49 protein-coding genes and 2 pseudogenes (1 of these 51 running past the window's edge) are annotated in these 56,840 nt (G+C 72.5%); 24 read left to right on the top strand and 27 right to left on the bottom strand.

Annotated features, from left to right (window positions below; all coding sequences use genetic code 11):
- Nucleotides 1–753: part of an MFS transporter coding region (locus ABT360_RS21975; RefSeq protein ID WP_351818991.1), annotated on the bottom strand (this coding region is incomplete at its 3' end). Its footprint begins 489 nt before the window's first position; the window shows 753 of its 1,242 annotated nt.
- A 94-nt stretch (nt 754–847) separates the two neighbouring features.
- On the bottom strand, nt 848–1,351 hold the full coding sequence (locus ABT360_RS21970; protein WP_351818988.1) for a cupin domain-containing protein: 504 nt from the start codon (nt 1,349–1,351) through the stop codon (nt 848–850).
- A 396-nt stretch (nt 1,352–1,747) separates the two neighbouring features.
- On the opposite strand from ABT360_RS21970, the pseudogene ABT360_RS21965 reads away from it, so the two are divergent.
- Together ABT360_RS21965 and ABT360_RS21960 are read left to right on the top strand one after the other, a co-directional pair.
- Nucleotides 1,748–1,951: pseudogene (locus ABT360_RS21965) on the top strand (hypothetical protein); the annotation flags it as partial.
- Nucleotides 1,952–2,000: 49 nt separating this feature from the next.
- The gene (locus tag ABT360_RS21960) at nt 2,001–3,518 is read left to right on the top strand and encodes an SDR family oxidoreductase (protein ID WP_351818985.1); all 1,518 of its coding nucleotides are present in this window, start codon (nt 2,001–2,003) and stop codon (nt 3,516–3,518) included.
- Between the two features lie 69 nt (nt 3,519–3,587).
- On the opposite strand, the gene ABT360_RS21955 is transcribed toward ABT360_RS21960, so the two are convergent.
- Genes ABT360_RS21955 through ABT360_RS21935 form a run of 5 tightly spaced genes read right to left on the bottom strand, consistent with a single transcriptional unit; the run spans nt 3,588 to nt 8,774 of the window.
- Nucleotides 3,588–4,478, bottom strand: coding sequence for an STM4011 family radical SAM protein (locus tag ABT360_RS21955; protein WP_351818982.1), 891 nt, complete (start codon nt 4,476–4,478; stop codon nt 3,588–3,590).
- Between the two features lie 9 nt (nt 4,479–4,487).
- A complete protein-coding gene (locus ABT360_RS21950) occupies nt 4,488–5,846 on the bottom strand; it encodes an STM4012 family radical SAM protein (RefSeq protein WP_351818979.1) in 1,359 nt (452 codons plus the stop codon).
- Nucleotides 5,843–6,649, bottom strand: a complete 807-nt coding sequence (locus ABT360_RS21945; protein WP_351818997.1) for an STM4013/SEN3800 family hydrolase — start codon at nt 6,647–6,649, stop codon at nt 5,843–5,845. The genes ABT360_RS21950 and ABT360_RS21945 overlap by 4 nt, the downstream gene beginning before the upstream one ends.
- A gap of 25 nt (nt 6,650–6,674) precedes the next feature.
- A complete protein-coding gene (locus ABT360_RS21940) occupies nt 6,675–7,793 on the bottom strand; it encodes an STM4014 family protein (RefSeq protein WP_351818975.1) in 1,119 nt (372 codons plus the stop codon).
- Nucleotides 7,794–7,808: 15 nt separating this feature from the next.
- Nucleotides 7,809–8,774, bottom strand: a complete 966-nt coding sequence (locus ABT360_RS21935; RefSeq protein WP_351818973.1) for an STM4015 family protein — start codon at nt 8,772–8,774, stop codon at nt 7,809–7,811.
- Between the two features lie 174 nt (nt 8,775–8,948).
- Here ABT360_RS21935 and ABT360_RS21930 point away from each other — a divergent pair, with 174 nt between their 5' ends.
- Both ABT360_RS21930 and ABT360_RS21925 read left to right on the top strand, forming a co-directional pair.
- Entirely contained in the window at nt 8,949–9,275 is a 327-nt protein-coding gene (locus ABT360_RS21930) for a hypothetical protein (RefSeq protein WP_351818970.1), read from the top strand.
- A 51-nt stretch (nt 9,276–9,326) separates the two neighbouring features.
- On the top strand, nt 9,327–10,361 hold the full coding sequence (locus tag ABT360_RS21925) for a DUF6745 domain-containing protein (protein WP_351818967.1): 1,035 nt from the start codon (nt 9,327–9,329) through the stop codon (nt 10,359–10,361).
- Between the two features lie 16 nt (nt 10,362–10,377).
- Here ABT360_RS21925 and ABT360_RS21920 read toward each other — a convergent pair whose 3' ends face one another.
- Nucleotides 10,378–11,001 (bottom strand): mycothiol-dependent nitroreductase Rv2466c family protein, encoded by a 624-nt coding sequence (locus tag ABT360_RS21920; RefSeq protein WP_351818964.1) that lies wholly within the window; start codon nt 10,999–11,001, stop codon nt 10,378–10,380.
- A 136-nt stretch (nt 11,002–11,137) separates the two neighbouring features.
- Here ABT360_RS21920 and ABT360_RS21915 point away from each other — a divergent pair, with 136 nt between their 5' ends.
- Nucleotides 11,138–12,199, top strand: coding sequence for a hypothetical protein (locus ABT360_RS21915; RefSeq protein WP_351818961.1), 1,062 nt, complete (start codon nt 11,138–11,140; stop codon nt 12,197–12,199).
- 114 nt (nt 12,200–12,313) lie between these two features.
- Here ABT360_RS21915 and ABT360_RS35410 read toward each other — a convergent pair whose 3' ends face one another.
- Complete coding sequence (locus tag ABT360_RS35410; protein WP_444852301.1) at nt 12,314–12,997, bottom strand: hypothetical protein; 684 nt, start codon at nt 12,995–12,997, stop codon at nt 12,314–12,316.
- Nucleotides 12,998–13,227: 230 nt separating this feature from the next.
- Between ABT360_RS35410 and ABT360_RS21905 the strand changes: the two genes are divergently transcribed.
- Nucleotides 13,228–14,031 (top strand): hypothetical protein, encoded by an 804-nt coding sequence (locus ABT360_RS21905; protein WP_351818959.1) that lies wholly within the window; start codon nt 13,228–13,230, stop codon nt 14,029–14,031.
- A gap of 31 nt (nt 14,032–14,062) precedes the next feature.
- On the opposite strand, the gene ABT360_RS21900 is transcribed toward ABT360_RS21905, so the two are convergent.
- Entirely contained in the window at nt 14,063–14,386 is a 324-nt protein-coding gene (locus ABT360_RS21900; protein ID WP_351818956.1) for a hypothetical protein, read from the bottom strand.
- A 190-nt stretch (nt 14,387–14,576) separates the two neighbouring features.
- Between ABT360_RS21900 and ABT360_RS21895 the strand changes: the two genes are divergently transcribed.
- The 3 genes from ABT360_RS21895 (at nt 14,577) to ABT360_RS21885 (ending at nt 18,798) form a co-directional block, all read left to right on the top strand.
- Nucleotides 14,577–15,491, top strand: a complete 915-nt coding sequence (locus ABT360_RS21895) for an AurF N-oxygenase family protein (protein ID WP_351818953.1) — start codon at nt 14,577–14,579, stop codon at nt 15,489–15,491.
- A 24-nt stretch (nt 15,492–15,515) separates the two neighbouring features.
- Entirely contained in the window at nt 15,516–17,165 is a 1,650-nt protein-coding gene (locus ABT360_RS21890; RefSeq protein WP_351818950.1) for an FAD-dependent oxidoreductase, read from the top strand.
- Between the two features lie 622 nt (nt 17,166–17,787).
- Nucleotides 17,788–18,798 carry an isopenicillin N synthase family dioxygenase gene (locus tag ABT360_RS21885; protein ID WP_444852300.1) on the top strand — a complete coding sequence of 337 codons (1,011 nt, stop codon included), beginning with the start codon at nt 17,788–17,790 and terminating at the stop codon, nt 18,796–18,798.
- Nucleotides 18,799–18,986: 188 nt separating this feature from the next.
- Here ABT360_RS21885 and ABT360_RS21880 read toward each other — a convergent pair whose 3' ends face one another.
- From ABT360_RS21880 to ABT360_RS21855, 6 genes are all read right to left on the bottom strand, one after another.
- Nucleotides 18,987–20,186, bottom strand: a complete 1,200-nt coding sequence (locus ABT360_RS21880; RefSeq protein ID WP_351818946.1) for a PP2C family protein-serine/threonine phosphatase — start codon at nt 20,184–20,186, stop codon at nt 18,987–18,989.
- Nucleotides 20,187–20,290: 104 nt separating this feature from the next.
- Nucleotides 20,291–21,865 carry a SpoIIE family protein phosphatase gene (locus ABT360_RS21875; RefSeq protein WP_351818943.1) on the bottom strand — a complete coding sequence of 525 codons (1,575 nt, stop codon included), beginning with the start codon at nt 21,863–21,865 and terminating at the stop codon, nt 20,291–20,293.
- Nucleotide 21,866: 1 nt separating this feature from the next.
- Complete coding sequence (locus ABT360_RS21870) at nt 21,867–22,433, bottom strand: methanogen output domain 1-containing protein (RefSeq protein ID WP_351818940.1); 567 nt, start codon at nt 22,431–22,433, stop codon at nt 21,867–21,869.
- A gap of 221 nt (nt 22,434–22,654) precedes the next feature.
- Complete coding sequence (locus ABT360_RS21865) at nt 22,655–22,873, bottom strand: hypothetical protein (protein WP_351818937.1); 219 nt, start codon at nt 22,871–22,873, stop codon at nt 22,655–22,657.
- Nucleotides 22,874–23,261: 388 nt separating this feature from the next.
- Nucleotides 23,262–24,167 carry a 5'/3'-nucleotidase SurE gene (gene surE, locus ABT360_RS21860; protein WP_351818934.1) on the bottom strand — a complete coding sequence of 302 codons (906 nt, stop codon included), beginning with the start codon at nt 24,165–24,167 and terminating at the stop codon, nt 23,262–23,264.
- A 112-nt stretch (nt 24,168–24,279) separates the two neighbouring features.
- The gene (locus ABT360_RS21855) at nt 24,280–25,533 is read right to left on the bottom strand and encodes an MFS transporter (protein WP_351818931.1); all 1,254 of its coding nucleotides are present in this window, start codon (nt 25,531–25,533) and stop codon (nt 24,280–24,282) included.
- A gap of 535 nt (nt 25,534–26,068) precedes the next feature.
- On the opposite strand from ABT360_RS21855, the gene ABT360_RS21850 reads away from it, so the two are divergent.
- Nucleotides 26,069–27,076, top strand: a complete 1,008-nt coding sequence (locus ABT360_RS21850; protein ID WP_351818929.1) for a LacI family DNA-binding transcriptional regulator — start codon at nt 26,069–26,071, stop codon at nt 27,074–27,076.
- 89 nt (nt 27,077–27,165) lie between these two features.
- On the opposite strand, the gene ABT360_RS21845 is transcribed toward ABT360_RS21850, so the two are convergent.
- Nucleotides 27,166–28,137 carry an alpha/beta hydrolase gene (locus ABT360_RS21845; protein ID WP_351818927.1) on the bottom strand — a complete coding sequence of 324 codons (972 nt, stop codon included), beginning with the start codon at nt 28,135–28,137 and terminating at the stop codon, nt 27,166–27,168.
- Between the two features lie 399 nt (nt 28,138–28,536).
- A complete protein-coding gene (locus ABT360_RS21840; RefSeq protein ID WP_351818924.1) occupies nt 28,537–30,129 on the bottom strand; it encodes a sigma-70 family RNA polymerase sigma factor in 1,593 nt (530 codons plus the stop codon).
- Between the two features lie 209 nt (nt 30,130–30,338).
- Between ABT360_RS21840 and ABT360_RS21835 the strand changes: the two genes are divergently transcribed.
- Nucleotides 30,339–31,139 (top strand): DUF1206 domain-containing protein, encoded by an 801-nt coding sequence (locus ABT360_RS21835; protein WP_444852299.1) that lies wholly within the window; start codon nt 30,339–30,341, stop codon nt 31,137–31,139.
- Between the two features lie 77 nt (nt 31,140–31,216).
- Here ABT360_RS21835 and ABT360_RS21830 read toward each other — a convergent pair whose 3' ends face one another.
- Nucleotides 31,217–32,995: a S8 family peptidase gene (locus tag ABT360_RS21830; RefSeq protein ID WP_444852302.1), complete on the bottom strand. Its 1,779-nt coding sequence runs from the start codon at nt 32,993–32,995 to the stop codon at nt 31,217–31,219.
- A 470-nt stretch (nt 32,996–33,465) separates the two neighbouring features.
- Here ABT360_RS21830 and ABT360_RS21825 point away from each other — a divergent pair, with 470 nt between their 5' ends.
- Nucleotides 33,466–34,038 (top strand): antibiotic biosynthesis monooxygenase, encoded by a 573-nt coding sequence (locus ABT360_RS21825; protein ID WP_351818918.1) that lies wholly within the window; start codon nt 33,466–33,468, stop codon nt 34,036–34,038.
- A 54-nt stretch (nt 34,039–34,092) separates the two neighbouring features.
- On the top strand, nt 34,093–34,470 hold the full coding sequence (locus ABT360_RS21820; RefSeq protein ID WP_351818915.1) for a phage holin family protein: 378 nt from the start codon (nt 34,093–34,095) through the stop codon (nt 34,468–34,470).
- Nucleotides 34,471–34,711: 241 nt separating this feature from the next.
- Here the strand turns inward: ABT360_RS21820 and ABT360_RS21815 are convergent, their stop codons facing one another.
- The 3 genes from ABT360_RS21815 to ABT360_RS21805 form a co-directional block, all read right to left on the bottom strand.
- A complete protein-coding gene (locus tag ABT360_RS21815; protein WP_351818912.1) occupies nt 34,712–35,203 on the bottom strand; it encodes a hypothetical protein in 492 nt (163 codons plus the stop codon).
- A 340-nt stretch (nt 35,204–35,543) separates the two neighbouring features.
- Nucleotides 35,544–37,145 (bottom strand): glycerol-3-phosphate dehydrogenase/oxidase, encoded by a 1,602-nt coding sequence (locus ABT360_RS21810; protein WP_351818909.1) that lies wholly within the window; start codon nt 37,143–37,145, stop codon nt 35,544–35,546.
- The gene (locus tag ABT360_RS21805) at nt 37,142–37,741 is read right to left on the bottom strand and encodes a TetR/AcrR family transcriptional regulator (protein WP_351818906.1); all 600 of its coding nucleotides are present in this window, start codon (nt 37,739–37,741) and stop codon (nt 37,142–37,144) included. Before ABT360_RS21805 ends, ABT360_RS21810 begins: the two co-directional genes overlap by 4 nt.
- Before the next feature lie 73 nt (nt 37,742–37,814).
- Between ABT360_RS21805 and ABT360_RS21800 the strand changes: the two genes are divergently transcribed.
- Genes ABT360_RS21800 through ABT360_RS21790 form a run of 3 tightly spaced genes read left to right on the top strand, consistent with a single transcriptional unit; the run spans nt 37,815 to nt 40,748 of the window.
- Nucleotides 37,815–39,413 carry an FAD-binding oxidoreductase gene (locus ABT360_RS21800; RefSeq protein ID WP_351818903.1) on the top strand — a complete coding sequence of 533 codons (1,599 nt, stop codon included), beginning with the start codon at nt 37,815–37,817 and terminating at the stop codon, nt 39,411–39,413.
- 40 nt (nt 39,414–39,453) lie between these two features.
- The gene (locus ABT360_RS21795) at nt 39,454–40,335 is read left to right on the top strand and encodes a diacylglycerol/lipid kinase family protein (RefSeq protein ID WP_351818900.1); all 882 of its coding nucleotides are present in this window, start codon (nt 39,454–39,456) and stop codon (nt 40,333–40,335) included.
- A gap of 59 nt (nt 40,336–40,394) precedes the next feature.
- Complete coding sequence (locus ABT360_RS21790) at nt 40,395–40,748, top strand: iron chaperone (RefSeq protein WP_351818897.1); 354 nt, start codon at nt 40,395–40,397, stop codon at nt 40,746–40,748.
- Between the two features lie 92 nt (nt 40,749–40,840).
- Here the strand turns inward: ABT360_RS21790 and ABT360_RS21785 are convergent, their stop codons facing one another.
- Nucleotides 40,841–41,737, bottom strand: coding sequence for a GNAT family N-acetyltransferase (locus ABT360_RS21785; protein ID WP_351818894.1), 897 nt, complete (start codon nt 41,735–41,737; stop codon nt 40,841–40,843).
- A gap of 218 nt (nt 41,738–41,955) precedes the next feature.
- On the opposite strand from ABT360_RS21785, the gene ABT360_RS21780 reads away from it, so the two are divergent.
- Both ABT360_RS21780 and ABT360_RS21775 read left to right on the top strand, forming a co-directional pair.
- Nucleotides 41,956–42,633, top strand: coding sequence for a hypothetical protein (locus tag ABT360_RS21780; protein WP_351818891.1), 678 nt, complete (start codon nt 41,956–41,958; stop codon nt 42,631–42,633).
- Between the two features lie 203 nt (nt 42,634–42,836).
- Nucleotides 42,837–43,052 (top strand): hypothetical protein, encoded by a 216-nt coding sequence (locus tag ABT360_RS21775; protein ID WP_351818888.1) that lies wholly within the window; start codon nt 42,837–42,839, stop codon nt 43,050–43,052.
- Nucleotides 43,053–43,054: 2 nt separating this feature from the next.
- Here ABT360_RS21775 and ABT360_RS21770 read toward each other — a convergent pair whose 3' ends face one another.
- Nucleotides 43,055–44,092 (bottom strand): lactonase family protein, encoded by a 1,038-nt coding sequence (locus ABT360_RS21770; RefSeq protein ID WP_351818885.1) that lies wholly within the window; start codon nt 44,090–44,092, stop codon nt 43,055–43,057.
- Between the two features lie 62 nt (nt 44,093–44,154).
- Nucleotides 44,155–46,221 (bottom strand): galactose-binding domain-containing protein, encoded by a 2,067-nt coding sequence (locus ABT360_RS21765; protein ID WP_351818882.1) that lies wholly within the window; start codon nt 46,219–46,221, stop codon nt 44,155–44,157.
- A gap of 410 nt (nt 46,222–46,631) precedes the next feature.
- On the opposite strand from ABT360_RS21765, the gene ABT360_RS21760 reads away from it, so the two are divergent.
- Nucleotides 46,632–47,258, top strand: coding sequence for an HNH endonuclease (locus ABT360_RS21760; protein WP_351818879.1), 627 nt, complete (start codon nt 46,632–46,634; stop codon nt 47,256–47,258).
- Here ABT360_RS21760 and ABT360_RS21755 read toward each other — a convergent pair.
- Both ABT360_RS21755 and ABT360_RS21750 read right to left on the bottom strand, forming a co-directional pair.
- Complete coding sequence (locus tag ABT360_RS21755; protein WP_351818876.1) at nt 47,146–48,396, bottom strand: helix-turn-helix domain-containing protein; 1,251 nt, start codon at nt 48,394–48,396, stop codon at nt 47,146–47,148. The two genes, ABT360_RS21760 and ABT360_RS21755, sit on opposite strands and share 113 nt — an antisense overlap.
- A gap of 6 nt (nt 48,397–48,402) precedes the next feature.
- Nucleotides 48,403–48,555 (bottom strand): hypothetical protein, encoded by a 153-nt coding sequence (locus ABT360_RS21750; protein WP_351818873.1) that lies wholly within the window; start codon nt 48,553–48,555, stop codon nt 48,403–48,405.
- A gap of 189 nt (nt 48,556–48,744) precedes the next feature.
- Here ABT360_RS21750 and ABT360_RS21745 point away from each other — a divergent pair, with 189 nt between their 5' ends.
- The 5 genes and pseudogenes from ABT360_RS21745 to ABT360_RS21725 all read left to right on the top strand — a co-directional run.
- Nucleotides 48,745–49,713, top strand: coding sequence for a DUF3068 domain-containing protein (locus ABT360_RS21745; protein WP_351818870.1), 969 nt, complete (start codon nt 48,745–48,747; stop codon nt 49,711–49,713).
- A 209-nt stretch (nt 49,714–49,922) separates the two neighbouring features.
- Nucleotides 49,923–51,248, top strand: a complete 1,326-nt coding sequence (locus ABT360_RS21740; RefSeq protein ID WP_351818867.1) for a glycosyltransferase family 4 protein — start codon at nt 49,923–49,925, stop codon at nt 51,246–51,248.
- 4 nt (nt 51,249–51,252) lie between these two features.
- Nucleotides 51,253–51,978 carry a class I SAM-dependent methyltransferase gene (locus ABT360_RS21735; RefSeq protein ID WP_351818864.1) on the top strand — a complete coding sequence of 242 codons (726 nt, stop codon included), beginning with the start codon at nt 51,253–51,255 and terminating at the stop codon, nt 51,976–51,978.
- Nucleotides 51,975–56,204 (top strand): alpha-(1->3)-arabinofuranosyltransferase domain-containing protein, encoded by a 4,230-nt coding sequence (locus ABT360_RS21730; RefSeq protein WP_351818861.1) that lies wholly within the window; start codon nt 51,975–51,977, stop codon nt 56,202–56,204. The genes ABT360_RS21735 and ABT360_RS21730 overlap by 4 nt, the downstream gene beginning before the upstream one ends.
- 28 nt (nt 56,205–56,232) lie before the next feature.
- Nucleotides 56,233–56,840, top strand: a pseudogene (locus tag ABT360_RS21725) (condensation protein); the annotation flags it as partial.

The raw sequence follows: 56,840 nt of genomic DNA, 5'->3' as shown, positions 1-56,840 counted from the left end.
CGCGACGAAGACGCCCAGCAGGACGGCGCCCGCGACGGCGGCGGTCAGGACGGCCGGTGAGAGCCATCCCGCCTCCGGCCCCTGCACCAGGGCGAACACCACGGCGGTGACCCCGATCGTCGAGGTGAGGGCGCCCCCGACATCCACCGAACGCCCGCCGCCGCGCGGCGTGTCCGGTGCGATCACCGAGAAGGCGAGCAGGGCCGCCGTACCGGCGAGTGGCACGTTGACGAAGAAGACCGACTCCCAGCCGAACGCGTCCGTCAGCACACCCCCGAGCAGGGAACCCAGGATCAGCCCGCTGCCGCCTGCCGTGCCCCACACCGCGAACGCCCGGTTGCGCTCGCGTCCTTCGGCGAAGCCCGTGGAGACGAGCGTGAGCGTCGCCGGGAACAGGAACGCGCCGCCGACACCCTGGACCGCCCGGGCCGCGACCAGCACACCGGGTGCTTCGGCGAGACCGCCGAGCAGCGAGGAGACCGCGTACAGGCCCAGCCCCACGGCGAACATCCGCCGCGGTCCGAACAGGTCGCTCGCCCGCCCGCCCAGCAGGAGCATGCCGCCGAACGCGACGGCGTACGCGCTGACCACCCACTGCAGGCTCTGTGCCGAGAAGCCCAGGCCGGAGCCGATCTCGGGCAACGCGACGTAGACGATGTTGTAGTCGATCGAGATGATCAGCTGGGCGAACGCCAGCAGTGCCAGGGTCGCTCCCGGGCGGTGCCGCGGATCCTTCGCGTCGATGGACGCCATGACGAGTTCCACTTTCCGGACGAGGTGCGCGAAAAAAGGGAGGCGGGGTGACGGCCGGGCCGCCGACGGGAAGGGCGGCGGCCCGGCCGCGGTTTCAGCGCTCGGCCAGCGCCTTCGACCACACGGGGCTCTCGAAGTAGTGGTTGTCGTAACGCTGCGAACTGTCGCGGATGTCCTGGACGGTGGCCTCGCCGCGGTAGACGCGCTCCAGCAGCCGGTAGTAGTCGAAGCGGTCCAGGCCGGGGGTGAAGACCACCAGCATTTCCGCCTCGCTGCCGGGGGCCGGCGCGAAGGCGTGCGGCACGGTCGGCGGGACGGTCAGGAAGTCGCCCTTGCCCAGGGTCAGGACCTCGTCGTCCACGAGAATGCGCATCGTGCCGTCGAGGACGAGGAACATCTCGGTGGCCTTGGTGTGGAAGTGCGCGGGAGCCCCCGGCGAACCCTTGCGGAACGTGGCCTTGTTGGCGGTGAGCGCCCCGCCCGTCGTGCCCGCGTCCGCGAGCAGCGTGATCAGGCTCGTCGCGCCGTCCTGGAGGGACTCGGCGTCCTCGGCCCGGACGAGGACGGGTCCGGTCGGCTGGTTCGTGGTGGGGTTCATGGATTCTCCCTGATGTCCGGCCCGGCTTCTCACCGGCGATTCCTGCTGACACGAATGAATCTACGGGCTTCAAAGACCCATGAAAGGGTGCATTCAATGGCCTGATGCATGGGTCAATCCGGGTGACCAGGGCAGTGCTCTTCCCCATGGGCCCGGACACACACGCCCATCGAGATCGGCGACCGCCGTCCGGGTCGGGCCGCCGCTTGCCCCCGCCCAACTGCCTGAGCCGGACAGCCCCGACACCGGACCCTGAGCACATGGTCGCGAACCCGCCGGCCCGAGCCTCATGCCGCTTCCCGGCAGCCGCCGCAAGGGGGGCGGGATCCCCTGGCCGCGGGGCGGCGTCCTCGTCCGGTGTGGACATGGATGCGCATACGGGGGCGCCGGGGTCCGCTGCCCCTGGCGCGGATCGGCCAGGCCATGGCCCGCTCCGCCACCGTCGTCGACCTACGTCCCCTCCCCGCCACCGGTAGCGACCATCTGCCCGTCGCCTCCCGCATCCATGTGAAGCCGCCGGCCGGTGGGCCTCGCCGTCCCGCGCGGCGGACAGGTGCCCCCGGCAGGAAGCGCGGTCGCACCGCCGGGTCGATGCGGTGATGATCGGTTCCAGGGACACGACGCCGGACGACGGGCGAAGGAGCGAAGTGTGAACACGGGCCGGACTCCGCACGGCGAAGAGCTGCACTGCCTGGTGACCGGGGCCACGGGCTACATCGGCGGACGGCTGGTGCCGGAGCTGCTGAGCGAAGGCCACCGGGTGCGCTGCCTCGCCCGTACGCCCGCGAAGCTGCGCGACCACCCCTGGGCAGGGGACGCCGAGGCGGTCGGGGGCGACGTCACCGACGCCGCGTCGGTCGCCGAGGCGATGCGCGGCATCGACGTGGCGTACTACCTGGTGCACGCGCTCGGCACCGGGCCGGGCTTCGAGGAGACGGACCGGACGGCGGCCCGGATCTTCGCCGAGCAGGCGCACCGGGCGGGAGTGCGGAGGATCGTGTACCTCGGCGGGCTGACACCCCGGGGCGTACCGGAGCACGAGCTGTCCCCGCACCTGCGCTCCCGCGCCGAGGTGGGGCGGACCTTCCTCGGCGGTCCGGTACCCGCCGTCGTGCTGCGTGCCGCGGTGATCATCGGCTCGGGCTCGGCGTCCTTCGAGATGCTGCGGTACCTGACCGAACGCCTCCCCGTGATGGTCACCCCGAGCTGGGTGCGCACCAGGATCCAGCCCATCGGCGTCCGTGACGTGCTGCGTTACCTCGTCGGCTCGGCCCGGATCCCCGCCGGGGTGAACCGTACGTTCGACGTCGGCGGGCCCGACGTCATCACCTACCGGGACATGATGCGCCGCTATGCCACCGTCGCCGGGCTGCGCCGCCGGCTGATCGTGCCCGTGCCCGTCCTCACCCCGGGCCTGTCCAGCCACTGGATCGGCCTCGTGACCCCGGTACCCGCGTCCATCGCCCGTCCGCTGACCGAGTCGCTGCGCCACGAGGTGGTCTGCCACGAGCACGACATCACACGGTACGTTCCCGACGGCCCCGGGCAGCCGCTGCCGTTCGACGAGGCACTGGCGCTCGCGTTGCGGCGGGTGCGGGACGCGCGGGTCGCGACCCGGTGGTCGTCGGCCGCGGTGCCCGGCGCGCCGAGCGATCCCCTGCCCACGGACCCCGAATGGGCGGGCGGCAGCCTCTACCAGGACGAGCGGCAGCTGCCCGTGGACGCGTCGCGCGAGGCGCTGTGGCGGGTGATCGAAGGCATCGGCGGGGACAACGGCTGGTACTCCTTCCCGCTGGCCTGGGCCGTCCGGGGGTGGCTGGACCGTTTCGTCGGCGGGGTCGGCCTGCGGCGCGGGCGCCGGGACGCCGAGCGGCTGCGGGTGGGCGACTCGCTCGACTTCTGGCGGGTGGAGGAGATCGAACCGGGGCATCTGCTGCGGCTGCGCGCCGAGATGCGGCTGCCCGGCCTGGCGTGGCTGGAGATGTACGCCGAGACCGGCGGCGACGGCCGCACGCGGTACCGCCAGCGGGCGCTGTTCCACCCCCGAGGCCTGCTCGGGCACCTGTACTGGTGGAGCGTGTGGCCGTTCCATTCCGTCGTGTTCGGCGGCATGGCCCGCAACATCACCCAGGCGGCGGCCAAAGGGCTGGCCGCCAGAAAGCCCTGACGACCCGTTCCCCATCAGGGGCACCATCACCGTCGCGGCCGTCGTGTGCACGTCGGGAGCCGCGCCCGGTCAGCGAGCCGTGACTCCCTCGGGCCGCGGAAGACCGGCCACCACCGGCAGATCCGCGGGGACGCGTTCGAGGACCCCGCCCGCGAACACGTCGTACAGGGGCAACGTCTCCAGGTGGACGTACCCGATGTGGCAGTCGCACCGCGCCAGCGGGCAAGGGCGCGGCACGAGGGCGGAACGGTAGGAACCGTCGTAGAGATTGCCGAGTTCGGCGCGCACGAAATGGCAGCGGCGGACCGTTCCGTCACCGTCGACCGAGATCACGGACTCGCCCGTCCGGCACGGCAGCCCGGCCGAGCGGTGGGGACGGCGGCTGTACGGGAAGAGAGGATCGAGTGCCGTCCACGTCGCCGCCTCCTCGTCGGTGTACGTGTGGCCCTCGGCGGCGTTCACCCACAGGTAGACGTGCGACGGCAGGCCGGCGCGCAGCCTCCGGGCGTGCTCCAGGTGATCGGGCAGGCCGACGACACCGACGCTGAAACGGATCCCGCGGTCCGCGAGCTCCCGGGTCTTCGCCAGGAACCGTTCGTACGCGGTCTGGCCCGGGTGGTACGTGCACCACAGCGCGACGGTGTCCGCGCGGGTCTCCGCGAGCCAGTCGGTGCGGCAGCTGAGATTGGTCTGGATGGCGACCCGCCCGACGTGCGGGGCGTGCGACAGCTCCACCAGGGCCCGCCGGTACCAGGAGCGCACGAGCCCCTCTCCCCACGGGGTGAACAGCACGGAGAGGCGGTCACCCGTCTGCGCCGTGGCCCAGCGTGTGAAGCGCTCCAGGGCCGCCCGGTCGGCGCGGAGCTGGGCGCGGGTGTCACGCCGCTTGGCGAAGGGGCAGTAGGGGCAGTCGTAGTCGCAGGAGGCGAGGGGGCCTCGATACAGGAGCGTCAGATCCACGGGTGGTGCCTACTTCGGTTCGTACGCGGCCATCGCGGCCCGTACGGCGGGAGAGAACAGCTCGGGACCCAGGGCGTCGGAGTGGGCGAGCCCCTCGGGCGAGAGCCGCAGCAGCGCCGGACCGCTGCCGTCGAGCCAGCCCCGGGTGGTGAACGCGGCGAGCTCGGCGCGGAAGTCCTCGTACGGGTCCGATCCGAAGCGGGCCCGGTAGTCGTCGACCGGCAGGCCCCGCGCTTGCAGCAGGGACTGCAGGAGATGCCGGCGGCGCGCCTCGTCCCCGTCCATGAAGCGGCCGTGCACCGCCTGGCCGAAGTCCTCGGTGCCGGTGTAGTCGTCGATGATGGCCCGTATCTCGCCCATGCCGACCGCGTAGTCGAAGGAGTAGTGGAGGGCGGAGGTGTAGGAGCGGGCGCCGCAGCCCAGGCCGATCATGCCGTCCGTCTGGCAGGCGTGGTCGTCGGGACCCTGCGCGGGCGCGTCGGCGCGGCGGAACATACGCATCGACACCTGCTCGTAGCCCTCGGCGAGGAGGTGGTCGCGCCCCCGCCGGTAGAGGTCCAGGCGCTGCTCGTCCCAGTCGCGGTCGGTGTGGGCGGTGCGCCGGGCGAGCCCGGTGAGCGGACGCACGTACAGCGGGTACAGGTACAGCTCCTCCGGCCGCCAGGCGAGTGCGGCGTCGAGAGAGGTGCGCCAGGTGGCGGGGGTCTGCCCGTCGATGCCGTAGATGAGGTCGATGTTGAGGACGGGAACGGCGGTGTCCCGGATCCTGGCGAGGGCGGCTTCCACGTCCGCCCGCCGTTGCGGGCGCACCGCCGCCCGTGCTTCCTCGTCGATGAAGCTCTGTACGCCGATGCTGAGCCGGGTCGTGCCGCGCCCGGCGAGGACGGCGAGCCGGTCGGCGGTGGCCGTGGCGGGGGACGTTTCGACGGAGAGCGGGACCGCGCGCAGGTCCGCGCCCATGCGCTTCTCGGCGATGTCGCAGAGCCGGTCCAGCTCGTCGGCGGTCAGAAAGGTCGGGGTGCCGCCACCGAAGGCGGCGTTGGCGAAGCGCACCTGCCCGGGCGCCGTGCCGGCACCCGCGCCGGTCCCGGCGTCATCGAGCGCGTCGCGGACGGCGGTGGCCTGCCGGTCGAGGGCGTCGAGGTACCGGCCGGTGAGACCGTCGGGGGCCCCGATCCGGGTGAACAGATTGCAGAAGCCGCAGCGGACCTCGCAGAACGGTATGTGCAGGTACAGCGAGAGCGCGTCCTTGCGTTCCCCCTGCCACACGTCCCGCAGCGCGGGCCGACCGGGCAGCGGGCGGTAGGCGGTCTTGTGGGGGTAGGCGTAGACGTAACTCTGGTAGGGGCGGGGAGTGGCGCTGGTCATGCGGACGGCTCCAGGAAGAAGTGGGCGTACGGCACCGTCCACACGGCCTCGTGGGCGAGCCGGTGGCCGGTGTAACCGTCGTCGCCGTACGTGGTGCCGTGGTCGGAACAGACGATGGCGAAACAGCGGCGCCGGGAGCTCATCGCGGTGAACAGCCGGCCGATGTGACGGTCGATGTACTCGAGGGCGGCGGCATGGGTGGCCCGGCTGTCCCCGTCTTCCCGGGTGGCGCCGGGCAGATGGAACCAGTTGGGCTGGTGCAGCGCCGACGCGTTGAGGAAGAGGAACAGCCGTTGCTCGGCCGGCAGCGCGGCCACGACCTCCTCGGCCCGCTCGACCTGGGCCTCGAAGGAGGTGGGGGACGCCACACCGAAGTCCGGCTCCCAGTGGCTCTCCTGGAACAGCCCGGGCAGGACGTCGCCCAGCGCACCCTGCTTGTTGAAGAACCCGACACCGCCGACGCACACCGTCCGGTAGCCCTCGGCCGCGAGCGCGGACACCAGATCGGGCGTGTCGAAGACATACGTGTCCCCGGCGGTGGTCTCACTGCCGGTGAAGCGCGCGGCGAACAGCCGGGCGTGCGGGCCCGGGGCGGCGGGGGTCGGCAGGAACCCGGCGAACATCGCCTGGTGGGACGCGTAGGTGAAACTGCCGGGCGCGTGCCGCTTCTCCCAGGCGCCACCGGGCAGATGGCGGGCCAGGTGGGGGATGCGCCCGGCGGCCGCCAGTTCGGCGGCCACGTCGTGGCGGAGGGTGTCGAGCGTGACCAGGAGCAGGTCGTCACGGCCGACGACCTGGTTCATGTCGGGCAGCCGGCCGGTGCCGGTCTCAAGCGGTCGCACGGTGGTTCCTTACGGCGTGGTGCGGTGTGCGCCGCCGCAGTACGGCGGCGACCTGGGCGCTATAGGTGTCCAGGCCCTCGGCTCCGCTCCCCGGCAGGCCGGTGAGGCCGGGCAGCAGATCCCCGAAGGCGTTGACCTCGGCGACGGCGAACCGCCGCCAGCCGGTGGACGGGAGGAGGTCGACTCCGACGCAGAGGGTGCCGGGCAAGCAGGCCGCCGCACGTTCACCGATGTCCAGGGCGTCCGGCCAGCGCCCGCCCATGGCCTCGGTCGCGGCGGCGAGGTCTCCGCGGGTGCCCCCGAGGTGGAGGTTGGTCATCGGCGCGTGGCTGGTACGGACGACGGCGTGGGTGGCCCGGCCGTCGACGACGACGATCCGCAGGTCCGCCCGGCGCCCCCCGAGGGACGCCTTCGGCCACCACCGCTCGATGTGCAGCCCGTCGGGCGCGAGGGCGTCGACCAGCGCGGCGGCCTCCCGCTCGTCGGTGACGCGGCGCACGCGCAACGAGTTGTGGAGCCGGCCGCCCACCGACTCGACGGAGGTCGTGGCGCGGATCCGGCCCGGCCCGCCCGACTCGAGGGCGAGGATCCCGGACGCGGACGAGCCGTGCGCGGGCTTGACGAACACCCGCCGCATGCCGTGCGCCGCCATCAGGGCCCGCACGTCGTCCCAGCCGCGTACGGGCGTACGGGCGCCGGACGTGGGCGACTCGGGCACCGGCACCCCCGCGTCCAGCAGGACCCGGTGGCAGCGTCGCTTGTCGAACAGGACGGCCACCTCGTCCGGGTCGTCGAGCCGGACGCCACCGCTCAGGGCCCCGACGGCCGCGGTGAACCGTGCGTACCAACGGGCGCCACCCTCGACCCGGGTGGGGTCGTCCACCTCACGCAGGAGCCGGTCCACCGCGGAGTTCTCCCCGGGCGAGTCGAGCCGTACGACCTCGTCCCCGGCGAACACCGCGCCGCCGTCACGCAGCACGGACGTCCAGGACACGACGCGGGGGGCGGGGAGCCCGGCGGCCCGCACGGCGTCGGCGAACAGGGTGACGCGGCGGTTCTCCGGGTTGCCGACGACCGTGAACCGGATCGGGGATGCCTGAGTCATGGGCGCTGAAGTCCGCTACTCGCCGACGGCCACATAGCGCCACACCCGGCCGTCCCATTCCTCCTCGTCGGCGTTTCCCGGGGCGAGGTCGAGCGCCACACCGGCGCTTCCCAGCACCTGGGCGAAGCGGTCCCTCATCGGAGCGCTCAGGTAATTGTGGTGGAGGTCCAGGCTCTTGAGGTGGGTGAGGGGCTGGCCTTCGAGCAGTGCGGTCGCGCCCTCCTCGGTGAGGACGCCCATGGACAGATCGAGGGACTCCAGCCGGGCGACGACGGGCGCGGAGGCGACGGCGGCCGCGATCTCGTCCTGGTAGTCGCTGTTGCGCAGACCCAGATGACGCAGGCGCGGCAGCCGGGCCCCGTCGAGGATCGGCGCCACGTCGGAGATCTCGCTGTCACCCCCGTAATTGGCCGTGCCGAGCCACAGGTCGAGCTGTTCGAGAGCGGGCAGGTCGCTGGAGGCGATCCCGCGCACGACCTCGGCCGGCATGCCACCGGTCTCCAGGGTGAGGGAACGCAGCCGCTGGTGCGTGATCGTGCGGAACACGAGCCCGGTGCCGCCCCGCGCGCCGAACTCCTCCAGCTCGGGGAAGGACTCCAGCACCCGTGTGACATCACCCTGGTTGATCCAGGAGATCTCGCACTCCTCCGCTTCCATGTCGCCTATGAAGAGAGCGCGAAGGGCGGGGAACTTCGCACGCGCCTCCACAAGGATGTCGATCACCGGCTTGACGCCGGCGTCGTCGTCGTACGCCTCCTCGCAGGGCCCGGTGACGAGGGCGCGGACCCGTGTGGTGTCGACGGCGGCGCAGAACCGGGCGAAGGCCTCCGGCCAGCCTTCCTCGCTGTCATAGACCTCGGTGGAGACGCGCCAGGCGACGGAGTCGGCCGCGGGCAGCTCCACCCCGCCGGCGTCCTCGCGCAGCGGGAAGTCGAACACGGGCAGCCCGTACGACTGCCGCAGATGCTCCGGGTAGCTCATTCCTCTGCCGCTCCTCGCCTTGTCGCGTTGTGATGTGCTGCAAGTTGTAGCAAGCGGCACTGACAACGCCCGTGGCGGGTCACCGGCCGGCGCCGCTCGCGGGTCGTTGTCAGACCCTCCCCGTACTGTCCGAGACGGATCGGCGCACCGTGCGCCGACGGGGAGGGGACACGTATGTACCGGCAGGGAGACGTGCTGATCGTGCCGCTCGCGGAGACGGCGGTGCCGCCGCATGCCGTGGACGCGCCGGAGGAACCGCGGGATGCGAGAGGGCGGATGGTCCTGGCGCTGGGTGAAGTGACGGGGCATGCGCACGCGGTCGTCGGCCCCGGCCGACTGGTGCGCGAGCCCGGTCCGTTCGGGCCGATGCTGCTGCACCTGCCGGACGGCGGGCGGGTGGTGCACGAGGAGCACGCCCCCATCCCGCTGCCGAAGGGCTGGTACCGGGTGGTGCGGCAGCGGGAGTACGTGCCGGGAGCCGTGCGGCTCGTCGCGGACTGAACGGCGGGCGGACAGCGGACGGCGGAACGACAGGAGCAAGGAGGGGACGCGATGACGGACACTTATGGGGACACGGCGTTCTGGCGGGCCGTCGCGACGGCCACGGAGCCCGCGCGGCGTGCGGAGGCGGAGGCCGGAGTACGCCTCGCCTACCGGAGGGCCGGGCTGGCGGAGCCGGAGCGGATCGTGTGGGCGGCCTCGCCCCGGGACGCGCTGCGGCTGCTGGCCTCGGGCGACGCCCCGACCGGGCCGGAGGCGCGGGGCCGCAGCGTGCGGGAGGAGATCCGCAGCAGGCCGTGGGCGGCCGAGCGGAACCGGTTGCACGAGCGCTTGGGTGCGCGGGGCTGGGGACGGCGGTGGACCCTGACGGGCGCCAGGCTGTGGGAGACGACGCAGGCACTGACGGCACGGATCCGGACGGGTGTCGTCGAGGAGCTGGCCGAGGGACGTGACGAGGAGGCCGGGATCCGGTTGCTGCTCCTCGACGCCGTCCTCGGCCAGCACGACGCCGCCTGGCTGTGCGCGTTCGACCCGGAGGAGGGCTCGGCGCTGGACGGGCTTGCCCGGGTGGCCCGTACGGCCGGGTGGTGGTGGCCGTACGAGCACCTGGCGGTGATCAGCGAGCGGCCGGTGGAGCTGCACCGGGACGAGGCGGGCCGCCTCGACCGTGCGGACGGACCGGCCCTCGCGTACCGGGACGGCTTCGCGCTGTACGCCTGGCGGGGCATGCCGGTGCCGGGGGAGTTCCTGGCGGAGCTCGCGGCGCTGACGGCGGAGCGGATCCGTGACGAGGAGAACGCCGAGCTGCGCCGCGTGATGCTGGAGCACTTCGGTTACGACCGCTATCTGAGCGAGTCCGGGGCACGGCCCGTGCACCGGGACGAGACCGGTGTGCTGTGGCGGATACCGCTGTCGGACGACGAGGACGTGGTGATGGTGGAGGTGGTCAACTCCACGCCGGAGCCGGACGGAACCAGCCGCACCTACTGGCTGCGTGTGCCTCCGTCCACGCGGACCGCGAAGGAGGCCGTGGCCTGGACGTTCGGTCTGGCGGCCGAGGCGTACGAGCCGCTGCGCCAGACCTGACCGCCGGAGGAGCCCGTCAGTCGAAGCTGAGGCTCCCGGTCCGGGTGCGCTTCATCTCGAAGAAGTCGGTGTGCCCCGCGAGGGTGCGGAACGCGTCGAACAGGCGCACCGCCTCCGCCCCGCGCGGGACGGAGTTGAGGACCGGACCGAACCAGACGGCGCCGCCGACGTGCATGGTCGGCGTACCCACGTAGCAGTCGGCCGCCGGGTCCTTGCCCGCGTCGTGGCTGCGCCGCACCGCCTCGTCGTACGCGGGGTCGTGTGCCGCGGCCGCGAGAACGGCGGGCAGGCCGAGCGCGGCAAGGGCGTCGGTGACGACAGCGTCGAAGTCCTGGTTCTTGTCGTGGTGGATCCGGGTGCCGAGGGCCGTGTAGAGGTCACGCAGCACGGACTCACCGTGCTGCTCCGCGGCGGCGGCCGCCACCCGCACCGGGCCGATGGACCTGTCGACGAGGTCCCGGTACCAGTCGGGCAGTTCGTTGCCGAGGTTGTGCAGGTACAGGCTCATGACGTGGAAACGGACGTCGAGGTCGCGGTGGTGCTCGACCTCCAGGATCCAGCGGGAGGTGATCCAGGCGAAGGGGCAAGCGGGATCGAACCAGAAGTCGACGGTGGTGCGGTGCTGTTGATCGGTGCTCATGCCGGGAAGGCTGCCACGCGGCGGCCGGGATGGCCCGGGCCATTCCCGGTGCGGGGCCATGGGCCATTTCCTCCCGCACGTCGAAAGCTGCTGGCCTTCGGCGGACCGTCCTGTCAGGCTTTCGATCATGAGGGAGATGGGGGACGTACACATCGACGTCGTGCCGCTCGGCTCGACGGAGGCGCCGCCCGGAAGGGTCGTGAAGGTCGGTGGAGGACGGCTGTGCGTGCGGACGCGCGACCGCCTGGAGGTGCACCACCGGGAGGAGTTCCTCGCGGGTGTACGTGAGCCGGTAGGTGTGTGCGAGTTGGCGCCCGGGGCGCAGGCGGATGCGCTGCCCGACGGCGGGTTCGTCGTTGCCGGGGCCTCGTCCGTGCGCGCGGTGGCGGGCGGCGGGGCGACCCGGTGGGAGGTTCCGCATGACGCCTGGCACGGCGGTCACCGCCCGCCGCGGGCGCCGGGCGCTCCTGCGGTCAGCCCGTGCGGGCGGTTCGTCGCGGCCACCGTACCCACGCTCCTGTCCACGGAGGAGACCGCGCAACGGGCGGTCCTGGTGCACGACGGGCCACCGCGGCGAGGTTATGGACGGGACCGCCTGCTGTTGCTGGACGCGGTGACCGGGGACATCCGGGCCGAGCAGCCGGTGGCGGCTGTCTCCGGGGCCCTCGCCCTGCGGTGGCGCGAGGACGGCGCGGTGCTCGGGGCGTCCTTCTGGACGGCCTGGTACAGCTGGGCGAGCTACTGGATGGAGCCGTCGGACCACGGTCTGCGGATGCTCGGCGGTGGGATGGACCGCCACGAACTGGCGGGATTCGTGCCCGGGTCGTCGCGACTCGTGACGATCCGCCGCGCCGAGGGCATGAGCCTCGATGACGACCGCTACGAACTGGCTCTGGAGGACGCGTTCGTCCCGCACCGTACGACGGTGCTCGACTTGAACGACCTGTCGTGGGACGTCGAGAACGACGACTTCGGGCACGCGTACCCGCTGGACGCGGCGCATGTCCTGGTGACCGCCGACTGGGTACCCCGGCAAGGGCCCATGGAGCAGACCCACTGGCTCCTGGCGTCGGTATCGCTGCGCCCGCTGGGGCGGTTGCGCTACCCCCGGCCGGTGACGGACACCGTCGTCGCTCTCGGCGACGGCACGTGGCTCACCCACGACGGCGGTCGGCTCCACCGCTGGAGGCGGGCCTGACCGTCGGCTCCGCACGCGGGGCACGACACCGGCAGGGGAGCCGGCACCCCGGGTGACGATCTAAGGCTTGTCCCGCATTCTTCGCGATTCTTCGCGGGTGCTGACGGTGGGCGGTCAGCGCCTCTCCATCAGTGTCGAGTAAGCCCTCTCAAGGCCTTGGGCGTAGCCAGCCCCCAACTCGACGTAGACGTGCCCGCTGGCCGCACAGGCTTCACGCAGGGCAGTGCTTTGTTCCCTGACCCACACGGCGATGTCCCGATAGGTGGTGTCATCGGCTCCGTCGAGCCAGTCCGGGGCGGCCCTCAAGTGTTCGGTGGTCAGCTCCGCGTTCCCAAGGAAGACGCAGCTCAGTGGCATCCCGAGACCAGCGGCGGCGGTGGCTGCCGCCGGCGTGACGATGTCGCCCTCGACCACATAGCCGTCCAGGGGATCGGAGTCGTCGAGGCTCTCCGCGGTGGCACGGATGAACTCAACCAGGAAGGGCTGCGCCGGTACGGCCTTGTCCGGGTGCGTGCCGTGGCGCACGCCGTGCTGGGGGGCGGCGCGCTGCAGCATCGAAACCAGAGCGTCGGTCGGGCATCCGGGGATGCCGTCCCGTTCCAGCAGCATCCACGCGAGGGTGCTCTTGCCCACCCGTGGCGGGCCGCCTATCAGGTAGATCACGTGCAGACAGTACCCCGGGCGGAAGTTCGGGTGATCTCGCGGTGGCAAAGTCGCCACCAACTTGACGCTGCGCCAGCTCGCCCCGCTGTTCGGCATCTCGAAGTCCGCGGCCGACCGCATCATCATGAGCGGCATCGCCCGAGTGCACAACCTGGCCCTCGCCGGATATGCGAACAGCCCTGCGGGGCAGCGGTGCTTGCGACCCTCAGAAGATCATTGCGGAACAAGCCCTAGGGTGGGCCACCATGTGGCCAGAACAGCAACAGCCGTTGAGCGGTGACCAGAACCCCGGGGGAGGGCAGCCCAACCCCTATGCGCAGCCGTACCCGCCCACCGTTCCGCAGAGTGCTCCGGTTCCGGCCGTCATGTCGCAGCCCAAGCCCCCGCGGGGCTCCGGAAGGACGGCCGCGGTCGTCGCCGTGGTCGCGGCCGCCGTGGTCGCCGCCGCGGCCGGTGTCACCGGCTACCTCGTCCTGGGCATTTACGACAAGCCCGCGCCCCGTCCCGGCCCCGCGGCCGGCGACGCCTCCCCGTCCGTGCCCCCGGACGACCGCGGCGCCGGCACCGCCCACCGGCCCGTCATCCCCGGGTGGAAGACCGTGGTCAACACCAAGAGGGGCATAGCCTTCGACGTTCCGCCGGAATGGGCTCCCAAGGCGGCCTCCTGGGTGAGCTGGGTCAGCGACCGCAAGGACCCCGAGGACACGCCCCTCATCGGCTTCGCCGCGCCGGCGATGCTCAAGGAACAGTGGTGCCGGTCGGACGACGACAGGGACGGCGTTCCCGAGGACACCCCGCTCGCCTCCGCGGGCTCCCGCAACGAGAAGGACGCCAGGACCCCCGAGGAAGCCGCCCGCAAGAGCGTGGAGCTGTGGGTGTTCGGGGCCTACGCCCAGCCCGACCGGAGCAAGGTGAAGCTCGGGGCGCTCATGCCCTACACCACTGCCTCCGGCCTGAAGGGCACGGTGGCTACCGCTTCGTCGTCCGGCGCGTCCGGCCCCGGCAAGTGCGACACCGACGGCACGGCCACGACCTTCGCCTTCACAAGCCCGAAGGGCGACATCCTCTCGTGGACCTTCCTGGGCGTGACCGGCGTGCCCGACCAGGTCCCCGACGACACCGTCCGGCGGATCCTCGGCACCGTACGCCTCACGGGCGAGTCCCCCTGAGACCCGTAGGCACTGTCGACCAGGTGGGCGATCAGGTGGGGGAGTACAGCACCAACGCGTAGAACCCGCGATGCCGATCGTGGACAGCTCGCTGAAGGGCCGAGCGGCGCCGGTCGCACGGGGCCGGGGCCGTGCGCTTCCGGGCCAGGCACAACTCGGGGAAGCGGCGGATCTCGTTGACCACCAGGTGGCGCAGCGCCACCCTCACGGGCCGGATCATGCCCTTCTCCCAGGCCTCCGCGGTCCCGACCAGTGCGGTGCGGAGGCCGTCCCCGTTCAGCGGCGGCGCGGTGGTGCCTTCGACGGCTTTGCCCAGGACCACTTCGAGCGCGTCCCCGATGACCGCCGGGAACAACGCGGTTACGAGTGGACCCCTTGCCTGAAGCGAACCGAGCCGAACCGAGCCGAACCGAGCCGGCGGGGGCATCGCGTGGAGATTTCTACTCGGGGGTAGGCCCGAGCGGCCCTCCTGCTGTACGGTCCGTCCGACAGCTTGCTTACATCTTGTCTAACAGGGAACGCCGCTCGATCCGAGGAGCCCCAGCATGGCTAGCAGCACTGTCCGGCAGGAGACCCAGAACGGGCCCCACGCACACGATGTCGCCCGCCGCCTGCTCGACTCGGCCGCGACACTGTCGTACGACCCGGCCACCGAGGTCGACTGGGAAACGCCCCTGGACAAGAACTTCCACGGCGCCAGCCCCGAGTGGAGCACCCTCTACGGCACGGCCTACTGGCGCGAGATGGACGACGCGCAACGCAAGGAACTGACGCGCCAGGAGGCCGCGTCGGTGGCCAGCACCGGCATCTGGTTCGAGATGATCCTCCAGCAGATGGTGCTCCGTGACATCTACGCCAAGGACCCGACCGAGCCGGGCTTCCAATGGGCCCTGACCGAGATCGCCGACGAGTGCCGGCACTCGATCATGTTCGCCCGCGGAGCGAAGAAGCTCGGGGCACCGGCCTACCGGCCGCGCCGGATCGCCGTCGAACTCGGCCGCGCCTTCAAGACGATCGCGTTCGGTGAGGCCGCATACGCCGCCATCCTCGTGGCCGAGGAGGTGCTCGACGTCATGCAGCGCGACTGGATGCGCGACGAGCGCGTCGTGCCGTTCGTACGCACCATCAACAACATCCATGTCGTCGAGGAGTCACGGCACATGAAGTTCGCCCGCGACGAGACGCGCAGGCGCCTCGCGAACGCCGGGTGGCTGCGCCGTCAGATCCACGCCGTCCTCATCGCCATCGCGTCCTACGTCATCGTCACCAGCATGGTGAACAAGGACGTGTACCGGAACGCCGGCCTCGACCGCGAGCGCGCCGTCCGTGAGGCCAGGGCCAATGAGCACCACAAGTCCCTGATGCGGTCGAGCTGCGCCGGGCTCATGGAGTTCCTGGCCTCCGCCCGCCTGCTCACCCGGCCGGCCCTGGTGTTCTACAAGCGCGCCCACCTGATCTGACCCGAGCGGGACTGAGCCGACGACATGACCTACGCCATCACCCAGACCTGTTGCAGCGACGCCACCTGCGTCGCCGTATGCCCCGTCAACTGCATCCACCCCACCCCCGACGAGCCGGAGTTCGGCACCACGGACATGCTGTACATCGATCCGCGGTCCTGCATCGACTGCGGCGCCTGCGCCGACGCCTGCCCGGTGGACGCGATCTTCCCGGTCGACGGCCTGGCCGAGTCGCAGAAGGAGTTCGCCGGGATCAACGCGTCGTACTTCCGCGACGAACAGCCCTCCACCGTCGACGACGGGCCCAACTTCCACCCCTGGGGCGCGCCACGCTTCGAGCGCAGCCTGCCCGCGGACTTCGCCCCGATCCGGGTCGCGGTCGTCGGCACCGGCCCGGCCGGCATGTACGCCGCCGAAGACCTCCTGCTGCACACCAACGCCGAGGTGACACTGGTCGACCGCCTGCCGGTGGCGGGCGGCCTCGTGCGGTACGGCGTGGCTCCGGATCACCCCGGGACCAAGAAGATCGGCGACACCTTCGCGCGGTTCCACTCCCATCCCCGCGTGCGGATGCACCTCGGCATCGACGTGGGCCGGGACATCACGGCGGAGGAACTCGCCGCCCACCACCACGCGGTCGTGTACGCGGTGGGCGCCTCCGCCGACCGCCGGCTCGCCATCCCCGGCGAGGACCTCCCCGGCAGCCTCTCCGCCACCACGTTCGTCTCCTGGTACAACGCCCACCCGGACGTCACGGCGGACGCCGTCGAACTGTCCGGCGAGCGGGTGGTCGTGGTCGGCAACGGCAACGTCGCCCTCGACATCGCCCGGATCCTCGTGTCGGATGCCGACGCGCTGGCCGCCACCGACATCGCCGATCACGCGCTGACGGCCCTGCGCACGGCGCCGGTGCGCGAGGTCGTGCTGCTCGGGCGGCGCGGCCCCGAGGACGCCGCGTACACCAGGTCCGAACTGCGCGCCCTGCGCCACCTGGAGGGTGTGGACCTGGTGGTCGACGACCACGACCCGCGCATCGGCGAGGCGATCGACGGGGCCGGAGCGGCGGACAAGGCCGCGCTGCTGCGGGACGTCACCCGTGAGGGGATCGACTGGTCGCGGCCGCCGGCGCCGGGGCGCCGCATCGTGTTCCGCTTCCACTCCGCGCCCCTGGAGGCCCTCGGCGACGACAAGGTCCGCGCCGTACGCGTCACGGGACGGAGCGCGGAGCGGACGATACCGGCCGGCATGCTGCTGCGCGCGGTCGGCTACCGCGGGGTGCCCGTACCGGGCCTGCCCTTCGACGATGCCACCGGCACCGTTCCGCACGAGGCGGGCCGGGTACCGGGCCGGCCGGGTACGTACGTCGTCGGATGGATCAAGCGCGGCCCCTCCGGCGGCATCGGGACCAACCGCGGCTGCGCCGCCGAGACGGTGGGGACGCTGCTCGCCGACGCGGTCGCCGGGGCGCTGCCCGAGCCGGCGCACCCGGCGAAGGACTTCCCCCGGCTGCTACGGCGCCGCAGCCGCGGAGTCGTCGACGCCCGCGGGCTGGCCGCCATCGACCGGGCCGAGCTCACCCGGGGCCGCCGCGACGGCCGGCCCAGGGTCAAACTGACCACGATCGAGGAGCTGACGGCGACGGCGAAGCGCGGCCGCTGGGGTCCGCGCGCCTGAACGGCCCCACCGGCCACGGCGGCCACCGCGAGACCGTGCCCCGACGCACTCCTCAGCGTTGCGTACGAGCACCCCGGCGCGACCACGCCGTCCCGGCGCCCGGCAGCCCGACCGGGCGACCCGGGCCGAACCAGCCGCCGAACCAGCCGCCGCACCGGCCCCCGGCCCCGGGCCCGCAGGCCCCGGCCAAGCACCCCCGGCCGCCATGTCGTGCGGCACTCCCACGCGCCATGGCGACCGGTGCGGCCCCTCCGGGACGGTCATCGGGTCTCCCGTCCGGCGGGGGCGCCCCGGAACCGAGCCCACGAGGCCGACCCGTATCGATCGGCACTCGCCGAAAGGGGCCGATGCGGCCAACGTCTCCGTTCCGGCGCAGCGGTGCGGGCCGAGCTCGCCGGGTGACTCCTCGCGCGATGCGCCGACACATGGGACCACGCACGCGTCACGGCCATGAGCTGTCCGCCGCAGGACCGACCCTCCTGCTTTACGTCCCCCTCGGTCCTGTCGCGGACACGCGGTCCCCGGGTCCACCCCTGCCGGCGGCTCTCCGTACCCCCGCGATCCCGCCATCTCCGGGGGCAGGGCCTCGTCACATCGCGAACGGAAGGCCATCATGCCGTCCATGCCACAAGCGTTCCCGGGCTCCCTGCCCGTCATCGATCTCTCCATGGCCGACGACCCCGCGACCCGGGAGTCGTTCCACAAGGAACTCCACGACGCCGCGCACGCCGTCGGGTTCCTCCATCTGACCGGGCACGGCGTCAGCCCGGCGGAGACGGACCGGATCCTCCGCGTCACCAGGGAGTTCTTCGCGCTGCCGGAGGCCGATCGGCTGGCCGTGAGCAATCTGCGTTCGCCGCACTTCCGCGGCTACACCCGCGTCGGGCACGAACTCACCGGCGGCCGCTCCGACTGGCGCGATCAGCTCGACGTCGGCGCCGAACGACCCGCGCCCGCGCTGGGCCCGCACGACCCGGCGTACCTGTGGCTGGAGGGCCCCAACCAGTGGCCCGCCGCCCTGCCGGAGCTCCGTACGGTGGTGCTCGCCTGGCAGGACCGGCTGGCAACGGTGGCCCACCGGCTGCTGCGGGAACTGCTCGTGTCCATCGGGGCGCCCGGCGACTTCTTCGACGAGGCGTTCGCCGAGCGACCCCACCTGCACACCAAGCTGATCCGGTACCCCGGATCGGCGCCCTCCGGCAGCGGCCAGGGGGTGGGCGCCCACAAGGACTACGGCTTCCTGACGCTGCTGCTCCAGGACGGTGTGGGCGGTTTGCAGGTCCGCTCCGGTGACACGTTCCTCGAAGTGCCGCCCCTGCCGGGCGCGTTCGTCGTGAACCTCGGCGAACTGCTGGAGATAGCGACGAACGGCTACCTCGCGGCGACCGACCACCGGGTCGTCAGCCCGCCGGGCGCGGTGGAGCGCTTCTCCGTGCCCTTCTTCTACAACCCCCGCCTCGACGCCGTCATCGACACCGTCCCGGGTGCCTATCTGAGCCAGGCGCCGGGCATCGAGCACGACCACACCAACCCTCTGCACGCCGAGTACGGCCGCAACGAGCTCAAGGGCTGGATCCGGGCCCATCCCGAGGTCGCCCGCCGCCACCACCCCGAGCTGGTCGACGCCGACTGAGACCGACCGGCGGTACGGGCACCGGGACCCGGACCCGCACCGCACCGGTCAGCAGGCCTGGGGCCAGGTGCCCGGCCGGGACCTCGGGCAGTTTGTTCTTCAACCCGGCCGACAGGCCCCGGTCATGCGCCGTCTTTGCGATCACCGGGTTGGCGCGTTCCGCCGTTCCGTACGCCCCCGCGCCCGGTCTACGCGTACCGGGAGACCCGCCGGCCGGTCGCGTCGGTGCCGTACCAGTCGAGGCACAGCACGGTGGCGTCGTCCGCCAGCCGGTCGCGGCACGCCGTCCGCACCGAGCCGACCAGGGCGGTGACCGTCTCGCGCGGATGGAGTCCGCGGGTGTCGCGGACCACGGCGGGCAGGTCCACTGCCGCCGCGGCGCGTTCCTGCATCCCGTCGGTGAGCATGATCAGCCGGTCACCGGGACGCAGGCCCAGTTCCTGCACCTTGTACGGGGTGGGGGAGGGCACCCCGAAGGGGAGGTTGACGGAGAGGGCGAGCTCCTCCACCGTGTCGTCCCGCAACCGCAAGGGGCGCGGGTGACCGGCGTTGACCAGTTGGACGCCGCCCCTGTCAAGGTCGATGCGGAGCAACTGGCCGGTGGCGATGCCGCAGCCGTGGTCGACCAGGGCCTGATGCGCCCGGCGGGCCTGCTCCGCGATGCCGCAACCCGCCCGTCTGGCGCCCCTGAGCGCTCCCACCAGAAGGGTGGCCAGCAAGGCGGATTGGGTGTCGTGCCCCATCGCGTCGGTGATGGACAGGTGCAGTGTTTCGCGGTCCAGCGCGTAGTCGTACGTATCACCACCGATGTCATCGGCGGGCACCAGTCCACCGGCCACGGAGAACTGTGCCGCCTCACAACACGAGGCCGACGGCAGCAGGTTGTGCTGGATCTCGGCGGCCAGGCTGGTCGGCGTGGTACGCCGACTGCAGTGGTAGAGGTCGGTGAACCGCCGGTCCGTGACGATGATGTACGCCAACGCCCGTGCCGCCTCGTTCACTTGGCGCAAAATCAGCTCGTCCGTGTGCGGCAGCGTCATCTCCAGGACGCCGATGCAGTCGCCCCGGTTGGTGACCGGCGCGACGACCCGCCGGGCGCCGGCGCCGTCCGGCTGCACATGCAGGCGTTGTGACAGCAGCACCTTCTCGTACACACTGCCGCGCAGGCCGATGCGCGTGGTCCCGTCCCCGCTCCGTTCGGTCCGCACTCCATCGGCGATGGCCAGCCGGACCAGTTTCTCCCCGATGAGATCCGCGAACAGGAAGGAGACGCACACCGCGTGAAAGCGCTTTTGCAGGTGACGGGCGACGACGTCGACGGACTCCACCGGGGAAGCGTCCGCCGCCTCGGCCAACACGTCCCCGAGTCTCAGAGCTTCACCGTCCACAGCAGCCTCCCTTCGCTGCCGCTACTTCTTCCCCCCGTTGTCCGGTTCTCACCTCCGAGTCGATGGCCACGACCGACGTGCACCCTAAGGACTGAAGGGCGTGTTCAGTCGGTGTCATTCGGGGGGAAGCGGACGATCAGCAGCGCCCGGTCGTCGGGCATGTCGGTGTCGGGCTGCTCGTGGAGGAGTAGTTCACATGTGTCCTGCGCGTCGAGACCGACGGTCGTGGCCGCCGTACGGGCGAGGCGGTCCAGGCCCACGTCGAGACTCTCGCCCCGGCGTTCGATGAGGCCATCGGTGTAGAACACCAGCGTCGAGTCCGGCGGGAGTGTGATCTCCGACTGCGGGAAGCGGGTGAACGGCACCGGGCCGAGCGGTGGGGCGAGCGCGTTGTTCAGGTACTCGGTGGAACCGTCGGCGTGGACCAGCAGGGGCGGCGGGTGCCCCGCCCGGGTGTAGCGCAGGGTCCGGTCGCGGTGGTGGTACGTGGCGTAGCAGGCGGTGGCCATCAGCCCTTCGTGGTATGTGCCCAGGAAGTCGTTCAGCTCCGCCATCACCGCCGGCAGGTGCTCGCTGTGCCGACGGGAGATGCTGCGGAGCACGGTGCTGATCTGGGCCATGGCCGTGGCCTCGGCGATGCCGTGACCGGCGACGTCACCGATGGTGAAGCCGACGGTGTCCTCGCCGAGCAGGTGGACGTCGTACCAGTCACCGCCGACGTCCACCATGTGCGTACCGGGGGCGTATCCGCTGGCGATGTCCAGACCGTCGACCTCCGGCAGGCGGGGCAGCAGACTGCGCTGGAGCCGTACGGCCAGGCGATGCTCGTGCTCGAACAGACCGGCGCGGCGCACGGCTTGGGCGATCTGCTGGGCGATGGCGGTGGTGTAGTCGACGTCCGGCTCGGCTCCCGGGGCGTGGTGCACCACCAGGCTGCCCAGGACGACACCTTCCGCCTCCAGCGGCACACGGTGCGACGTGTCCTGGGACGGAGCGGCGGGTGAGGCACCGTGCAGCTGGTCGAGATCGGTCCAGGACGCGGTCGTGACCGGAAGCGTGTCGCTGGGCGCGAGAGAGGGCACGATCCGACGCGGATGCAGCTCCAGGGTCACATCCACCGCGTCGAGGGCCTGTGGCGCGCTCTTGTGCACTGCCTCGCACACCTCGGTCAGATTGGCGCTCGCGGCGAGCGCGGCCGTGAGCCGGTACAGGCGCTGCATCCGGGCGCGGGCCTCGGTCTCGGCGCGCAGCAGCCTGTCCCGCTGCTCGGCGATCGCCCGGCGGTAGGCCATCTGCTGGTGCATGAGACTGACCCGCTGGCTGAGGGCCACGAACCGGTCACTGACGTCGAGCCGGGACAGGTGGAGCTGGAGCGCCGGCTCGGGGCCCTGCCACCACGTGGCGCGCGCACCGTGGCACCGCAGCCGCACCGGACGGCCCTCGCCGTCACGTGCCGTCATGACTCCGGGGAGAGCTGATCCGCTGCGCAGCCACTGCGCCAGCTGTTTCGACACCGCGTCGGCGTCGAGCACCAGCTCGAGCAGGTGCGCACCGGGCCGGAGGGTGTCCACGGTCCGGTACGTCGCGGGGTTGACGGTCAGGATCCTGCCCGAGGCGGTGCACACGAGGACCGCGTGCGGGAGGAGCTTCGCCACGGCGCGGAAAGCCGCCAGGTCCATCTCACTCCCCCGCTGGGACCGTCGGGGCGGCGCCGGCGGACCCCGGCGGATGCGCGTCGCCGAAGTACTCGCGGCCGGGTTCGTCGTCCATGTCCAGGTCGGGGGTGAGATGCACGACGACCCGGCAGCCCGAGCTGCCGCGGGCGATCGTCTCCTCCAGCTCGACACGGGCGTAACCGAGGTTCTGGGCGGCGATGGTGCCGAAGACGTTCGACGTCATCATGCACATGGACTCCCTGCCCAGCACCTTCTCGGCGAACGGGCAGCTGCGGCTGCCCAGGACGATTCTCTCGTCGTCCTGGGAGATGATGTAGAAATCACCCTTGATGCGCTGCTTGAGATCGACCAGGACGTCGGCGACTTGCTCCCTGGTGAGCCGCCGCACACCGAGGGCCGCCGTGTACGCGTGGTTGATCTGCGAGCCGACCGACTGGCCGACCAGGCTGATGTAACCGGAGGCTTCTTCCAGCCCGACCACGGACTCCAGGGAAGTCGCCAGTTCCCGGATGAGGCCGCGCATGAACACGTCGCGGTCCAGGCCCACGTCCGCTTTCCTCGCCGACTCCACGGCCGCTCCCTTCCACGTGGCGGAGCACCGTGCGGTCAGCCGGCGCCTAGGTCATCGGCAAGACAATGACCCACCGACCCCATGGCCCGAGGATATGCCTCTCGGCACTCCTTGCTGAACCCTTGCTTCAACGACCAAAGACAGGGTAGGAGAAGGCACCGGCTCCACGCGCCGGAAGCCCAGGCGGAACGCCCCTGGGGGTTACCGCTCGCGCCTACGACCTAGGCGCCCAGCCCGAGCACAGCCACTTCGAGGGGGAGTGCGGGGCGTGCGGGAAGGGGCGGGGGCGTCTGGGCACGGCCCGTGTGCGTGGCCGGGACGGCGTGCAGCGCCCTGATGCCGTCGGCCGCCCACCCCGCGTCCGTCTCGGGGAGGGAAAGGACCATGCGCCGGCCGTCGGCCAGGGTGGTTTCGAGCTTGTCCGGGTCGTTCTCCTGCATGGCAACTCACTTCCGTGGATACGACACGCTGTTCATGTCCAGCCTCGTCATGAAGGACGACGGTACGAGGAGAAAGGTTCACCTCCTCATCCCCTCCGCGAGGTGTTCGCGGGGGAACGGACCCATGGCCGGGCTTCTCCGGGCACCCTCCGGCCCTGCCTGCCGACCCCAGAAGTCGCACTCGTGGTCGGCAGCCAACCCCGAACGGGGTGCGGACGTCCCGGTGCCCGGTGCTGACCCTCGAGTCCTGGGACGTACCGGGCACCCGGTGCGGGCGAACGCTCCCCAGTGGCCCTTCACAAGGCCGGCCGCCCAGGCGGAGCCGGGTGGAACACGTCCCCGCCCTGAGCGCAGAGCCGCCAGGACGGGGAGCCCTTGTGTCGTACGGCTACGGGCGCAGGCCGGTGAGGAGCGTCGCGGTCCTGGCGAAGTCGACGCTGCCGGCGTTCCAGTCGGGAGCGATGGGCGTGATGGACACCTTGTCGGCGCTGATCGCCGCCACGTCGCCGCCCTCCTCGGCCGTCGCGGGGACCAGGCCGAGGTCCACCTTCCAGGTCCCGTCACCGGAATCGGTGTAGTCCGCCCTGAGCACGGGCTGCGGATCCTGGGCCGTCACGGCGGCACCGCGAGCGGTCCCCCTCCCGTCCGCACCGACCACCGGGTGATTGACGTTCAGGCCCACACCCTCGGGCAGGAGCCGCCCGTTCTTCGCCCGCGCCTGGAGCCGCTCGATGAGTTTGACGGTGAAGTCGTTGGTGGGCCGCATGGCGTTGAAGATGGGCTCCGGAACGGGGACCGCGAGTCCACCGGTGCTCACCGCGATCGAGGGCACACCGTGTTCCAGAGCGGCCACCGCGCCGCCGACCGTCCCGGAATGGGTGGCGAGAGCGGCGACGTTGGGACCGAAGTTGGTGCCGGACACCACGAGGTCGGGCGCGCGGTCGGCGAACACTTCGGACATGCCGAACGATACGGAGTCCCCGGGTGTGCCGTCGACGGCCCACACGCGGGGCTCGGGGTGCTTCACCGTGACGGTGGTACCACTCGTCAACTTCGTCCCGGAGCCGCTCTGATTGGTGAGCGGGGCGACGATGGTGACGTCGTGACCGGCGGCGGTGAGACGCTGGAACATCAGGCGGATGCCAGGAGCGTTGTAACCGTCGTCGTTGGTCAGCAGGATGCGCAGCGGATCGGACGGCGCGGCCTGCGGAGCGGCGGTCGCCGGCACCGTACCGGCAAGGGCCGGTGTACACAGCAGCAGGGTGGCAACGGGCAGGAGTCGCTTACGTCTCACGGTGTGCTCCTTCGACGGGAGAGGCGGAGGGGGACGGGAGTGGGGAAGACGGTCCGGCGGGCGCACGACCCCCGGCGTGCGCCCGCCGGGGACTGGGAAGGAGCGGAAGGCGTCAGCGCACTCCGCGGATCGGCAGGATGGCCAGCGCGCCCAACAGCGACAGGGCGCCGCCGACGAGGAACAGCGGCGTGTAACCGCCCAGGGCGGTCACGATGGCCGAGGCGACGAAGGGGGCGACGATCTGTGGTCCGGCGTTGGCGATGTTCAGTACGCCCATGTCACGGGCGGCGTCCTCCGCACGCGGGAGGACGAGGGTGACCACCGCCGTGTCGACCGCCATGAAACAGCCGAACGCAAGGCCGTTGAGGGCGCTGAAGGTGAGCATGCCGGCCCAGGTCGGGCTGATCACCGGCACCGCCATCACGATTCCGGCGAGCGCCGCCGACACACCGACGAAGACCTTCCGCCGGTTCCACCGGTCGGACAGCAGGCCTCCCACCACCGTGGACAGGGCCATCGCGGCCATCGACACCGGCGTCAGCACCGCCATGGCCTCGGCCGGCTCCAGGCCGGCGGGCAGTGCGATGTGGTCGTCCAGGATGTACAGCTGGTAGCCCACGACGGAGAAGTAGCCGAGCACCATCAGAGCCCGCCCGACGAACGCCCACCGGAAGTCGTGGTTGGTCAGGGCGGACAGGAAGGCGGCCAGCCGTTCGCGCCGGGGGACGGAGGGGGCGGGCTCCCGCCGCGGTACGTCGCGGCAGAAGGCGGTGAGGAGGAGCGCCGCACCGGCCACCACGGCACCGAGCACCAGGTAGCCGACGGTCAACCGGTCTGCCGTCCGGGAAGCGATCATCACGCCGACGGTGCCGCCGATCGGCAGTCCCAGTCCGACCAGGGCGGAGGCCGTGCCGCGGCGGGCAGCCGGTATCCGGTCGGGTACGACGGCGGTGACGGCGGCCTGGTAGACGTTCATCGTCGCCTGCACCAGGCACCATCCGATGCCGACCAGCACAGCGGTGTGCACACTGCCGAGGAACGCCAGTCCCGCGAGGGAGGCGAACGCCCCACCGAGGATCCACGGGTTCCTGCGGCCGGTGCGGTCCGACAGCGCGCCGGCGATCGGATTGCACGCGGTCGCGAAGACCGAGCTCACACCGCCCACGATGCCCAGGATGGCGACTTTGTTCGCGGGGTCGATCATGGCGATGTGGGTCGGCAGGAGTACCGCCCCCACCCCCATGTAGACAGCGAGCATGGAGGAGTTGGCGACCAGGAGAAGCAGCATCAGGCCGCGCCGGTGCGGTGCGGGTGCCGTCTCGGGCGCCTTGGGCCGGATCGGCTGGATCAGGTCATCGCTGGTCATGGCGACCACCGGGGCGTGTGGGTGTGTGGGCCGCGTGGGCCGCGTGGGCCGCGGTGCAAGGGAATGGGGCATGCATGTCGACTCCTCGGGAGCGGAGTGGAGCGCTGAGCTGAGACCTGTGGGCCGTGAGCGGGAGCGGGGAGGGGGAAGCGCCGGACGACGGTGGGTGGTTACACGTGTCATCGGCGATCGGTACGCCTTGTGTAGCACCCGGGAGGCGCCTTGGGTAGGCCCTGGCGCGATTCGGCTGCCAACCGTGACCGCCCACCTGGGGCGATGCAGTGACACGTGTAGCCACTTGCGGGGCGATCTGGTGGCTGCCGTTGTGGACGGGTAGATGTGGGCCTGGAAGCACCGCCTGGGCAGCACACTGCCGTTGCGGCCGGTGCGGTGCGGCCGCTTGGTGCGGTCAGGGCGGCCGGCCGGTTGGACGTGGTCGTTGCCGTGCTTCATGCGGACCGCAGCAAGTCCGCCACGTAACGCGTGTAACCTGAACGGGCAGGTCAGAGAGGGTGGAGGAAGCGGGGAAGGCGTCATGGGCAAGGAGTCGACCACACCGGCGGCGGTCACCAGCGCGGATGTGGCGCGCCTGGCGGGCGTGTCACGGGCCACCGTGTCCTTCGTCCTCAACAACACCCAGGCGCACCGGGTCAGCGACACCACACGGGCCCGTGTGCTGGCCGCGGCCGACCAGTTGGGGTACGTGCCGCACGCCGCCGCCCGATCGCTGAGGGCCGGCCGGAGCAACCTCGTACTGATGCCCGCCTCCGTCTCGGCGGCGGGGCGCCTGGTCAGCACGTGGATGGACGACCTTCACGGCGAACTCGAACGCCACGGGTACACGACCGTGCTGCACGCCGGGCGGTTCCCCGACGCCATGAGCGCCGCCCGGGCGTGGGCCGAACTGCGTCCGGCGGCGGTGGTCGCGCTCGACGGCGACAGCCTGACCGGTCGGGCCGTGGACGTCCTGCGCCGGGCCGGGGTACGTGGTGTGCTGGCGTTCGCCTCCGGACGGGTGGACGGCGTCCACGCCGTCGACTTCGACCATGCGCGCATCGGCGCGCTCGCCGCCGAACACCTCGTCTCCCGTGGGCGGCGGAGTCTCGGCGTGATCATGCCCCAGGAGCGTGGCCTGAGCACCTTCGCCCGGCCGCGCCTGGCCGGAGCCCAGGGCGTCGCCTCTCGCAGTACGGCGACCGTCACCCCGGTGGAGATGGCCTACACCCATGAATCAGCCGCCGAACTGGCCCGTCAGTGCGGTGAGTTGGGCCTGGACGGTGTGTTCGCCTACAACGACGAGTACGCGGCGCTGCTGCTGCACGCCCTCCGCAACAGGGGCGTCCCCGTCCCGGAGGAGGTGGCCGTCGTCGGGTCCGACGACCTGGTGCTGTCGGCACTGCAACAGCCGCCGCTCACCACCGTACGGCTGGACCTGCCCACGCCCGCGAGCATCGCCGACGCCCTGCACGAGCTGGTCGATCGCGGCGTACCGCCCGAGGTCCCGGGCGTGGAGCCCGTCCTCGTGCACCGTCAGTCGTCGTGACCGCCCGGCCGTGACAGGCCGGCAAGTCGGCCGCCGGGCGCGGGGCACCGTCATGGCGGCGTCCCGCGGCACGGTGCGGCGTCGGACGGTCAGGCGCCCAGGTGGCGGGCGAGGAACGCGACGCTCTCGGTGACGATCGGCGTCACGTCCGGCGTACCGAGGAAGATGTGGTCGGCGCCCTCCACCGGCCGGAGGGTCACCTCGGTACCCGCCCGCCGGAGGGCTCGGGCGAGGGTTTCGCTCTGGCTGTACGGCACGAGGCCGTCCGCCGTCCCGTGGATCAGGAGGAACGGCGGGGCAGTCGCCGCCTCCGCGTACGTGACCGGGCTGGCGGCACGTGCGAGGTCCGGCAACTGTTCGGCGTCGCAACCGAGCAGGGACGTGAAGGGGTTGGGGTAGTCGGCGCCGGAGGGAGCGGGCGGCAGGGCGTGCGAGAGCAGTGGCGTGAGGTCGGACACTCCGTACCAGTCGACGACCGCCCGGACGCCGCTGTCCTCGTCGCGTACGCCGACGTCGCCTTCCAGTGCCGCGCCGCCGGCACCGTTCGTACCGACGAGCCCGGCGAGGGCGGCCAGGTGGCCGCCGGCCGACTCGCCCCAGACGCCGATCCTGTCCTTGTCGATGCCCAGGCCCGCGGCGAAGCGGCGCACGTAGCGGATGGCGGCCTTCACGTCGTGCACCTGGGCCGGGAACGGTGCCTCCAGGCTGTGGCGGTAGTCGATGCTCACCAGAGCGAGACCGGCGCCCAGGGCCGCGCCGTGCAACAACTCGACGGGAACGGTCGGCGGCGGAAAGCGGCGGTCACCCTCCAGCCAGCCGCCCCCGTGGATCCACACCACGGCCGGCACCGGACCGTCGGACGCGGGGACCCGCGCATCGAGCAGACGCGGCCGGTATCCGGGGGTGCTCGCGTAAGTGACTCCCTCGAAGACGCGTACACCGTCCTGGCCGACCAAGGGCGGAGCGGGGGCGAGGAAGGCGGGCGGCGGCCATCCCGTGTCGAGACCGCCGGGTGGCGGGACTGCGGAGGCTGCGGGGGCTGTGGAGGGTGATTGCGTCATGTCCGCTCCTTCTGCTGGGCGTGGATCCGGTGGGCGCTGCGCCGGGGTGGGCGCGTGGGGCTCGACTGCTTCGGTTACACGTGTAACAGGGCTTCTGGCGGCGCAGTATATGCCCCGCGCTGAAGTGTGGAGAGCCCTCAGCGCGCAGAAGTTGCACGAACTTGATGCCGCTCCACAGCCGCCGGAGGCCGGATTGAGCGACCGGCGTACCTCGACCCGGGCCTGCCGGAGAACTCCTGCCCGAGGACCGGAACGCGACCTCCGCGCGCCGCCTCTTCCAGCAACTGCACGCCGTGCTCGCGGAGCCGAGCGTGCCGTACGTACATGAAGCGACCGGTCGCCAGGACCGGGCGGCGGGCGACCGGCCGCCGCCGGAGCAGGCCCGGCCGCCCCGGCCGGTCAGCCGCGCGCGCCGAACACCTGGGTCCACCACGGCCCGCCCGGCCCCTCGTGGATGCCGAGGCCGATCTCCTTGAACGAGCAGTTGAGGATGTTGGCACGGTGACCCGGGCTGTTCATCCAGGAGTCCATGACCGAAGAGGGGGTCTGCTGGCCACGGGCTATGTTCTCGCCGTACGTCGACCACTGGTAGCCCGCCGCCGTGACCCGCTCGCCCGGGCCCTCGCCGTCGGGGTTCGTGTGGTCGAAGTAGCCCCGCGCGGCCATGTCGTCGGAGTGGCGGCGTGCCGCCGTGTCCAGCAGGCCGTTCTGGCTCACCGGGCCGCACCCGTTCTTCGACCGCTCCGTATTGACCAGCTGGGTCACCTGCTCCGCGAACGAGCCGGACGGAGCCTCCGGCCGCTCGGGCTGCGGGACGGACCGCGTGCGGGAGGGGGACGGCTCCGGAGGCGGCTTGGGTGCCGTCCGGCTGGGCGTCGGCTTGGGCGTCGGCTTCTTGGACGCCGACGCCGAGGGCGACGGGCTCGCAGAGGCGGACGGTGATGCCGAGGCCGACGGGCTCGCGCTCTTCCGGGCCGGGGCGGAAGAGGGCGCGAGCGGTGTGCGGGACGGTTCGGCCGCGTTCTGCGTACGTACCTCCCGGCCGCCCTCGTCGGGGCCGAGGAACTGCAGCCCGGCCACGCCGCCACCGGCCACCAGCAGTGCCGCCGCGGCCACGGCCCCCCGCCGCTGCCGCCGACGCCGGGCCTGCCGCTCCTGTCGCCGGCCACCCGTACCGGACCCGCCCGGCCCCCCGGCTCCCGTGAGGACGAACGTGTCGCCCGCACCGCCCCCGGCGAGCCCGGCGGCCACCGGCACCAGACCCAGGCCCACCAGCAGCCCCTCGGCGGGGACCAGCCCGGCACCGTGACCCGAGCAGACCGTGCACCCGCGCGCGTGCCGGGCGATCCGCTTGCGCCAGAGCGCCGACGGCAGCCCGTCCCACCCGGCCAGCGCGTCGCCCAGCAGCACACAGCGCGGGACCGCCGTCAGTGCCCGCACGACGATCCGGGCCGTCTCCAGCTGCGCCTTCATGCGCTGCACGCGCACGGCGGTGTGCTGCGGCGTCAGCTCCATCGCGTCGGCGACCTCGGTGCGGCTGAGCTCGCCCGCGGCCTCCAGCCACCACAGCGACAGCAGTTCCCGGTCACCGTCGTCCAGCCACCGGGTCGCCTCGGCGACCTCCCGCCGCTGCCCGGACAGGCCGAGCCGCATGATCGTCAGGTCCACGAAGTCGGCGCCGGGGTCGGCGAGCTCCGCCCCCTCGGGCAGGGCGGAGGCGAGGGCCGGGTCGAACCGGTGGTCGCGTATCTGGTTCATGGTGATCGCCACGAGCCACGACCGGAACCGCTGAGGGTCCCGTAGCGAACCAAGACCACCGAGCGCCCGGATCATCGTCTCCTGAACGACGTCGTCCACATCCGCGTGCCCGCTCAGCGCCCGTCCGACGATGTTGTAGACGAGCGGCAGGTACGCCGAGACCAGCTCGTCCTGCGCCCGCTGGTCCCCGGCCTGCGCCGCCCTGACCAGCCGTACCTCGTCTGTCTGGCTCACCTCTCGGCTCCTTTCTCCCCCGGGCGGCGATCCGCCCGACACCTGGGAGACCGGCCTGCGGGCCGGCGATAACGGAAACAACGGAGAACGACGAAAAACGTGAAGAACTTCGAGAACTCCGCGCACTCGCGTCCCTTGCGGCACGGCCCCCGGGCCGTCCCATTGTTTCCGGTCCCCGCCGCGGGGCAACGGGGAGGGGGAGGTGCTCAGTGAGCGTACGAAGCAAGGCAAGGGGCAAGAGCGGCAGAACCGTGGTCGAGGTCGCGGGGCGGTGGGGATTCGCCGCACGGGGCGTGATCTTCCTGCTCGTCGGCGTCCTCGCCCTGCGGATCGCCTTCGGTGACAACGCCGAACAGGCCGACAAAGGGGGCGCCCTCACCGAGGTCGCCGCGCAACCGCTGGGGTCGGTGCTCCTGTGGCTGCTGGGCGTAGGGCTGGCGGGGATGGTGCTGTGGCAGCTCACCGAAGCGCTGTGGGATCACAAGACGACACGGCGGCTGCTGGCGGCCGGGCGGACCGTCTTCTACGGGGTCATGGCCTGGTCGGTGTTCGTGTTCGCCGCCGGCGACCACAGCGGCGGTGGCGGGGAGAGCGACCGGCAGTCCCACGACATCACGGCACGCGCGCTGGAACTGCCGGCCGGGCAGTGGCTCGTCGCGGCGGCCGGTATCGCCATCGCGGTCACCGGCGCCGTCGGTGCCGTGCAGGCGGTCCGGCGCACCTACCGCAAGCACCTGCGGCTGGGCGACATGAGCCCCCGGGTCCGCGACGCCGTGGATGTGACAGGGGTGGCCGGGGGAGTGGCCCGCGGGCTGGTGTTCATGGTGGCGGGCGGGTTCGCGGTGCGTGCCGCGGTCACCTACCGGCCGAGCGAGGTGAAGGGCCTCGACGACACGATCCGCTCCTTCGCCGACACGCCGGTCGGCCCGTGGCTGCTCGTGGTGTTGGCGGTGGGGCTCGCCCTGTACGGGCTGTTCTCGTTCGCGATGGCGGTGTGGCGCCGGGTGTGAGCCACCGCGCACGGCACCGTTGCGTGCCCCGCGGCTGACGCGGGGCACGCAACGGTGGGGCCGTGGGCCGACGGTGCTCAGAAGGTCAGGTTCCAGGCGTCGATCTTCCCGGTGTCCTGGTTCGCGATGTCACGGACCCGGAGTTTCCACGTGCCGTTGGCGGTTTCGGCGGAGGCGTTGACCGTGTAGGTCTTGCTCACGTTGTCCGTACCGTCGTTGTCGGCGAAGTCCTCCAGCGGGTACACCGTCCCGTCGGGCGCGACCAGGGAGAGGACCAGGTCACCGCGGTAGGTGTGCGCGATGTTCACGCCCGCCTTCAGGGTGGCCGGCGCGTTGCCGTTCACGCCCGAGACGGTGAGGGGGCTCTCGACGGTCGCGTTGTCCGTGATCGCGACGTCCGTGGTGGTCTCGAAGTACGGGCCCGGGGGAGGCGTCGTACCGCTGACCGCCTTCAGGGCGTCGGTCTGGCCCTCGCCGAAGAAGCCGTTCTTGGTGGTCGTCCCCGTGCACCGGGTGTCCGAGGGGCAGGCCACGTCCACGGCCTGGACCCCGAGCCGGGTCCGGATGTCGGCCGGGGTGGCGGCCGGATCGGCGCTCGCCAGCAGCGCGGCGACACCCGCGACGTGCGGCGACGCCATGGACGTACCGTTCATGTTGCCGTACTTGCCGCCCGGCAGGGTGGAGTAGACGCCGGACGCACCGTCGCCGCCCGGCGCGGCGATGTCGATGACACCGTTGCCGTAGTTGGAGTACGAGGCCTTGACGTTGCCCTTGCCCATCGCGGCGACCGTCACGACGCCCGGCAACTCGGTGGGAATGTCCAGGCAGGCGTTGGTGATGGTGCGCGTGACCGGCGTGGAGTCGTTGGGGCTCTCCGTGTCGACCGTCTTGTTCGCGAGGTCGAGGTTGGAGTTCCCGGCCGCCGCGATCTGGAGCGAGCCCCGCCTCTCGGCGTACTCCTGGGCACGCCGGACGCCTTCGATGATGGCGGCCTGATCGGCGTTGTCCGGGCAGTTGAACTGCCACGGGTCCGTGTAATAGCTGTTGTTGGTGACCTTGAAGCCGTGGTCACCGGCCCACATGAAACCGCAGATGGTGTTCTCCGCGAAGAACAGGCTGCTGCCGGGCTCGGCGATGCGGACCGACGAGATCTTCACCCCGGGCGCCACACCGACGACGCCCTTGCCGTTCTTGGCGGCCGCGATCGTCCCGGCGACGTGTGTCCCGTGCGTACCGACGTCGCGCCAGGCGCCGGCGCGGGTGTCCGCCTTGCCGTACGCGCAGGAGACGGAATCGGCCGCGTTGAAGTTCGGGGCGATGTCCTGGTGCCGGTCGTCCACACCCGTGTCGAGCACGCCGACCTTGACCGCCGCGGAGCCGGTGGTCACGGCCCAGGCCTGGTCGGCCCTGATCTGGGTCATGTCCCAGCGCAGGCTCTCGGTCAGCGTGGTCGGCGACTGGGACGGGTTCGCCGGGAGAGCGGGGTTGTACGCGTCGGCCGGGACGTCCGAGGTACGCGTCGCGCCCACCTGCTGGACTCCGGGGACACTCCGCATGGCGGAGGCGAAGCCGGCCGATGCGGAGTGGGCGACGATCACACCGATCGCGTCGTAGGAGGCGAACACCGACCCGCCGTTGGCCGTCACGGCCGACTGCACGGCGGAGGTGCCGCCGGGGGCGGTGATCACGAGGTGGGCCCGGGTCCCCGCGGCCCACGCGGCGGCGGAGGCGGGGGCGGCGGAGGTGGCGGGGTCGGCGGCAGGTGCGGCGGCCGGAGCAGGAACGGGGGCCACGGCCTGTGGGGCCGTGCCGACGGCCGTGGCCTGGGTTCCAAGGGCGAGCGTGGTGCCGATCACGGTCGCGGCGACCGCGATCGACTTCGCCGGGAGCCAACTGGATATGTGACGTATCAACGCGTCCTCCGAGTCCCGGCGTGCTGGTCGGGCCGCCGGGCCGAATGGGTAAGGGGTGAACGCAAGATGTCAGACGTGCGAATCGCTGAGAAGGAGGGGAAACCCTTGCTGCTCCCGGCGCGGGACACGAGGGTTCGCGGAGTGACTCGTTGGAGTGTTGGTTTGCCCTGATTTGCATGTGTTTTGCCGCTGCCGCCTCCCCACGCGTTCGGTGCCCGTTTCCGTGCGCATCCTGTGCGTGCCTCGTGCCAGCTCCCCGTCCCCGTGCGACGGCGGCCGTACGTCGGTCCGGAGCGCGGCAGTTGGCGAGACGGCGGTCCGGCGCCGGCCCGGTGGCCGGGGGAGCGGCCGCACACCGCGGCGGGCGGCACCGTACAGTGCCTATGGGCGCGGCGCGAGCATCAGGAGAGCAAGTGACTGCGGTGAGCCTTGAGCACTCGACCGTGCCTGCCGACACCGGCGAGGTGACCTTGTTGATCGCCCGGCAGGTCGAGCCGGGACACGAGGCCGCGTTCGAGCGGTGGGCGCGGGGCATACTCGCCAGCGCGGCCCAGTTCCCCGGGCACCTGGGCCACGGCCTGTTCCGGCCGTCCGCCGACGGCGCCCCCTGGTTCCTGATCCATCGCTTCCGGGACGCGGAGGCGTGCCGTGCGTGGCAGGAGTCCCCGGAGAGGGCGGCCTGGTTCGCCAGCTGTGAAGGCCACCGTCACACCGAGGTGGCGCGGCGCGAGCTCACCGGGATGGAGACCTGGTTCGCCGAGCCGGGATCGGCCACACCCGCGCCCCCGCGATGGAAGATGGCGATCAGCGCCACCCTGGCCATCTACCCGATCTCCCTGCTCGGCAGCTACTTCCTGGTCCCGCACCTGGTGGGCCTGCACCCGGTGGTCAGCAGCGCCGTGATCGCCTGCGTCTTCAACATCCTCATGACGTACGCGGCGATGCCGGCCGTGAGCCGTCTCCTGCGAGGATGGCTGCGGCGTTAGCGCGTGCCGCACGGTCGGCGGTGTGCTCCGGGACGCAACGGGTACGTGCGCCTCATGGAGCAGTCGGTCCAGGACGTTCACCACACGGTTGGCGAGGAAACCACGGTCCGCGAGGACATCGAGACCGCGCGGGAGGAGGCGGCCCTCGGCCTGTCCGAGGCGCGCCACGGTGTTGCGGCGCTGGCCGCCGGCGGGGCGTGCGGGCTGCTCGCCCTGTGGTCGGCGCACTCGACGCTGGTGCGCGCGCTGGAACGGGTGTGGGCGCCCCAACGCGTCACGGGCGCGCTCACCGTCGTCTACGCGTCGGGCGCTTCCGTCCTCGTCCACTACGGCTCGAAACGCATGCGGGTGGCGCGCACCGCGTCCCGGGAGGCACTGCACTCCTCGGTGGACGTGGTCCGGCAGGTGGTGGACGAACTGAAGGACGCCTGACCTCCGGGTGGACGCCGCCCCTCGGTCGATGACACCTGCCCCGGCAGCCGCCGACCCCCGGCAGACTCCTGACCCCCGGGAAACCGTCCGGGCTCGCCGGACGACGGTCCACCCGCCGCAAACCGCCCGCCCCACGCCACCCCACCCCATCCCACTGGCCGGGAGACGGCCGTGATCGTCGCCGGCGTGCTCGCCCTGGCGCGTGCCGGGACCACCGCCGTGTGACCGGTGCCCGTGGGGTTCAGCCGCCCTCGTCCAGCGCCGCGAGCAGGGCCCGTGCCTCGGCGTGCGCACGGTCCACGTCGACGTCGTCGCATATCACCTCCAGGCCCAGGGACGTCATGCCCGGAATCGCGGGGAAGGCGTAGTACGACTGGTACGCGAAGTAGGCGCGCAGTTCCTCGTCCGGGTCTCGGCCCACCCACAGTGTGGCGAAGCGCTCCTCCTCGGCCGCCCCGGAGGGCAGCGTTCGCGCACTGGTCTCACTGAGGTGGAGTTCCCGTTCGTAGAACGAGGGCACCGTCGGCAGATCGAGCACCGCCCGGGCGAACTCCCGCACGTGCGCGGCGTCGTCGAAGGCCAGTTGCTCGCTGAAAATGGGCAGCCCGGCCAGCAGCAGCCAGCGCCGAGACCCGTCCCCTTCCTCCGGCTCGTAGGCGACGGACAGGACCGACATGCCCTTCTCCGCCTGGTTGTGCTGCCACGCGTAAGTGAAGACCTGCTCGAAGTACATGCGCCGACTTCCCCCCGAACCCGCCCGTACGAGCCATCCGTCGTGAAGCCTAGGCGGTCGCACTGACAATCGTCTCGAGACGATCGGCGCGAAGCGCGATGCGGTCCGTAGCGGCGCGTCAGCCCCGAACCGCGGGGTACCCGCGGGGAATGACACGACAACACCACGACGTCGACCACGACATGACACGGAGGCACCGGTGAACCCCATCGTGACCGCTTCGCAAGACGCCTCAGCCGCGCCCGCATGGCTCCATGTGACCGTGATGGCCGTGGCGGTGCTGATCCTCTTCTACAGCCTGGCCAGGCACAGCAACTGACCCCGACGCCCCTTGAGGTGCCTACGGGGCGACCCGCCCGTCCTCGTGGTGCAGCACCTCACGGGCCGTGTCCAGCGCCGCCCCCCTGTCGTGCGGCACGACGCCTATCCGGGTGCGGCGATCGAGCAGGTCCGCCTCGTCGAGGGCACCCTCATGGCGTACCCCCCACACGAGTTCCGCCACGGTGACCGGCTGGCCCGGGACGACGGGGCGCGCCAGGGCCGGGTCCGCGAGGCCCAGCGCGTGCACGGCCGGGGCCTCGGTGCCGTAGCGGCGGACCAGTCGGCGGGGAGCGTCCAGTGCGGCGAGCGTGCCCGGTGCGGCCGCTCCCACCAGCGGCAGGCCGGCCGTGCGGCAGGGCCCCGCGGTGAGGCCGCGTGCGCGGACCGCGGCGTCCAGGGCGTCCTGCGCCATACGCCGGTACGTGGTGAGCTTGCCGCCCACCACGGTCACGACCCCCTCCGGTGACGTCAGTACGGCGTGCTTGCGGGAGATGTCGGCCGTACGGGACGGGCCTGAGGTGCCCGGCCCGCCGGACGTGTCGAGGAGCGGCCGCAGCCCGGCGAAGGCACCGATCACCTGGTCACGGCCGAGCGGCACGTCCAGGGCCGAACCGAGGACGTCGAGCAGGAAGCCGATGTCCGTCTCCGGCACCTCGGGCACGTCCGGGATCTCACCGTCGACCGGTTCGTCCGTCAGCCCCACGTACACCCGGCCGTCGCCCTGCGGCAGGACCAGGACGAAGCGGTTCGCCTCGCCGGGGATCGGGATGTGCAGGCCCGCGGTGAGCGAGCCGAGGTCCTCGGAACGGAGCACCAGGTGGGAGCCCCGGGAGGGGCGCAGCCGGATGTCGTCGATCAGGCCCCCCGCCCAGACACCGGTGGCGTTGACGACCGCGCGGGCCCTGATCCGGGCCTCCTCGCCGGTGAGTTCGTCCCGCACCAGCGCGCCGCCGCCGTCGAGGGACAGCGCCCGCGTACGGGTCAGGACGCGCGCACCGTGCGCGGCGGCGGTGCGGGCGATCGCGGTCACCAGCCGGGCGTCGTCGCTGAGCCGGCCGTCCCAGGAGAGCAGGCCCCCGCGCAGCCCGGCGGTGCGGAGCGCGGGCGCCATGTGCCGGGTCTCCACGGGTGACAGGGCACGCGGCGCGGGCAGCGTGGAACGCGACGTACGTGCCGAGGCGCGCAGCAGGTCACCGGCGCGCAGCCCGGCCCGCGCCAGCGCCGCCTGCGACCGCGAGACCAGCGGGGTGAGCGGCAGCACGAAGGGCTGGGCGCCGACCAGGTGCGGCGCGGTCCGCTCCATGAGGATGCCGCGTTCCACGGCGCTCTCATGGGCGACGTCCAACTGCCCGGAGGCCAGGTACCGCAAGCCGCCGTGGATGAGTTTGGAGCTCCACCGCGAGGTGCCGAAGGCCAGGTCGTGGGCGTCGATCGCCGCGACCGTCAGCCCCCGGGAGGCCGCGTCGAGCGCGACGCCGGCGCCGGTGGCCCCGAGGCCGACGACCAGGACGTCGACCTGGGCGCCGTCGGCGAGTTCGGCCAGTTCGCGGTGGCGGCGCGCCGCGCTCAGCGACGTGTCACGGCCAAAGCGGGCGGCGGGCGAGGTGCCGGGGTGGCTCATGGGGCGAGGGTCCTTTCCAGGAGGGTCCGCAGCTCACCGAGGAAGGCCGCTTCGTCGAGCCCGGGGTCCGAGTCGTCGGTCATGGTGCGCAGCGAGAGCGTGAAGGACTGGACGATCAGCAGCACGGACCGGGCCTGGAGGGCGGTGTGGACGGCCCGCACGGATCCGTCGGCGTGCCCCTCCTCCAGCGCGCCGGTGATGAGGCCCAGCAACGCGTCCTGGCTCGCGCCGCGCCGGTCGAGCACATAGGGCAGCAGGAGCTCGGGGTCCACATCGAGGATCTTGTGGAAGAGCGGGTGCGCGCGGAACGCCTCGACCCCGGCGACCAGCCCGTCGACCAGTCGCCGCCGGGCGGGGGCGCCGGGTTCGCGCTCGGGCATGGCCGCCACGGCCAGGGCGACCCACTCACGGGTCATCACATCCCCGACCAGGGTCCGGACATCCGGCCAGCGGCGGTAGAGCGTCATACGGGAGACCCCGGCGCGGCGGGCCACGTCGGTCAGTGTCGTCCGGCGTACTCCGACGGCGAGGACGCAGTCGCGGGCCGCGTCGAGGACGGTTTCCCCGTCCGCATGGTTGTGACGAATAGGCGTCATCTGTCACAGTGTACCGCCAGGCGGGCCGCAGGGCACGCCCCGATCCCGAACCGACGGTGAGGAAACCGACCCCGTGGACATGTTGTGGAGCGGCTGGGGCGACCCGGCCAAGGCGGCACCCCTGCCCGACACCGTGATCGGCCTGCTGCGCGACCTGCTCGGCGTCACCCCGCGCGAACAGGGCCCCACCGCGCTGGAGGACATCGCCGTCCCCGAGTCCCCGCTCACCGACGAGGCGCGCCGCGCCCTCACCGACCGCCTCGGCGACCCGGCCCACCTGCGTACCGATGCCGAGACCCGCATCCGCCACACCCGCGGCAAGTCGACCCCCGACCTGCTGCGCATCCGCGCCGGCGAGGTCGACGACATCCCCGCCGCCGTCCTGCTGCCCGGCAGCCACGACGAGGTCCTCGCCGTTCTCCGCGTCTGCGCCGAACACCAGGTGGGCGCCGTACCGTTCGGCGGCGGGACCTCGGTTGTCGGCGGCCTCGCCCCCGAACGCTCCACCTTCGTCGCCCTCGACCTGCGCCGCATGGACGCCCTGCTCGACCTGGACGAGGTCTCCCGCACCGCGACCCTCCAGCCCGGACTGCGGGCGCCGCACGCCGAAGCCCTCCTCAACGAACGGGGCTTCACCCTCGGCCACTTCCCCCAGTCGTACGAATGGGCCACCATCGGCGGCTTCGCCGCGACCCGCTCCAGCGGCCAGGCCTCCGCGGGCTACGGCCGGTTCGACGAGATGGTGCTGGGCGTCACGGTGGCCACCCCCCAGGGCACCTGGGAGGCCGGACGCGCGCCCCGCTCCGCGGCCGGCCCGGACCTGCGTCAGCTCGTGCTCGGCTCCGAAGGCGCCCTCGGCGTGATCACCTCGGTGACCGTGCGGATCCGCCCGCTGCCGCAGGCGCGCCTCTACGAGGGCTGGCGCTTCACCTCCTTCGAGGAGGGCGCCGCCGCGTTGCGCAAGCTCGCCCAGGACGGCCCGCGCCCGACCGTACTGCGCCTCTCGGACGAGACCGAGACCTTCATCGGCCTCGCCCAGCCGGACCGCATCGGCAGCGCCGACACCATGGGGTCGGCCGGCTGCATGGCGATCGTCGGGTACGAGGGAACGGCCGCCGACACCGAGCAGTGCCGGGCGGGCGTCCACCAGGTGCTCCTCGCCGAAGGCGGTGAATGCGTCGGCCGTGAACCGGGCGACCGCTGGGCCCACGGCCGCTACGACGCCCCCTATCTGCGCGACGCGCTCCTCGACGCCGGCGCCTTCGCCGAGACCCTGGAGACCGCCGCCTTCTGGTCCGCGCTCCCGGAGCTGTACCAGGGCGTCCGCCTGGCCCTCACCACCACCCTCACCGACGCGGGCACACCCCCGCTGGTCATGTGCCACATCTCGCACGTGTACGAGAACGGCGCCTCGCTCTACTTCACGGTGGTCTCCGCCCAGGGCGAGGACCCCGTCGCCCACTGGGCGCCCGCCAAACGCGCCGCCAACGAGGCGATCCTGGCCGCAGGCGGCACCATCAGCCACCACCACGGCGTGGGAACCGACCACCGTGACGGGTACGCACGGGAAGCGGGACCGCTCGGCGTCCGCGTCCTCCAAGCCGTCAAGGCGGAGCTCGACCCGGCCGGTGTGCTCAACCCCGGCATCCTCGTCCCCGTCCGCCACCCCTGACCCCGAGCCCTGCCCAGCCCTGCCCTACGGAGGCGCGCACATGCGACAGTTCACCGCCGTCGTCAACCCGGCCGCGGGAAGTTCCAGCGGCACGGCGGCCCTGCTGCCCGTGGCCCGGCTCCTGCGGGAGGCCGGAGCAGGGCTGGAGACCCGCTACAGCCGCAGCCTCGACCACGCCCGCGAACTGGCGCGGCAGGCCGCCTCACAGGGCCACACGGTGCTCGCGGTCGGCGGCGACGGCATGGCCGGCGCCGTCGGCGGTGTGCTCAGCGGCACCGGCGCCGTCCTCGGCCTCGTACCGTCCGGCCGCGGGAACGACTTCGCCAGGGCCCTGAACCTGCCCACCGAACCCCCGGCCCTGGCGGACCTGCTGCTGCACGGCACGCCCCGCACCCTCGACACCATCCGGGTGGAATCGTCCGTCCACGCCGGGATCGCGGTGCTCGGCAGCGTGTACGCCGGTGTCGACGCGGTCGCCAACCGGTACGCCAACCAGTCCCGGCTGCTGCGCGGCTCCGCCTCCTACTACGCGGGCGGGGCACGCGCGGTGGCCGGCTGGCGGCCGGCGACGTACCGCATCACCGTCGACGGAACGGAGCACCGGCGGCGCGGCTACACGGTCGTCGCCGCCAACTCCGGCTTCTACGGCTTCGGCCGCCGCATCGCGCCGGACGCGCGCGTCGACGACGGCATGCTCGACGTCGTCGTGATCCGGCACGCCCCGAAACGGCTGTTCTTCACGATGATGAACGAACTCAAGACGGGTGCGCACCTGCGGCGCCCCCAGGTCGAGGTCCTGCGCGGCAAGGAGATCCGCGTCGAGGCCGACCGCGACCTCCCCTACGGCGCGGACGGCGAGGTCGACGCGACACTGCCGGTCACCATCCGGGTCCAGCCGGGCGCGCTGCACGTGCTGTCCTGAACGGGCGCCGAGCCGCACCTGCCCGTAGCGTGGCGTGACACGCAGCGAAAGGCACGACCGTGGCAGAGCACTTCGCGTCCGTCGACGACTACATCGCCTCGTTCCCCGAGGAGGTCCGCGACATCCTCCAACGGGTCAGGCGGACCATCCACGAGGCAGCACCCGAGGGCGTCGCGGAGAAGATCAGCTACGGGATCCCGACGGTCACGCTCGACCGCCGGAACCTCGTCCACTTCGCCGGCTGGGCGCACCACGTCAGTGTCTACCCCGTCCCCGAGGGCGACGCCGCCTTCCAACGGGACACCGAGCCCTACCGGTCGGGGAAAGGCACGCTGAAGTTCCCACTGAAGGCGCCCGTGCCGTACGACCTCATCGCCCGTGTGGTGGGGAACCTCGTCGCGGAAAGGCACTGAAGCACCCCCGCGAGCCGAGCGCCGCCAGGGTGGCCCGCGCACAGGTGACACCCGGGGGCGGGCCGGCTCGCACGCCCCCGGAGTCCCCCTCGTCAACCCCGGTCGCCGGGAACCAGGTTGATGCGCTCCCGGACCACCGGGTAGCCCGCCTTCGCGAAGTTGGCGGCCATCGGGACGTTGCCCTGGTCCGTCGCACCGGCGACGAAGTCGGCGCCGCGCTCCACCAGGAAGTGGGTGCACTCGGCCAGCAGGTCGTAGGCGTAGCCCCGCCCGCGCTGCTCCGGCACGACGCCGATGAACCCGACGCAGGGCCCGGAGGGATTGTGCGCGGGGATGTGGATGCCGGCCAGGTCGCCGTCCGGGGTGTACGCCACCTGCCACCACGCGCGCGGGGACGGGCACCAGTGGAAGAAGTCCAGCTCCTCCTGCGCCGCCTGGTCGAGCCCGCCCTCCGCGATCGCGCGCAGCGCGTGGGCGTCCAGGGTCACCGAGTGGATGCGGCGCAGCGCGTCGAAGAACACGGCGTCGTCCGGTTCCGCGGCGAACGTGAGACGTCCGGGCCGCTCCGGCAGGCCGCGGGACGGCGTCCAGCGGTACATGAACCGCTCGACCAGCACCTCGTAGCCGGCCGCCCGCGCGGCCCGGAGCCTGGCCTCGCCGGCGGCACGGGTGCCGGGATCGTCACGCCAGCCGGCGGGCAGGTTGAGCTCCAGCTCGACCCGGTACGGAGAGGTGCGCAACAGCTGTGCGCCCGCCTCCTCCTCGCCCTCGGCGACGTCGAACCAGTTGATGTTGAGGGGGGTGTTGTCGTCGGGACCGCCCCACCAGGCGCCCCGGGCGACGACTTCGCCGTCGCGGAGTGCCACCCGCTTCCATTCGGGCCGGTGGGTGTTCTGCGCGTGTGCGGCGCGCGCGCCGAGGGGATCGGGCAGGGTGTCGAAGAGATGGGCGTCGCTCGAGCCGAGCGCGCGGATGACCGGATCGGTCATGGGGGTTGTCCTCCGGGACGCATATGAGGTGAAGCGCTCCCGGTCAGACCAAGGACGCCGGGGAAACGGAACGGGAGCGCGGGGAACGTGACTGGTGCACGGCACTCGCCTCCCTTCCGTCGTCGCGGGCGTCGCCCCCACCCTAGGCGGCCCGCCGCACACACGTCCACGGGTTTGTGTGAGGCTGGCCCGGCACCGTACGAAGGGGGATCACCACCATGCACACACCGAGCGTTCCCGAGGACCTCGACCACCCCGCCCGCCTCTGGGCACGGGCCGTCACCTTCGCGCTGGTGGAGGCCGCTTGCCACGACGGCCTGCCCGAACACGTCCTCGACGAGCACGGGGTGTGGTGCCACTCCACCGGTGCGTGCGGCTGGTGGCGGCTGACCGTGGTCGACGGCGGGCGTGCCGTCCTCGTCGGCCAGGACCCGGACGGCAGCCACACCCACATCGACGGCGAGCAGATCGACTTCCTGGCGGGCGGCCCCGGCTGGCTGCCCTGGGAGCAGCTCCGCGAGGATGCCGAGGGCAATCTGTTCGGCTTCGTCTACTGGTGGGAGAACGGCGCCTGGCACCGCATCCCCTACCCGGAGCAGCTGACGGAGGACGGCCTCGAAGGCGCGGCGCCCTGGGTGGGTTCGGAGGAGGAGTTCCTCGCCCTCACGGTCGGACTCGCCCGCGGCGACGACCTGACGCGGGAACAGCAGCAGGTGCTGGCGGAGGCCATCGGCCGGTTCCGTGAGCGGGCGGAGGCACGCACCGTCGACGAGGCCGCCGTGGCGGCCCTCCTCACCGCCGCGCTCCCGGACGGCGTACCCCCCGAGCGGCTGGAGTCGGCGGTGGACCTGGCGCTGCGCGCCGGTGTGGCCCCTGCCGTGGGCGCGGCCCGCTAGCCCCCGCCGTACCGCGACCCGACGCCGGGCCCTGCGCGGTTCCGGCATCGGCGCGGGCGGCGCTCCCGCCCCCATGGACGTGCCCGACCGGCCGAGCAGGCCGCCGTCCGAAGCGGCCGGGCACCGTCGGCACCCGCGGCCGCGGTTGCGCCGGACGGGCGACGAGCGACGTGACCGGCGAGGCCGGCGGTCGTTGGCCGGGCATGCCACGTACCACCAAGCGCGCTCTGACCACGCTCGCCCTCACCGGCGCGGCCCTGACGGTCTGCGGGACCGCCCACGCCGAATCCCTCAACGAGGGGCTGATCGACAAGGTCCACGTCGGAGTCGACGGCAGACTCGGACAGGGGATGCTGGACGAGGCCGTCCACCTGGCCGACACGGTGCAGTCGAAGGCCTCGATCCAGCCGGGACGCTGAGGTCAGCCGAAGACCACACACGCGGCGGCCGGAACCTCCACCGCACCGGCGCGGCGCAGCCGGCCGCTGTCCGCGTCCACGTCGAACCAGGTGACGTCGCCGGACCACTCGTTGGCCACGTACAGTCGGCGCCCCGAGGGGCCGGCCACCAGGTCGCGAGGCCACACACCCCCGCAGTCCACGCTGCTCGTGAGCCGTGGCTTCTCGGCGCCGTCGGCGAGCGTGTACGTCAGGACCGTGTTGCTGCCGCGCACCGCGGCCCGTACGAAGCGCCCGTCGGACGGGACGCAGACCACGGAGGGGTACACCCGCTCCCCGTCGGGGGCGCCCTCGGGGTCGATCGCCACCTCCGCCAGTGGTTCCAGGCGCCCGGACGCCGGATCCCACCGGCAGACGGTCATCTGCGGCTCCAGCTCGTGCAGGACGTACACGACCTCGCCGCCCGGGTGGAAGGCGAGGTGACGCGGCCCCGATCCGGCGCGGAGGACCGTCTCGGTGTGGACCCGGAGCTCTCCGGTGGCCGGGTCCGGCGCGCAGACACGTACCGAGTCGGTGCCCAGGTCCACCCCGAGGACCCATCGCCCGCCGGGGTCGGGCAGCACCTGGTGGGCGTGCGGACCCTCCTGCCGGTCGGCGTCGGGGCCCGAGCCGTGGTGCGCCAGCACGACGGGGGGACCGGTGAGGCTCCCGTCGGGACCCAGCGCGAGACTGCTGACGCTGCCGGAGCCGTAGTTGGCGGTGAGGAGTCTGCGTCCGGCCACGCTGAGATGGGTGGGACCGGCGCCGGCCACGTCGACCGCCGGACCGAGTGGGGCGAGGCTCCCGTCGGCCCCGGTCCGGAAGGCCGCGACCGCACCCGGTTCGGTGTCGCTCACCGCGAAGAGGACCCCGGTCTCCGGGGCGAGGGCGAGACACGAGGGGTTGACGACGGTCTCGACGCTCGTGCGCGGGGTCAGCGCCCCGGTCGCAGGGTCGACGGCCGCGACGGTGATGCCGCGGCCGCCCCCCGAGGTGAACGAGCCGATGTATGCCCACTGCACGCCGATGCCCCTTCCGTCGTTCGGAACGACTGGCTGGGCACTGTAAGCACGGCCGGCCGGCGTCAGCGGCCGTACACGCCGACTTCGTGCAGCGAGTAGCCCCATCCGGTCCCGCGTTCGAGCCCCATGACGCGGACGAAGCGGGCCGGTACGGCGGTGAACCGTACGGTGTCCAGGCCGCCGTCACCGGCGGTGGTGGACCAGACCGTCCGCCAGTCGTTCCCGTCGGCGGACACCTCGATCCGGTACGCCTTGCCGTAGGCGCGTTCCCAGTCGAGCGTGACCCGCCCGACCGTGCGCGTGGCCCCCAGGTCGAGCCGGAGCCACTGGGGGTCGCGCCGGTCGCTCGCCCAGCGGGTGCGGCGGTCGCCGTCCACGGCACGGCCGGGCGCGTGGCTGGTGAACGGGTTCCATTCCGACGTACTGGCCGAGGCGGAGGAGCCGGCCGCCAGGTTGTCGTCCGAGCGGTGGCTCTCCGAGGCGCCCCAGGTGGTGAGGTAGGACTCGGCGCCCCGGAAGAGGTCGTCGATGACGTCCTGGCCGCCCGTCACCCGGATGTCCTCCAGCCAGTCCGGCACCAAGCCGTAATGGGCGGCGCCGTCGGTGTTGATGTCCCAGGTCCGTTGACCGGTGGTCTGCCGGTCGATGAGCGAGCCGCCGTCGGCGCTGCGGAACGGGTAGCGCACCGGCTCGGGGGTGTCCGCCCCGCGGGGTGCCGGCCAGCCGCCGACGCCGTTCATGTCGGTGCCGTACCCGTAGCCGATCCCGTACTTCTCGCGCAGGGCGTCCGTGCGCCGCGCCTCGGCGGTGAACCCCTCGGCGCCGTGCATGTACTGGGCGATGAAGCCGCCGAGCCGGTAGACCCGCTCCGTCCAGTCGATGTCCATCCAGCTGTGCGAGGAGAGCACCCCGGGGTACGACTCGGACTCCAGCACGTCCAGGACGCGGCCGGTGGCCTTCACGCTCATATGGTCGATCTCGATCATCATGCCCCGCTGCATCATCCCTCGCAGGGCGTACTCGCCGAGCGCGGTCAGACCGCGGGTGTTGCAGCGCGCCTCGGCGGCGTACGAGGGGACCGCCACGCCCGGCGGGAGCTGCTTCTCCGCCTCGGCCGCCGACGCGTTGCCGATGGGGTTGTCGGCCTGCGGGCCGGTGCACTTCTCCGTCTTCCAGAACGTGCCCGTCGACAGGAACTGGCCCACATTGATCGCCGTTCCGAGAGTGCCGGAGTCGAACCGCACCCCGCACAGGGCGTTGTCGAACTTGTGGCACAGGAACATGCTGCGGACGCCGAGCGCGTGCAGCTCGTCCAGGCCCCGGTCGATGTCGTCCCGGTCGCACTGCGGGACGTCCAGGACCTGCTTGCAGCCGAACGGCTCGGAGGTCTCCACCCCCAGGACCACGGCCATCTTGCCCTGCTCGATCACCTCGCGGGCCTGCGCCGAGTCGGTGACGATCCGGAACCAGCCCTTGCCCGGGCCGCCGTACATCCGGTCGACGAACGCCTGCATCTCGTACGTCTTGCGCGCCTGGAGGCGGAGGGAGGTCATCTCGTCGCAGCCGCGGTCCTTGAAGAAGTAGACCGAGCAGATGACCCCGTTGGTGACGAGGTCGTTGACGAGCACGCGCTGGCCGCCGCGCCAGGCCCGCTCCACCCAGGCGTAGTAGTTCTGCTGGTGGGTCAGCGAGTCGTGGGCGGGCCAGTCCTTGAAGGTGGGCCAGCCGTGCGGGTCGTGCCGTCCGTCGCCGCCCTTGGTGATGAAGTCGAAGACCGCGAGGGAGCCGTCGGGGTAGTGCTCCGGGCAGTCCTTGAGCGCGTCGGCGACGCCGAGCTCAGAGAACGGCTTGCCGCAGATCAGCCGGCCGCCGAAGGCCTCGTTGGACATCAGGTGGTCGTGCGCGTCGACGAAGCCCCGCACCCGGCCCTGGGCGTCGGTGCCCTTGAACGGTTCCCCGGCGACGTCGATGCGGGAATCGGGGGCGGGCCGGGCGACGGGGTCCCACCAGCCGGTCGCGGCCGAGGAGCCGGTGCCCGCCGGGGCCGGTCCCAGGGTCACCAGGGTGAGGACCAGGGCGAGCGCCGCGAGAACCCTGAGCCTGCCGTGCGAGCGTAGCGACAAGGTCATCACCCATGTTCCAGCCGGAGAAGGCACCGTCGAGGAGCCGGGCGCGTGCCGGGCCCGGCACCCCGCCGGTGGTTGGCATGTCCGCGTAATTGTGCGCGACGAGGATCGCGGCTGCCGTCGAAGCAGTCAAGAGTGCCCACTGCCATGTCGGATCATTTCTGCGGTGAACCGTGCCGTCCGCATGGGGTGATGACCCTGGCCTGGCGTCTCGTACCCCCCGCCGCGGACCGTTGGACCTTCGCCCGTGATCAAGCACGGACTGCGCACGGCCGTCATCGCCGCCGCCACTGTTCTCCTGTCCTCGGGCGCCGTCACGGCGGCCCCGGCAGCCAACCAGCCGGCCGCCGCTCGTGCCGGGGCCCGGGCGCCCGTGACCGTTTTCCGCAAGGACGGCATCGAATGCTCTGGCGTTGGCCGACGAATCCCGCCGCGGGTACACCCCCGAGGCCTTCAAGCACTGGCTCGACGACGACCGCGACGGCTGCAGCACCCGGGCCGAGGTCCTCATCACCGAGGCGGTCGAACCCCCCCCCACGCCCGGAGCCTGTTGCGCCCTCAGCGGCGGATCGTGGTTCTCGTGCTACGACGCCAGAACGGTGAGGTCGGCCTCGGGCATGGACGTCGACCACCTGGTCCCGCTCGCCGAAGCCTGGGACTCCGGGGCGCACGCGTGTAGCGCCGCCCGCCGTCAGGCGTTCGCCAACGACCTGGACGCCGAATACACCCTGGTCGCGGTGTCGGGCCGGTCGATGCGGGCCAAGGCGGACCAGGAGATCTCCCAGTGGCTGCCGCCGGCCGGGGACGTGCACTGCCGGTACGCCGCGGACTGGGTGGCCACGAAACTCCGCCGGCAGCTCGCCCTGGACGAGGCCGAGCACCAGGCCCTGTTCGACCTCGCCCAGAACTGCTCCGACCGAAGGTCACCTACGAAGTCGCGCCATGACCCAGCCGCCCTTGTAATCGCTGGGCGCGGAGGACCAGTTCCAGTTCGAACCGCCGGTCCGGGTCCTCCACGTCGTCGCCCCACAGCTCCTTGATCTGCCGCATCCGGTAGCGGACCGTCTGCGGATGCACACCGAGCCGCGCGGCGATCTCCGGAGCGCCGCCCCGCGTCTCCAGCCAGGCCAGCAACGTTTCCGCCAGGCGGCGGCGCTGCGTGGGACCCCGGTCGGCGAGCGGAGCCAGACACCGGTCGGTCAGAGCCCCGATCAGCTCCTCGGGCGGCAACAGGACCAGCGCGTCGATGTGTTCGGTGCAGTACAGCAGGTCCCCCGACGGCAGCAGGCCCCGCTGGATCAGACCCACCGCCTCCGTGGCCCAGCGCAGCGACGCCGCCGCGTCCGCGGGAGGAACGGCCGGGCCGATCGCGCCCGTCCAGCCCCGCAGCGCCCGGTGCACCTGCTCACGCCGCCCCGGCACCGCCGGGTCCGGAATGAACAGCAGGGGCTGTTCGCGCTCCATGTCCAGCAGCACCTCCGCCCCCACGGCCGGTGCCACGCAGTCACGGGCCGGACGCAGCAGCACCCCCACGGCCACCCGCTGGGGGAGCGCCCAGCCGATGCGGGCGGCGTGGGCGGCGTACTCCTCCAAGGGGCGGGACCGGCCCGGGCGGTGCTCGCCCAGCAGCGCCTGCGTCAGCTTCCGCTGCAACCGCAGCCGCTCGCCCGCCTGGCGCGCTGCGGCCTCCGCGTAGCCCCGTACCGTCTGGTCCACCAGGCCGTCCAGGAAGGCGAACCCCGCCTCGGCCAGGTCGTACATCGCCGGGGGCGGGATCCGGGCCTCATGGCCGATCTCCGCCAGCCGCCGCCAGGCGAGGCGTACCCCGAGCCGGTAGACGGCCTGGAGCGAGTCGAGCGTGCGGCCCTGCTGGCCTTCCCCGCGGCCGAAGTCCTGGAAGACCTCCAAGTGGAGCTGGGGACTGCCGGAGCCGCACACGAGGTGCTGGAGGAACTCCTCCAGCGCGCGCCGGATGCCGACCAGGGCGACCAGCTCCCCGGAATCGTCCACCAGGAGCGGCATCCGGGGATGCTCGCGGCAGATCGTGTCGAGGATCTCCTGGGCGAGCGCGGGTACCTCTTCCATGGCGCGGTCGGCGAACTCGCGCACCTGCCGGCGGGGCAGGTCCGCCCAGGGCGCGCGTTCACCGGCCGGCGCCCGGGTGTCGACTTCGGTCAACTCGGTTCACCCCCGGGGCAGAGCCGTCTGATGGCTGATCAGTGGCACATTGGGCTGTTCCGGGGTGGTGTCGAGCAGGGCCACGATGGCGAGGGCCGCTCCCACGGCGAGCGCCGCGGCGACCGCCACGGTGAGGGCGGCGGCGAGCAGTCTGGGCATGGTCGGGTCAGCCTTTCTGACGCTGGGACCCCACCACGAGCCCGCCACCCCGGACGGCGACGCACCCATGGCACCAGTGCATTGACAGTCCGTCAAGAGGCCCCCTACGGTTCCCGGCCCATACGGAGTCCCTTACGGAGTTCACGTGTACGCCGCGCAATCCCGCCCCGGCCCCACGGAGTGTCCGCAATGCGTCGCACCGCTTCCCCCCTGTCGCTGATCCTGCTCGGGACCGGCGTGTTCCTGCTGGTCCTCGCGCCCTTACTCGTCCAGTACGTCCAGCCACGTGCCAAAGTGACCCCCATCGACGTCGACACCGTCACCGTCTTCACCGGCACGGGCAGTTACTTCGACACGCGTCGGATCGAAACCGTGACCGGCCGCCCGCTCACCATCACCCGCCAGGTGCGCGGCGACGTGGCCGACAGCCTCCGCAGCGGGCGGGCCGTCTGGGACGTCTCCACCTCGGTGGACACCGAGCACACCCTGCCCGCCGCCGCCACCCACGACTCGCTCCAGTGGACCCTGGAGCGCTGGGTCACCGACCGGCGCACCAATGAACCGGTGCACTGCTGCCAGGAGACGCCCGCCTTTGACGGCGAGGCGTACCTGAAGTTCCCCTTCGACGTGGAGAAGCGCTCCTACCGCTGGTGGGACGGCACACTCGGCTCCACCGTGACCCTCCGCTTCGCTGGGACGCAGAAGGTGCGGGGATACGAGGGGTACCGCTTCACCGGCCGGGTCGAACCGGCGAAGACGGGCACCCGGCTGGTCCCCGGACGGCTCGTGGGGCAACCCGGCCGCCCCCAGGTGCTCGCCGAGGAGTGGTACTCCAACCACGGCATCGAACTCGTCGTCGACCGGCGGACGGGGCGGATCGTGAACGCGGCGATCGGGCCCCGGAAGGTGCTGCGTGCACCGGGTTCAACCAGGGACGCCATGGTGCTGCTGGACAGCCGGCGCCTGGAGTTCACCCCGGCCACCCAGCGCGCCCAGGTCACGCTGGCCGCGGCGGACAACCGCAGGCTGCGACTCCTGGGAGAGACGGTGCCCCTGGGCGCGGCCGTCCTCGGCACCCTGCTGGCGGCGGCCGGGACCGTGCTGCTCGTACGAGGGGGACGCCCGCGCGGGAATTCCGGTGTCTCCGAAGCGAAGTGACGCGACGCCATCGACCCTGCGGGCCGAATTTGTCACCTGGGTGAGTAGCTGAACCGGCGGACTTGGCGAAAACTGACCAACCCACCGCACCGCCACGTCCACCCCCCGGGCGCTTCATGACCTGCTCATCCCCCCACCCGGTGCCGGCGACCGCTCTCCGGCCCGGAGCATCGTCATCCGGTCCCCGACCCCGACGAGTTGGAGCTCGTATGCCCCAGCACGTACCCCCCACGCTGACCGCGGCCGCTCCCCGTGGCGCACGGTCGTCCCAGGGCGCTGTCCGCCCCCCTCGGCGCATCGTCTTCCTCTCCCGCCGCGACCTCGGCAACCCCGCCGCGGGCGGCTCCGAACTCCTCGTCGACCGCCTTGCGGAGGGCCTGACGGCACTGGGCCACGAGGTCACCCTGCTCTGCGGAGGCCCGGCCGTGTACCGCGACTACCGGGTCGTCTCGGCGGGCGGGGACCTCGGCCACTTCCTCAGGGCGCCCGCCGCGTTCACCCGCCAGGTGGGCGAATGCGACCTGCTGGTCGAGGTGTGCAACGGCCTGCCCTACCTGGCCCCGCTCTGGCACCGGGGGCCGACCCTCTGCCTGGTCAACCATGTGCACACGGCGCTGTGGGGCATGCGCTATCCCCGCCCCGCCGCCGGGATCGGGCGGCGGCTGGAACGCTGGGCCCTGTCCGCTGCCCAGCGGGACAACCTGCTGGTCGCCGTGTCGGAATCGACCGCATCGGCGCTCGGCGCGCTGGGCGTCGACCCGGGCAGGATCCGCATCGTGCACAACGGGGTCGAGGACCCGGGGCCCAGGACACCGAGATCGGTGGAGCCGCTGTTCCTGGCGGTCGGCCGACTGGTCGAGTACAAGCGCATCGACCTGCTGTTGCGGCTCTGGGAGCGGGTGCGGCCGGTCACCGGGGGCACGCTGGTGATCGTCGGGGACGGCCCCGAGAGCCGGCGGCTCGAAGCCCTCGCCGGCCCGGGCGTCGTCTTCGCGGGCCGGGTGTCGGAGGAGGAGAAACACCGGCTGCTGTGCGCCTCCTGGCTGCTGTTGCACCCCTCGGCGGTCGAGGGGTGGGGCCTCGTCGTCACCGAGGCGGCGACGCGCGGAACCCCGTCGGTCGGCTTCGACGTGCCCGGTCTGCGGGACTCCGTGGAGGACGGCGTGACCGGGGCGCTGGTACGGGGCGAGAGTGCCTTCGCAGCGGCCTGGTGCGCGCTCGCCCTGGACCACGAGCGGCGTGCGGCCATGGGCAGGGCCGCCGCCCGGCGCGCCGAGCGCTACCGGTGGACCACGACCGTACGGCGCTTCCGGGCCGTGGCGACGGAGGCCGCCGCCCGCCACCACGCCCCCGGGCGCTCCGGCGCCCCCCTCCCCGCCGGTGTCGGCGTCGTTTCCGCGGGCGGCCACGAGGCCGACCGTGACATCGGAGCGCTCGGCCCCCTGCCCTGCCTCCCCGGCGCCTCCGCCGCACCGGACGGCGTGCCCGGCGGTGTGCCGTGGGCGGCCGCCCCGACCGCCCCGCGCCGGGGCTGAGCCGATGAAGGACCCCTCACTGCGCCGCTCCGTGGCCCTCTTCCGGGGCTTCCTGCGCGAACCGTCCGACCCCAAGGGCTTCTACGAGCTCCTCGCCCGCGACGCGGCGAACCAGGTGGAGCGGTACGAGCCGCTCGCCGGGCGGGTCGTCGTCGACGTGGGCGGCGGAGGCGGCCACTTCACCGAGGAGTTCCGCCGGCGCGGCGCCCAGGGCTTCCTGTTCGAACCGGATCCGGAAGAGCTGACGGCGTCGCGGCGGCGGCCCGAGGGAGCGGTCCTCGCCGACGGGTACCTGCTGCCGCTGGCCGACGGCACCGCCGACATCTGCTTCTGCTCCAACGTGTTGGAGCACGTGGAGGACCCGAGGACCTTCCTCAGCGAACTGATCCGCGTCACCCGCCCCGGCGGACTGATCTACGTGTCCTTCACCAACTGGCTCTCACCCTGGGGCGGCCACGAGTGGGCGCCCTGGCACTACCTGGGCGCCGACCGGGCGCGCCGCCGCTACGAGCGCCGCACCGGCCGCCCCGCCAAGCACGTCCTCGGCGAGAACCTCTTCCCCGTCCACGTCGGCGCCACCCTGCGCCAGGTCCGGGCCCGCGACGACGTGACCGTGGTGTCCGCCCGCGCGCGCTACTGGCCGTTCCTGCCGGATCTGGTCACCAGGGTGCCGCTGCTGCGCGAGTTCGCCACCTGGAACCTCCTCCTCATCCTCCGGCGGTGCCCATGACCACCACCATCCCCGCGCCTCCCCGCTCCCCGGCGCCCGGGACGCCGCCCGCCCGGGAACCGGCCGACGGGCCGCGCTCCCGCCGCTGGCTGTGGGGCTTCTGGGCCGCCGCCCTGACGGCCTTCCTGGCCGTGGCACCGGGCCGGATGACGTTCGACACCAAGCTGGGCGTCGCCCTCGACCCCCTGCGGTTCCTCGGGGACCTCGGCGAGCTGTGGCACAGCCGCGCCGGGTTCGGCGGCATCTTCGACCAGTACGTCGGTTACGCCTTCCCGATGCTGCCGTTCTACGCCCTGACGGACCTGGTGCGGCTGCCGGTGTGGCTCGCCGAACGGCTGTGGCTGTCCATCATCGTGACGGCCGCCTTCTGGGGCGCGCTGCGGCTCGCCGAGCGCCTGGGCGCCGGCACCGCTGGCACCCGGCTGCTCGCCGCCGCGGGCTACGCGCTGTGGCCGGTCTTCACCGTCGTGGTCGGCTCCACTTCCGCCGCCGCGCTGCCGGGCGCGATGCTGCCCTGGGTGCTCCTGCCGCTCACCGACCCGCGCACCCCGGCGAGGGCGGCGGCCCTGCGCTCCGCCCTGCTGATCCCGTTCATGGGCGGCGTCAACGCGGCCTCGACGCTCGCCTCCCTGCTGCCCGTCGGCCTGTACCTGCTCAGCCGGCCGGCGGGCCCACGCCGCCGGACCCTGCTCGCCTGGTGGATCCCCGGCGTACTGCTCGCCACCGCCTGGTGGGTCGTCCCGCTCCTCCTGCTCGGCCTGCACGGTGAGAACTTCCTGCCGTACGTCGAGCAGTCCGAGACCACGACGGCCACCATGTCCGCCACCGAACTGCTGCGCGGGGCCGGCAACTGGGTGGCCTACCTGCACTTCGGCGAGGCCTGGCTGCCCGCCGGCTGGACGGTGGCGACCTCCGTCCTCACGGTGCTCGGCTCCGCGTTCGCCGCCGCCCTCGGGCTGGCCGGCCTCGCCCGGCGGGACGTCCCCGAGCGCCGCTGGCTGTTGCTCGTGGTGCTGTCGGTGGCCCTGGTCACCCTCGCGGGCTACGGCGGCCCGCTCGGCGGGCTCTTCCACGGCACCGTGCAGGACTGGCTGAACGGCTGGCTCGTACCGTTCCGCAACATCTACAAGTTCCAGCCCGGCCTGGCGCTCGCCCTCGTGCTCGGGCTCGCCCACCTCACCGCCGTCCTCGCGCGGCGACGCGGGGAACGGGCGGCGCGCGGACGGTCGTACGTGCCGCTCGTCGCGGCCGCGCTCGTCCTGCCCGGCCTCCTCCTGCCGTACGTCAACGGGAGCATCCTCCAGCCCGGTGCCTTCCCGAAGCTGCCCACCCACTGGGAACGCGCCGCCGACTGGCTGAAGGACAACTCGCCCACCACCCGGGCCCTCGTCGTCCCCGCGACCGCCCACGGCATCTACACCTGGGGCACCACCATCGACCAGCCCCTCGACGTCCTCGCCTCATCCCCCTGGGCCCAGCGCGACTACGTGCCGTTCGGCACCCCCGGCAACCGGCGGGCGATGGACGCCGTGGAGCAGGCGCTGCTGTCGGGCGGTGAAGTGCCGGGCCTGAGCGACTTCGTGCACCGTGCCGGACTCCACTACGTCGTCGTGCGCAACGACCTCGACCCCGACCAGATCGGCTACGTCCCGCCGCAGACCGTCAAACGCACCCTGGAGGCGTCCGGCTACCGGCGGGTGACCGGCTTCGGACCGGTCCTCACCGGAGGGCGGATCCCGGACGACACCCCCGTACAGATCGAGGGGCTCTACCCCCGCCAGCAGGCCGTGGAGATCTACGAGCCGCCGAAGGCCACCGAGCGGCCCGGCCGGGCAGCCATCAAACCCGCCGCGGACACGGCCGTCGTCAGCGGCGGGCCCGAGGCCCTGCTGCGGCTGTCCGCCGACCCCCTGATGAAGGACCGGCCCGCCGTACTCGCCGGGGACGCGACGCCGGGGCTCGGCACACCGCCCGTACGGGCCGTGGCGGACGGACTGCGGCGCGCCGACACCCGGTTCGGGCTCGTCAACACCAACACCTCGTACACCTATACGGCGACGGAGCGGAACCCCTCCGGCAGCGCACAGGACCCGGGCCGCCCGCCCCGGCAGATCCTGCCCACCGAGGACCTCCGCCACCAGACGACGGCCGTGCTGCGCGGAGCGGCCTCGGTCACCGCGTCGAGCAGCGGGAACTGGCTGTTCCACCTCCCGCAGTACGACCCGGTGAACGCCTTCGACGGCAACCCCGACACCGCCTGGACCGAGGGCGGCGCCGACTCCCCGGTCGGGCAGTGGCTCCGTATCGACTTCGAACGCAAGCTGTCCCTGCCCGACGCGATCCGGCTCACGCCGCTCCCCTCCGGCGGACTGCGCGCGGCGGCCACCTCCGTACGCGTGGAGACCGAGCGGGGGAGTGAGGTGAGCGCGCTCCGGCCGGACGGCACACCGCAGACGGTACGGACACCGGCGGGGGAGACCGGCTACCTGAAGATCACCATCGAGGGCGCCCAGCAGGGCGCACCCGGACTGATCGGAGCGGGCTTCTCGTCCGTCGACATCCCCGGTGTCACCGTCACCCGGCTACTGGCCCTCCCGGAGGACGCGGCGGGGGAGGAGAGCGCACCCCAGGAGGTCTACTCCCTGCACCGGGGCAGCGACCCCGGCGGCCTGTCACCGGCGTCCGCCGAAGTCGGGCTGCACCGGCAGTTCCTGACGCGGACGGAAGGCGCGTACGCGCTGCGGGCGACCGCACTGCCCGTACCGGGCGACGCACTGGACGAGCTGCTGTACCGGCTGGCGCCCGAGCAGCGCAGGAAACTCACCGTCACGGCCGACTCGACGGCCAGGCTCGGATCCTCCCTCAGCCCGCGCAACCTGGTCGACGGCGACCTCACCACCGCGTGGATCGCCGGGGAGCGGGCGGTGATCCACCTGCGGTGGCCCGAGAAGCGCGCCGTCGGGGAGATCGTGTTCGCACCCGCCGGAGGGCTGTCCACCCGTGCCCAGCAGGTGGAGATCAGCTCACCGGACGGCGCGGCCACCGCCTCCGTCGACGAGAACGGCCTCGCCCGCTTCCAGCCCATCAGGACCGACCGGCTCGACATCACCGTGACCCGGACCGCACCGCTGACCCTGCACAACCCGGTCGCCGACGGCCGACTGCAACTCCCGGTCGGGCTCAGCGAGGTGTACGTACCGGCACTCGACGAATACCGGGTGCCGCAGCCCGACCCCGACACCACCTTCGCACTGCCCTGCGGCCAGGGGCCCGTGCTGTCCATCGACGGCACGCTCCACGCGACGACCGCCCGCGGCAAGGTCCGCGACCTGACGGAACGCCGCCCCGTCGACGTGCGCCTGTGCGCGGGCGCCGAACACGGCGGCACCGCCCGGCTGGCCGCCGGGACGCACCGGGTGGAGGCGGGCGACACCGGCCCCCTCGCCATCACCGACCTGAGCCTCACCCGTGGCAACGCACCCGCACCGGCCACCGTCGCGGACCGGCGCGCCCTGACCGTCGGCGACTGGTCGGGCGACCGGCGCAGCGTGGACGTGGGCGCCGGCCCGGCCTCGTACCTCCAGCTCTTCGAGAGCCACAACGACGGCTGGCGCGCCACCCTGGACGGGCGTGAACTGACCCCGGTACGCATCGACGGCTGGCAGCAGGGCTTCCTCGTCCCCGAGGGCGAAGGCGGCACGGTCCGGCTGGAGTTCGCCCCGGCACGCTGGTACGTCGCCGGGCTCATCGGCGGCGCTGTGGGCCTCCTGCTGCTGGTGGGGCTGGTGCTGGTCCTCGGGCGAGGCCGAGGCGGTGCTACCGGACCGGACGAGCCCTCGGCGCCGGGGCCCGTACTGGGGGTGGCGGCGCTGACCGTCGTGGTCGCGCTGGTCGCCGGATGGGTGGCGCTGGTCGTCCCCGTCCTGGCGGCCGTCGCGCATCTGCGGCGCTCGCTGCTGGTGCCGGTGGCGCTGTTCGCCATGGCCGCGGCGGGGGTCGTGGCCGCCTGGGAAGCCGGTGCCCTGCCGTCGGCGCGCGAGGGGGCGTTCGGGCCGGTGGCCCAGTTCCTCGCCGTGACGGCGCTGGCGGCGGCGGTGGTGACCACCAAGAAGACCGGGGAACCCCCCGGGACCCCGCCGGTGCGGCAACCCGATCCGGACACCACCCCGCTGCCACGGCGGCGGCCTCCCGCCGAACGCCCGCCAACAGAGGGGGACGGCCGATGACGGCGCCACGAGCAGAGGGGAACGGCCGATGACGGCACTGCACCACCACCCGGCCCGGCAGGAGGGGCCCGAACCGCTCGCCCGGGTGCCCTTCTCCACGGTCGACGAGGTGACCCGGCACTGCCTGACCCCGCAGGAACCGGAGACGGTCCACATCGAGGTGCACCTCCCCGGCCGCCCCGACGCCGCGCGGCTGCGCACCGCGTTCACCGAGGCGCTCCGGCGCCACCCGCGCATCCTGATGCGCGAGGCACCCGGACCCTGGTACCGGAGGCGGTACGAGTGGGAACTCACCACCGGCCCCGACCCCGGCGCGGAGGTCGTCTCCGTACCGGATCCCGGGCCCGGCGCGCTGGACCGGGCGAGGCAGCGGGCTCTGAGCGAGGCACCACCGCTCACCTCGTCGCCACCGGTACGGCTGGAGGTCATCGACCGCGTCCTGCTGCTCACCGTCAACCACACGGCGCTGGACGGCCCCGCCTGCCTCCGCGTCCTGGCGACCGCCGCGGAACTCTACGGCGGCCGGGACAACGCGCCCCAGGCGCCCCCCGTTCGCCCGTCGGCCCGAGGTCGGCGAGGTGCAGACGGCACTCGACCTGGAGATCGTCGTCGAGTACGGCGTCTCCATCCGCGACG

The sequence above is a fragment of the Streptomyces sp. NPDC000229 genome, from assembly GCF_040300825.1.
Lineage (GTDB): Bacteria > Actinomycetota > Actinomycetes > Streptomycetales > Streptomycetaceae > Streptomyces.
Note: the sequence above shows the minus strand (reverse complement) of the source record. Positions and strands in the feature narration are given on the sequence as shown.

Excerpts from the sequence above, each read along its gene's own strand:
- ABT360_RS21970 (WP_351818988.1), bottom strand. The coding sequence starts at position 1,351 with ATGAACCCCACCACGAACCAGCCGACCGGACCCGTCCTCGTCCGGGCC.
- ABT360_RS21950 (WP_351818979.1), bottom strand. The coding sequence starts at position 5,846 with ATGACCAGCGCCACTCCCCGCCCCTACCAGAGTTACGTCTACGCCTAC.
- ABT360_RS21945 (WP_351818997.1), bottom strand. The coding sequence starts at position 6,649 with ATGAACCAGGTCGTCGGCCGTGACGACCTGCTCCTGGTCACGCTCGAC.
- ABT360_RS21940 (WP_351818975.1), bottom strand. The coding sequence starts at position 7,793 with ATGACTCAGGCATCCCCGATCCGGTTCACGGTCGTCGGCAACCCGGAG.
- ABT360_RS21935 (WP_351818973.1), bottom strand. The coding sequence starts at position 8,774 with ATGAGCTACCCGGAGCATCTGCGGCAGTCGTACGGGCTGCCCGTGTTC.
- ABT360_RS21930 (WP_351818970.1), top strand. The coding sequence starts at position 8,949 with ATGTACCGGCAGGGAGACGTGCTGATCGTGCCGCTCGCGGAGACGGCG.
- ABT360_RS21925 (WP_351818967.1), top strand. The coding sequence starts at position 9,327 with ATGACGGACACTTATGGGGACACGGCGTTCTGGCGGGCCGTCGCGACG.
- ABT360_RS21920 (WP_351818964.1), bottom strand. The coding sequence starts at position 11,001 with ATGAGCACCGATCAACAGCACCGCACCACCGTCGACTTCTGGTTCGAT.
- ABT360_RS21915 (WP_351818961.1), top strand. The coding sequence starts at position 11,138 with ATGGGGGACGTACACATCGACGTCGTGCCGCTCGGCTCGACGGAGGCG.
- ABT360_RS35410 (WP_444852301.1), bottom strand. The coding sequence starts at position 12,997 with ATGCCGCTCATGATGATGCGGTCGGCCGCGGACTTCGAGATGCCGAAC.
- ABT360_RS21905 (WP_351818959.1), top strand. The coding sequence starts at position 13,228 with ATGTCGCAGCCCAAGCCCCCGCGGGGCTCCGGAAGGACGGCCGCGGTC.
- ABT360_RS21895 (WP_351818953.1), top strand. The coding sequence starts at position 14,577 with ATGGCTAGCAGCACTGTCCGGCAGGAGACCCAGAACGGGCCCCACGCA.
- ABT360_RS21890 (WP_351818950.1), top strand. The coding sequence starts at position 15,516 with ATGACCTACGCCATCACCCAGACCTGTTGCAGCGACGCCACCTGCGTC.
- ABT360_RS21885 (WP_444852300.1), top strand. The coding sequence starts at position 17,788 with ATGCCACAAGCGTTCCCGGGCTCCCTGCCCGTCATCGATCTCTCCATG.
- ABT360_RS21875 (WP_351818943.1), bottom strand. The coding sequence starts at position 21,865 with ATGGACCTGGCGGCTTTCCGCGCCGTGGCGAAGCTCCTCCCGCACGCG.
- ABT360_RS21865 (WP_351818937.1), bottom strand. The coding sequence starts at position 22,873 with ATGCAGGAGAACGACCCGGACAAGCTCGAAACCACCCTGGCCGACGGC.
- ABT360_RS21855 (WP_351818931.1), bottom strand. The coding sequence starts at position 25,533 with ATGACCAGCGATGACCTGATCCAGCCGATCCGGCCCAAGGCGCCCGAG.
- ABT360_RS21850 (WP_351818929.1), top strand. The coding sequence starts at position 26,069 with ATGGGCAAGGAGTCGACCACACCGGCGGCGGTCACCAGCGCGGATGTG.
- ABT360_RS21845 (WP_351818927.1), bottom strand. The coding sequence starts at position 28,137 with ATGACGCAATCACCCTCCACAGCCCCCGCAGCCTCCGCAGTCCCGCCA.
- ABT360_RS21820 (WP_351818915.1), top strand. The coding sequence starts at position 34,093 with ATGGAGCAGTCGGTCCAGGACGTTCACCACACGGTTGGCGAGGAAACC.
- ABT360_RS21815 (WP_351818912.1), bottom strand. The coding sequence starts at position 35,203 with ATGTACTTCGAGCAGGTCTTCACTTACGCGTGGCAGCACAACCAGGCG.
- ABT360_RS21810 (WP_351818909.1), bottom strand. The coding sequence starts at position 37,145 with ATGAGCCACCCCGGCACCTCGCCCGCCGCCCGCTTTGGCCGTGACACG.
- ABT360_RS21805 (WP_351818906.1), bottom strand. The coding sequence starts at position 37,741 with ATGACGCCTATTCGTCACAACCATGCGGACGGGGAAACCGTCCTCGAC.
- ABT360_RS21795 (WP_351818900.1), top strand. The coding sequence starts at position 39,454 with ATGCGACAGTTCACCGCCGTCGTCAACCCGGCCGCGGGAAGTTCCAGC.
- ABT360_RS21785 (WP_351818894.1), bottom strand. The coding sequence starts at position 41,737 with ATGACCGATCCGGTCATCCGCGCGCTCGGCTCGAGCGACGCCCATCTC.
- ABT360_RS21780 (WP_351818891.1), top strand. The coding sequence starts at position 41,956 with ATGCACACACCGAGCGTTCCCGAGGACCTCGACCACCCCGCCCGCCTC.
- ABT360_RS21775 (WP_351818888.1), top strand. The coding sequence starts at position 42,837 with ATGCCACGTACCACCAAGCGCGCTCTGACCACGCTCGCCCTCACCGGC.
- ABT360_RS21765 (WP_351818882.1), bottom strand. The coding sequence starts at position 46,221 with ATGACCTTGTCGCTACGCTCGCACGGCAGGCTCAGGGTTCTCGCGGCG.
- ABT360_RS21750 (WP_351818873.1), bottom strand. The coding sequence starts at position 48,555 with ATGCCCAGACTGCTCGCCGCCGCCCTCACCGTGGCGGTCGCCGCGGCG.
- ABT360_RS21745 (WP_351818870.1), top strand. The coding sequence starts at position 48,745 with ATGCGTCGCACCGCTTCCCCCCTGTCGCTGATCCTGCTCGGGACCGGC.
- ABT360_RS21740 (WP_351818867.1), top strand. The coding sequence starts at position 49,923 with ATGCCCCAGCACGTACCCCCCACGCTGACCGCGGCCGCTCCCCGTGGC.
- ABT360_RS21735 (WP_351818864.1), top strand. The coding sequence starts at position 51,253 with ATGAAGGACCCCTCACTGCGCCGCTCCGTGGCCCTCTTCCGGGGCTTC.
- ABT360_RS21730 (WP_351818861.1), top strand. The coding sequence starts at position 51,975 with ATGACCACCACCATCCCCGCGCCTCCCCGCTCCCCGGCGCCCGGGACG.